General features: G+C 69.7%; 60 protein-coding genes (1 of these 60 only partly in view). 29 read left to right on the top strand and 31 right to left on the bottom strand.

Annotation, left to right across the window (positions count from 1 at the left end):
• The 6 genes from E1B00_RS11965 to hemC form a co-directional block, all read left to right on the top strand.
• On the top strand, positions 1-916 hold the 3' portion of the coding sequence (locus tag E1B00_RS11965) for an energy transducer TonB (protein WP_220396280.1). The gene continues 17 nt to the left of window position 1, outside the view; only the last 916 of its 933 coding nucleotides appear in the window; its start codon lies beyond the left edge, outside the window; the stop codon is at positions 914-916.
• A gap of 73 nt (positions 917-989) precedes the next feature.
• The gene (locus E1B00_RS15945) at positions 990-1,184 is read left to right on the top strand and encodes a hemin uptake protein HemP (protein WP_139449099.1); all 195 of its coding nucleotides are present in this window, start codon (positions 990-992) and stop codon (positions 1,182-1,184) included.
• A gap of 74 nt (positions 1,185-1,258) precedes the next feature.
• Positions 1,259-1,807: a Hemin transport protein gene (locus tag E1B00_RS11955; RefSeq protein ID WP_139449097.1), complete on the top strand. Its 549-nt coding sequence runs from the start codon at positions 1,259-1,261 to the stop codon at positions 1,805-1,807.
• A 49-nt stretch (positions 1,808-1,856) separates the two neighbouring features.
• Complete coding sequence (locus tag E1B00_RS11950; RefSeq protein ID WP_139449095.1) at positions 1,857-2,528, top strand: alpha/beta hydrolase; 672 nt, start codon at positions 1,857-1,859, stop codon at positions 2,526-2,528.
• A 30-nt stretch (positions 2,529-2,558) separates the two neighbouring features.
• A complete protein-coding gene (locus tag E1B00_RS11945; RefSeq protein WP_139449093.1) occupies positions 2,559-3,293 on the top strand; it encodes a LytR/AlgR family response regulator transcription factor in 735 nt (244 codons plus the stop codon).
• A 14-nt stretch (positions 3,294-3,307) separates the two neighbouring features.
• A complete protein-coding gene (gene hemC / locus E1B00_RS11940) occupies positions 3,308-4,216 on the top strand; it encodes a hydroxymethylbilane synthase (protein ID WP_139449091.1) in 909 nt (302 codons plus the stop codon).
• A 4-nt stretch (positions 4,217-4,220) separates the two neighbouring features.
• On the opposite strand, the gene E1B00_RS11935 is transcribed toward hemC, so the two are convergent.
• Positions 4,221-6,956, bottom strand: a complete 2,736-nt coding sequence (locus E1B00_RS11935; protein WP_176693234.1) for a protein kinase domain-containing protein — start codon at positions 6,954-6,956, stop codon at positions 4,221-4,223.
• A gap of 157 nt (positions 6,957-7,113) precedes the next feature.
• On the opposite strand from E1B00_RS11935, the gene E1B00_RS11930 reads away from it, so the two are divergent.
• Together E1B00_RS11930 and E1B00_RS11925 are read left to right on the top strand one after the other, a co-directional pair.
• Positions 7,114-8,079 carry a hypothetical protein gene (locus tag E1B00_RS11930; RefSeq protein ID WP_139449088.1) on the top strand — a complete coding sequence of 322 codons (966 nt, stop codon included), beginning with the start codon at positions 7,114-7,116 and terminating at the stop codon, positions 8,077-8,079.
• Positions 8,066-8,884, top strand: coding sequence for a hypothetical protein (locus tag E1B00_RS11925; protein ID WP_139449086.1), 819 nt, complete (start codon positions 8,066-8,068; stop codon positions 8,882-8,884). Before E1B00_RS11930 ends, E1B00_RS11925 begins: the two co-directional genes overlap by 14 nt.
• Here the strand turns inward: E1B00_RS11925 and E1B00_RS11920 are convergent.
• Genes E1B00_RS11920 through E1B00_RS11905 form a run of 4 tightly spaced genes read right to left on the bottom strand, consistent with a single transcriptional unit; the run spans position 8,878 to position 14,101 of the window.
• Positions 8,878-9,810 carry a dimethyl sulfoxide reductase anchor subunit family protein gene (locus E1B00_RS11920; protein ID WP_139449084.1) on the bottom strand — a complete coding sequence of 311 codons (933 nt, stop codon included), beginning with the start codon at positions 9,808-9,810 and terminating at the stop codon, positions 8,878-8,880. The two genes, E1B00_RS11925 and E1B00_RS11920, sit on opposite strands and share 7 nt — an antisense overlap.
• A 1-nt stretch (position 9,811) precedes the next feature.
• Positions 9,812-10,564 carry a 4Fe-4S dicluster domain-containing protein gene (locus tag E1B00_RS11915; protein ID WP_139449082.1) on the bottom strand — a complete coding sequence of 251 codons (753 nt, stop codon included), beginning with the start codon at positions 10,562-10,564 and terminating at the stop codon, positions 9,812-9,814.
• On the bottom strand, positions 10,561-13,419 hold the full coding sequence (locus E1B00_RS11910) for a molybdopterin oxidoreductase family protein (protein ID WP_220396279.1): 2,859 nt from the start codon (positions 13,417-13,419) through the stop codon (positions 10,561-10,563). The genes E1B00_RS11915 and E1B00_RS11910 overlap by 4 nt, the downstream gene beginning before the upstream one ends.
• A gap of 43 nt (positions 13,420-13,462) precedes the next feature.
• Entirely contained in the window at positions 13,463-14,101 is a 639-nt protein-coding gene (locus tag E1B00_RS11905; RefSeq protein WP_139449079.1) for a hypothetical protein, read from the bottom strand.
• Positions 14,102-14,178: 77 nt separating this feature from the next.
• On the opposite strand from E1B00_RS11905, the gene E1B00_RS11900 reads away from it, so the two are divergent.
• Positions 14,179-15,147, top strand: coding sequence for a helix-turn-helix transcriptional regulator (locus tag E1B00_RS11900; RefSeq protein WP_139449077.1), 969 nt, complete (start codon positions 14,179-14,181; stop codon positions 15,145-15,147).
• A gap of 3 nt (positions 15,148-15,150) precedes the next feature.
• Here the strand turns inward: E1B00_RS11900 and E1B00_RS11895 are convergent, their stop codons facing one another.
• On the bottom strand, positions 15,151-15,711 hold the full coding sequence (locus E1B00_RS11895; protein ID WP_220396278.1) for a lipocalin family protein: 561 nt from the start codon (positions 15,709-15,711) through the stop codon (positions 15,151-15,153).
• Between the two features lie 136 nt (positions 15,712-15,847).
• Here E1B00_RS11895 and E1B00_RS15675 point away from each other — a divergent pair, with 136 nt between their 5' ends.
• Positions 15,848-16,198 (top strand): hypothetical protein, encoded by a 351-nt coding sequence (locus tag E1B00_RS15675; RefSeq protein ID WP_176693233.1) that lies wholly within the window; start codon positions 15,848-15,850, stop codon positions 16,196-16,198.
• A 36-nt stretch (positions 16,199-16,234) separates the two neighbouring features.
• On the opposite strand, the gene E1B00_RS11885 is transcribed toward E1B00_RS15675, so the two are convergent.
• Positions 16,235-17,734: a RimK family protein gene (locus tag E1B00_RS11885; protein WP_139449073.1), complete on the bottom strand. Its 1,500-nt coding sequence runs from the start codon at positions 17,732-17,734 to the stop codon at positions 16,235-16,237.
• A 65-nt stretch (positions 17,735-17,799) separates the two neighbouring features.
• Here E1B00_RS11885 and E1B00_RS11880 point away from each other — a divergent pair, with 65 nt between their 5' ends.
• From E1B00_RS11880 to E1B00_RS11870, 3 genes are all read left to right on the top strand, one after another.
• Entirely contained in the window at positions 17,800-18,282 is a 483-nt protein-coding gene (locus E1B00_RS11880) for a GNAT family N-acetyltransferase (protein WP_139449072.1), read from the top strand.
• A gap of 75 nt (positions 18,283-18,357) precedes the next feature.
• On the top strand, positions 18,358-20,460 hold the full coding sequence (locus E1B00_RS11875; protein WP_139449070.1) for a prolyl oligopeptidase family serine peptidase: 2,103 nt from the start codon (positions 18,358-18,360) through the stop codon (positions 20,458-20,460).
• A gap of 1 nt (position 20,461) precedes the next feature.
• On the top strand, positions 20,462-22,660 hold the full coding sequence (locus tag E1B00_RS11870; protein ID WP_139449068.1) for a S9 family peptidase: 2,199 nt from the start codon (positions 20,462-20,464) through the stop codon (positions 22,658-22,660).
• An 87-nt stretch (positions 22,661-22,747) separates the two neighbouring features.
• Here E1B00_RS11870 and E1B00_RS11865 read toward each other — a convergent pair whose 3' ends face one another.
• Positions 22,748-23,404, bottom strand: a complete 657-nt coding sequence (locus tag E1B00_RS11865) for a hypothetical protein (protein ID WP_176693232.1) — start codon at positions 23,402-23,404, stop codon at positions 22,748-22,750.
• A 45-nt stretch (positions 23,405-23,449) separates the two neighbouring features.
• On the opposite strand from E1B00_RS11865, the gene lptM reads away from it, so the two are divergent.
• The 4 genes from lptM to xerC are packed head-to-tail and all read left to right on the top strand — an operon-like array spanning position 23,450 to position 26,076.
• Complete coding sequence (lptM, locus tag E1B00_RS15670; protein WP_176693231.1) at positions 23,450-23,590, top strand: LPS translocon maturation chaperone LptM; 141 nt, start codon at positions 23,450-23,452, stop codon at positions 23,588-23,590.
• On the top strand, positions 23,587-24,432 hold the full coding sequence (gene dapF, locus E1B00_RS11860; RefSeq protein ID WP_139449064.1) for a diaminopimelate epimerase: 846 nt from the start codon (positions 23,587-23,589) through the stop codon (positions 24,430-24,432). Before lptM ends, dapF begins: the two co-directional genes overlap by 4 nt.
• 40 nt (positions 24,433-24,472) lie before the next feature.
• A complete protein-coding gene (locus E1B00_RS11855) occupies positions 24,473-25,150 on the top strand; it encodes a DUF484 family protein (protein ID WP_139449062.1) in 678 nt (225 codons plus the stop codon).
• Positions 25,147-26,076 carry a tyrosine recombinase XerC gene (gene xerC / locus E1B00_RS11850; protein WP_139449060.1) on the top strand — a complete coding sequence of 310 codons (930 nt, stop codon included), beginning with the start codon at positions 25,147-25,149 and terminating at the stop codon, positions 26,074-26,076. Before E1B00_RS11855 ends, xerC begins: the two co-directional genes overlap by 4 nt.
• Before the next feature lies 1 nt (position 26,077).
• Here the strand turns inward: xerC and E1B00_RS11845 are convergent, their stop codons facing one another.
• From E1B00_RS11845 to E1B00_RS11820, 6 genes are all read right to left on the bottom strand, one after another.
• Positions 26,078-26,434, bottom strand: a complete 357-nt coding sequence (locus E1B00_RS11845) for a gamma-butyrobetaine hydroxylase family protein (RefSeq protein ID WP_139449059.1) — start codon at positions 26,432-26,434, stop codon at positions 26,078-26,080.
• Positions 26,435-26,443: 9 nt separating this feature from the next.
• Positions 26,444-27,022, bottom strand: coding sequence for a hypothetical protein (locus E1B00_RS11840; protein WP_139449057.1), 579 nt, complete (start codon positions 27,020-27,022; stop codon positions 26,444-26,446).
• The gene (locus E1B00_RS11835; RefSeq protein WP_246048695.1) at positions 27,022-27,588 is read right to left on the bottom strand and encodes an RNA polymerase sigma factor; all 567 of its coding nucleotides are present in this window, start codon (positions 27,586-27,588) and stop codon (positions 27,022-27,024) included. Before E1B00_RS11835 ends, E1B00_RS11840 begins: the two co-directional genes overlap by 1 nt.
• Before the next feature lie 146 nt (positions 27,589-27,734).
• Positions 27,735-29,072 (bottom strand): ATP-dependent protease ATPase subunit HslU, encoded by a 1,338-nt coding sequence (gene hslU, locus E1B00_RS11830; RefSeq protein WP_139449055.1) that lies wholly within the window; start codon positions 29,070-29,072, stop codon positions 27,735-27,737.
• Positions 29,072-29,611 (bottom strand): ATP-dependent protease subunit HslV, encoded by a 540-nt coding sequence (gene hslV, locus E1B00_RS11825; RefSeq protein ID WP_139449053.1) that lies wholly within the window; start codon positions 29,609-29,611, stop codon positions 29,072-29,074. Before hslV ends, hslU begins: the two co-directional genes overlap by 1 nt.
• Before the next feature lie 102 nt (positions 29,612-29,713).
• Positions 29,714-30,070 (bottom strand): ArsC/Spx/MgsR family protein, encoded by a 357-nt coding sequence (locus E1B00_RS11820; RefSeq protein ID WP_139449051.1) that lies wholly within the window; start codon positions 30,068-30,070, stop codon positions 29,714-29,716.
• A gap of 80 nt (positions 30,071-30,150) precedes the next feature.
• Between E1B00_RS11820 and ubiE the strand changes: the two genes are divergently transcribed.
• The 8 genes from ubiE (at position 30,151) to E1B00_RS11780 (ending at position 38,933) form a co-directional block, all read left to right on the top strand.
• Entirely contained in the window at positions 30,151-30,909 is a 759-nt protein-coding gene (ubiE, locus tag E1B00_RS11815) for a bifunctional demethylmenaquinone methyltransferase/2-methoxy-6-polyprenyl-1,4-benzoquinol methylase UbiE (protein WP_139449049.1), read from the top strand.
• 686 nt (positions 30,910-31,595) lie between these two features.
• Positions 31,596-33,479, top strand: coding sequence for a M1 family metallopeptidase (locus E1B00_RS11810; protein WP_139449047.1), 1,884 nt, complete (start codon positions 31,596-31,598; stop codon positions 33,477-33,479).
• A gap of 4 nt (positions 33,480-33,483) precedes the next feature.
• Complete coding sequence (locus E1B00_RS11805) at positions 33,484-34,437, top strand: alpha/beta fold hydrolase (protein WP_176693230.1); 954 nt, start codon at positions 33,484-33,486, stop codon at positions 34,435-34,437.
• Positions 34,438-34,449: 12 nt separating this feature from the next.
• Positions 34,450-35,088 carry an aspartyl/asparaginyl beta-hydroxylase domain-containing protein gene (locus E1B00_RS11800; protein WP_139449043.1) on the top strand — a complete coding sequence of 213 codons (639 nt, stop codon included), beginning with the start codon at positions 34,450-34,452 and terminating at the stop codon, positions 35,086-35,088.
• 2 nt (positions 35,089-35,090) lie between these two features.
• On the top strand, positions 35,091-36,224 hold the full coding sequence (locus E1B00_RS11795) for a sulfotransferase family protein (protein ID WP_139449041.1): 1,134 nt from the start codon (positions 35,091-35,093) through the stop codon (positions 36,222-36,224).
• A gap of 124 nt (positions 36,225-36,348) precedes the next feature.
• Entirely contained in the window at positions 36,349-37,566 is a 1,218-nt protein-coding gene (locus E1B00_RS11790) for an MFS transporter (protein ID WP_139449039.1), read from the top strand.
• 40 nt (positions 37,567-37,606) lie between these two features.
• Entirely contained in the window at positions 37,607-38,116 is a 510-nt protein-coding gene (locus tag E1B00_RS11785; RefSeq protein ID WP_139449037.1) for a DUF1993 domain-containing protein, read from the top strand.
• A 46-nt stretch (positions 38,117-38,162) separates the two neighbouring features.
• Positions 38,163-38,933 carry a dimethylarginine dimethylaminohydrolase family protein gene (locus E1B00_RS11780; protein WP_139449035.1) on the top strand — a complete coding sequence of 257 codons (771 nt, stop codon included), beginning with the start codon at positions 38,163-38,165 and terminating at the stop codon, positions 38,931-38,933.
• A gap of 69 nt (positions 38,934-39,002) precedes the next feature.
• Here E1B00_RS11780 and E1B00_RS11775 read toward each other — a convergent pair whose 3' ends face one another.
• The gene (locus tag E1B00_RS11775; RefSeq protein ID WP_139449034.1) at positions 39,003-40,733 is read right to left on the bottom strand and encodes a M28 family metallopeptidase; all 1,731 of its coding nucleotides are present in this window, start codon (positions 40,731-40,733) and stop codon (positions 39,003-39,005) included.
• Positions 40,734-40,879: 146 nt separating this feature from the next.
• Positions 40,880-41,608 carry a DUF4097 family beta strand repeat-containing protein gene (locus tag E1B00_RS11770; RefSeq protein ID WP_139449032.1) on the bottom strand — a complete coding sequence of 243 codons (729 nt, stop codon included), beginning with the start codon at positions 41,606-41,608 and terminating at the stop codon, positions 40,880-40,882.
• 123 nt (positions 41,609-41,731) lie between these two features.
• Here E1B00_RS11770 and gpmI point away from each other — a divergent pair, with 123 nt between their 5' ends.
• From gpmI to E1B00_RS11755, 3 genes are all read left to right on the top strand, one after another.
• Entirely contained in the window at positions 41,732-43,273 is a 1,542-nt protein-coding gene (gene gpmI, locus E1B00_RS11765; RefSeq protein ID WP_246048694.1) for a 2,3-bisphosphoglycerate-independent phosphoglycerate mutase, read from the top strand.
• Positions 43,270-44,427, top strand: a complete 1,158-nt coding sequence (locus E1B00_RS11760) for a murein hydrolase activator EnvC family protein (RefSeq protein ID WP_246048692.1) — start codon at positions 43,270-43,272, stop codon at positions 44,425-44,427. The genes gpmI and E1B00_RS11760 overlap by 4 nt, the downstream gene beginning before the upstream one ends.
• 96 nt (positions 44,428-44,523) lie before the next feature.
• A complete protein-coding gene (locus E1B00_RS11755) occupies positions 44,524-45,816 on the top strand; it encodes a S41 family peptidase (protein WP_246048690.1) in 1,293 nt (430 codons plus the stop codon).
• On the opposite strand, the gene E1B00_RS11750 is transcribed toward E1B00_RS11755, so the two are convergent.
• The 9 genes from E1B00_RS11750 to E1B00_RS11710 all read right to left on the bottom strand — a co-directional run bounded on the left by E1B00_RS11750 (position 45,817) and on the right by E1B00_RS11710 (position 49,961).
• Positions 45,817-46,317 (bottom strand): hypothetical protein, encoded by a 501-nt coding sequence (locus E1B00_RS11750; RefSeq protein WP_139449027.1) that lies wholly within the window; start codon positions 46,315-46,317, stop codon positions 45,817-45,819. It lies immediately after the preceding gene.
• A gap of 80 nt (positions 46,318-46,397) precedes the next feature.
• Complete coding sequence (locus E1B00_RS11745; RefSeq protein ID WP_139449025.1) at positions 46,398-46,793, bottom strand: hypothetical protein; 396 nt, start codon at positions 46,791-46,793, stop codon at positions 46,398-46,400.
• Between the two features lie 202 nt (positions 46,794-46,995).
• Positions 46,996-47,193, bottom strand: a complete 198-nt coding sequence (locus E1B00_RS11740; protein ID WP_139449024.1) for a hypothetical protein — start codon at positions 47,191-47,193, stop codon at positions 46,996-46,998.
• Between the two features lie 121 nt (positions 47,194-47,314).
• The gene (locus E1B00_RS11735) at positions 47,315-47,833 is read right to left on the bottom strand and encodes a hypothetical protein (protein ID WP_139449022.1); all 519 of its coding nucleotides are present in this window, start codon (positions 47,831-47,833) and stop codon (positions 47,315-47,317) included.
• Entirely contained in the window at positions 47,826-48,209 is a 384-nt protein-coding gene (locus tag E1B00_RS11730) for a hypothetical protein (protein WP_139449021.1), read from the bottom strand. Before E1B00_RS11730 ends, E1B00_RS11735 begins: the two co-directional genes overlap by 8 nt.
• Positions 48,209-48,454: a DUF6868 family protein gene (locus E1B00_RS11725; RefSeq protein ID WP_139449019.1), complete on the bottom strand. Its 246-nt coding sequence runs from the start codon at positions 48,452-48,454 to the stop codon at positions 48,209-48,211. The genes E1B00_RS11730 and E1B00_RS11725 overlap by 1 nt, the downstream gene beginning before the upstream one ends.
• Positions 48,455-48,487: 33 nt before the next feature.
• The gene (locus E1B00_RS11720) at positions 48,488-48,742 is read right to left on the bottom strand and encodes a hypothetical protein (RefSeq protein WP_139449018.1); all 255 of its coding nucleotides are present in this window, start codon (positions 48,740-48,742) and stop codon (positions 48,488-48,490) included.
• A gap of 81 nt (positions 48,743-48,823) precedes the next feature.
• The gene (locus tag E1B00_RS11715; RefSeq protein WP_139449016.1) at positions 48,824-49,453 is read right to left on the bottom strand and encodes a DUF1294 domain-containing protein; all 630 of its coding nucleotides are present in this window, start codon (positions 49,451-49,453) and stop codon (positions 48,824-48,826) included.
• A gap of 100 nt (positions 49,454-49,553) precedes the next feature.
• Entirely contained in the window at positions 49,554-49,961 is a 408-nt protein-coding gene (locus E1B00_RS11710; RefSeq protein WP_139449014.1) for a hypothetical protein, read from the bottom strand.
• Positions 49,962-50,081: 120 nt separating this feature from the next.
• Between E1B00_RS11710 and E1B00_RS11705 the strand changes: the two genes are divergently transcribed.
• The gene (locus E1B00_RS11705; protein ID WP_139449013.1) at positions 50,082-50,420 is read left to right on the top strand and encodes a hypothetical protein; all 339 of its coding nucleotides are present in this window, start codon (positions 50,082-50,084) and stop codon (positions 50,418-50,420) included.
• Positions 50,421-50,457: 37 nt separating this feature from the next.
• On the opposite strand, the gene E1B00_RS15665 is transcribed toward E1B00_RS11705, so the two are convergent.
• The 6 genes from E1B00_RS15665 to E1B00_RS11680 all read right to left on the bottom strand — a co-directional run bounded on the left by E1B00_RS15665 (position 50,458) and on the right by E1B00_RS11680 (position 53,327).
• Positions 50,458-50,631, bottom strand: coding sequence for a hypothetical protein (locus tag E1B00_RS15665; RefSeq protein ID WP_176693229.1), 174 nt, complete (start codon positions 50,629-50,631; stop codon positions 50,458-50,460).
• Positions 50,632-50,679: 48 nt separating this feature from the next.
• On the bottom strand, positions 50,680-51,177 hold the full coding sequence (locus tag E1B00_RS11700) for a hypothetical protein (RefSeq protein ID WP_139449011.1): 498 nt from the start codon (positions 51,175-51,177) through the stop codon (positions 50,680-50,682).
• A 542-nt stretch (positions 51,178-51,719) separates the two neighbouring features.
• A complete protein-coding gene (locus tag E1B00_RS11695; RefSeq protein ID WP_139449010.1) occupies positions 51,720-52,106 on the bottom strand; it encodes a hypothetical protein in 387 nt (128 codons plus the stop codon).
• Between the two features lie 89 nt (positions 52,107-52,195).
• Complete coding sequence (locus E1B00_RS11690) at positions 52,196-52,558, bottom strand: hypothetical protein (RefSeq protein ID WP_139449008.1); 363 nt, start codon at positions 52,556-52,558, stop codon at positions 52,196-52,198.
• 50 nt (positions 52,559-52,608) lie between these two features.
• Complete coding sequence (locus tag E1B00_RS11685; protein ID WP_139449006.1) at positions 52,609-53,025, bottom strand: putative signal transducing protein; 417 nt, start codon at positions 53,023-53,025, stop codon at positions 52,609-52,611.
• Positions 53,026-53,084: 59 nt separating this feature from the next.
• Positions 53,085-53,327, bottom strand: a complete 243-nt coding sequence (locus E1B00_RS11680) for a hypothetical protein (protein ID WP_139449004.1) — start codon at positions 53,325-53,327, stop codon at positions 53,085-53,087.
• Positions 53,328-53,454 lie beyond the last annotated feature (127 nt).

Below are 53,454 nucleotides of genomic sequence, written 5' to 3'. Positions count from 1 at the left end.
GTTTTTCGCCATAGCCTGCATGAGCGCGGTGCTGGTGGCGTGCTCAAGCCCCCCCGAGCCGGCGGCCGCTCCGGCACCGGTCGCTGCCGACGCGGGGGCTCCGGTCAGGCAGGACGAGAGTGGTTTGCGCCAGGCCGCCGCCGCGGCGCTGGACGAACAGCGCATCTACACGCCGGCCGGTGACAGCGCGATCGAGCACTATCTCGCGCTGCGCCGCCTGCAGCCCGGGGACGCCGGCGTCGATACCGCCCTGCTCGAGCTGCTGCCCTATGCCCTGATCGCCACCGAACAGGCGGTGGGTCGCGGCGACCTCGCGGAAGCGCGCAGGCTTGTGGCCCTGATCGGGCAGGTCGACCCGCAGGCGCCCGCGCTGTCCCGGCTTCATGACGGGATCGCTGCGGCGGAGGCGGAGGCGGACCGCCGTATCGTCGCCGCCGCCGAGGCGGCCAAGCGCGACGAACTGCTTGCCGCGCAAGCCGCCGTTCGGGCCGAGGAGCAGGTGAGGTCCCGCCCGGACGTTGCGCCCGCACCGCCCACCGCGGCCCCGTCGTCTGCGGTGGTCGCGCCGGCAGTGACCCGCGCCGCGCCGGAAATGCCGGCAGCCGTCGGCCAGGCGCCGGCGCCGGCGCCGGGTGCGGCGCAGCCGGTGGTCAGGGTTCCGCGCCTGCTGGACGCGCCATCGCCGCGTTACCCGCTGTCGGCGCTGCGCCGGAAGATCGAGGGCAGCGTCACCGTCGAGTTCACCGCCCAGCCCGATGGCAGCGTGAGTTCGCCGCGCGTGCTGACAGCCGATCCGGCGGGCCTGTTCGACGAGGCGGCGCTGGCCGCCGCGTCCCGGTGGCGCTTCGAGCGCCTTCCGGCGGCCGTCACCACGGCCCGGATCGTCCAGTTCCGGCTGGGAGACGGGGCGAGGTAGTCCAGGAGGGGGGGGGTTGACTCGCAAATGAGAATTATTATCATCAAGGTCGACCCTCCACGGACAAACCGCCATGGCCCTGTCGCCGCCACCCACTACCCGCCCCGTTCTACCGAACGAGAATCCGAGCGTGCTTGTCGCCAGCCGGCAGGCCGAATTCGACAGCCGCGAGCTGATGCGCGGCGGCCGCGAGGTCCTGATCCGGCACGCCGGCCAGACCTATCGCCTGCGCCATACCCGCAACGACAAGCTCATCCTCGTCAAATAACCGGCTCTCTCCCCGGTCGCCCGCCCCGCCGGATCAACCGGCCGCCAGCTCCGCCGGCTTTTCAAGGAATCGCCATGGCGCCGCTGCTGGCCGCGAACCCTTCCGTGCCTGCCACGGTGGTGGGCATCCACCGCTGTCCCGTCGAACTCCTCGGTGCGCTCGGCCCCGTGCTGTGCCTGCACGCGCCATCCGACCCGCACCCACTCACCGGCTGGCGTCGCGCGCGGAAAGTCCGCGCGCAGGTGCGTCTCGACAGCGACGGCCCGCACGAAGCCCTGCACTTCCTCGACGCCGATGGTCGCGACTGCTGGCGGCTCTACCTGCTGCCCGACAGCGACTTCCACGCCTGGGAGAGGCTGCTCGCATCGCTGCCGGTGCACGTGGACGGCCCGCACGCCGGACAGGGTCGCTGGCGCGGGAAGCGCAGCGTGCTCCCGCACTGGCAGGCCTGCGCCCTGCGCCTGCATCCGGTGCCCGAACCTGCCGGCGGCATCCAGCTGGCCGCAGCGGAGGTATTGCTGTCGCCGTTGGGGCGCAGCCGCGTGCAACGCCTCGCGGATCAACGCAGCCGCGGCCACCCCGATGATCCTTCGGCCTGGGGTGGAACGGCCTGGGCGCGGTGACGCGGGGCCGGCGGGCATAATGCCGATTCCGTCCAATCGCCGCCCGCCCATGAGCCTGCTTGAAACCGTCGAACGCGAAACCGGTCCCGCCCCGCGCTGGAGCATCGTCTGGCTGCACGGCCTGGGCGCCGACGGCCACGACTTCGCGCCGATCGTGCCCGAGCTGCTGCGCCCGGGCTGGCCGGCGCTGCGGTTCGTGTTCCCGCATGCGCCGGTGCGCCCGGTGACCATCAACAACGGCGTGCGCATGCGCGCCTGGTACGACATCCGCGACCTGTCGATCGAACAGCGGGCCGACGAGCAGGGCGTGCGCGAATCGGTCGCCCAGGTCGACGCGCTCATCGCCCGCGAGAACGAACGCGGCATCCCGAACGAACGCCTCCTGCTCGCCGGCTTCTCCCAAGGCGGGGCCATCGCGCTGGCGGCGGGGCTGCGGCGCGAGGCGGCCGTGGCCGGCATCGCGGCGCTGTCCACCTACCTGCCGATAGCCGGCCTCACCGCCGCCGAGGCGACGGCGGCCGGCAAGGCCACGCCGGTGTTCATGGCCCACGGCGCCCACGACCCGGTGGTTCCCGAAGGCCTCGGCGCCCGCAGCCGCGACCTGATGCGCGGGCTCGGCATGGCCGTGGACTGGCACAGCTATCCGATGCCCCACAGCGTCTGCGCCGAGGAGATCCGCGACCTCGGCGATTGGCTGCAGACGCGTTTCCAGGCCGGCTGAACCTGTCGCGACCTGGGGCATACTTCCATCATGAGATTGCTCCTGGTCGACGACGAGCCGCTTGCCCGCCAGCGCCTGGCCGCCCTGGTGGGCGAGCTGGGCGGACACGAGATCGCCGGCGAAGCCGGCAACGGCCGCGAGGCCGTCGAGCTGGCGGAATCGCTGGGCGTGGACGTGGTGCTGCTGGACGTCGCGATGCCGGTGATGGACGGCCTGGAGGCGGCGCAGCACCTGGCCGGCCTGGCCTCGCCGCCGGCCCTGGTGTTCTGCACCGCCTTCGACCAGCACGCGCTCGCCGCCTTCGAGGCCGCCGCCGTCGACTACCTGGTCAAGCCCGTGCGCCCCGAGCGCCTCGCGCAGGCGCTGGAACGCGCAAGGCGCCAGCGCGCCGCCCAGCAGCTTCCGGCGATGCCGCCGACCGGGCCCGAGCGCCGCCGCAGCCACCTCAGCGCGCGGCTGCGGGGCAGCCTGCGCCTGATCCCGGTGGACGACATCCACTACCTGCAGGCCGAGGAAAAATACGTCGTCGTGCACCACGCGCGCGGCGAGGACCTGATCGAAGAATCGCTGAAGTCGCTCGAGCTGGAGTTCGGCGAGCGCTTCATCCGCATCCACCGCAACTGCCTGGTCGCCAGCGACGAGTTCGCCGAGCTGCGCCGCGGCACCGACGGCCAGGTGCACGCCGTACTGCGCCATGGCGGCGAACCATTGGAAGTCAGCCGCCGCTGTCTGCCGATGCTGCGCGACCGCCTGAAACATCTCTGAGGGGAGAGCCCACAATGCAGAAGATCCGCCTGGCCACGCGCGAAAGCGCCCTTGCCCTGTGGCAGACCGAACACGTCGCCGCGCGGCTGCGCGAAGCGCATCCGGATCTCGAGGTCGAGCTGGTGCCGATGACCACGCGCGGCGACCAGGCCATCGACCAGCCGCTGGTGGAGATCGGCGGCAAGGGCCTGTTCCTGAAGGAGCTCGAGGTGGCGATGCTGGAAGGCCGCGCCGATGCCGCCGTGCACTCGCTCAAGGACGTGCCGATGGAGCTGGACGGTCCCTTCGAGCTGGCCGCCATCCTCGAGCGCGCCGATCCCTTCGACGCCTTCGTTTCGGTGAAGTACGAGGCGCTCGAGGAGCTTCCCTTCGGCGCGAAGGTAGGCACCTCGTCGTTGCGCCGGCAGGCGCTGCTGCGCGCGCACCGTCCGGACCTGGTGCTGGTGGACCTGCGCGGCAACGTCAATACGCGCCTGGCCAAGCTCGACGCCGGCGACTACGACGCCATCGTGCTGGCCTGCGCCGGTCTGCAGCGCCTGGGCCTGGGCGAGCGCATCCGCGAGCGCCTCACCGCGCCGCGTTTCATCCCGGCCGCGGCGCAGGGCGCCGTCACCGTCGAATGCAAGCAGGGCGATGCCGAAGTGCATGCGCTGCTGGCCGTGCTCGACCACGGTCCGACTCGCGCCTGCGTGCGCGCCGAACGCGCGATGACCCGCACGTTGGGCGGCAGCTGCCACGTGCCGATCGCGGCCTACGCGACGCTCAACAAGGAAAAGATCTCGCTCGAAGGCCTGGTCGGCGATGCCAAGACGGGCCAGACCGTGCGCGGTTACGCCAGCGGCCCGGTGTCCGAGCCCGACAAGCTGGGCGAACAGGTTGCCGACATGCTGGTGGCGCGCGGCGCCGACGCCCTGCTGCCCTGAGCGTTCAATCCGGGGCGGCGAGCAGCTGCTGCAACGCGGCGATGTCGGACGGCTCTTCGGTGCCCAGCGCTTCGAGCGCTGGTACCGCTTCCGCCAGCAGCGGCCGGCCGGTGTCGGCATCCCCTGCCAGCACCAGGATGCGGCCGCGCAGCGCGCGCAGCCGCAGTTCCCAGCCGGGGGTCGCGTCGCCGGCCGTCAGCGCCGCGACGTTCAGTCCGTCCACCATCGCCAGCGCCTCGGCGTAGCGGCGCTGTTCGGTCAGCGCCCGTGCCAGCGCGTAGCGGAAGCTGTGCGCGGCGACATTGTCCTCGCCGAAGTGTCGGCGCAGGCCGCTCTCGGCCTTGCCCAGCCAGGCCAGTCCCGTCTCGCGATCGCCGCAGTCGTATTCCTTGAAGCCCAGGTTGCCGGTTTCGATCAGCGTGGCCTGGCGGTTCTCGCCGTAGCGCTTCGCCATGCGCTCGCGCACCGTGCGGGCGATCGGCAGGGCCTTGGCGCAGTCTCCGGCATAGTCGTGGATGCTGGCGATCACCGACATCTGCACCAGGGTCGTGTAGTTGTCCGGTCCCAGGATGCGTTCGCTGGTGGACGCGGCGGCTTCCGCCAACGGCAAGGCCTCATCGTAGCGGCCCAGGCTGCGCAGTGCGCGCGCCAGCATGATGCGGTAACCGGCGACGGTGGATTCGCCGATGCGTTCCGGCGCCAGCAACGGGTCGGACAGCAGTGTTCGCAGCAGCTGTTCGGCCTCCTCGGTCCGGCCCAGGCGCAGCATCGCGTCAGCGATGCTCGAACGGATCAGCGCCGCCATCGGCGCTTCGTCCGGATGCAGGCGCCGCTGCAGCGGGTCGGCGCGACGGTGCGCCTCGAGCGACGGTTCGATCTCCAGTCGCTGGAAGTGGTACTGGCCGCGCGCGATCGCAGCATGCAGGGCTATTTCGCCATCCTCTGCCAGCCGCGCACCGGCCAGGCGGTCGGCCTCATCGAGCAAGGAGCGGGCTTCGGCAAAACCGTCCGCGCTGCCGGCGTAGGCCAGCGTACGCACCAGGCCGTAGCGGGCCTTGAGCGTGAGTTCATCGTCGGCGCCAAAGGCCCGTGTGTAGTCCTCGATGGCGGCGCGCAGGTGGGTCGCGGCGCGTTCGCGGTCGCCGAGCGTGCGCCAGGCATCGCCCAATGCGGCGTGGATGCTGCCGCGGGTGGCGGGATCGTCGCCGAAACGCCCGGTCAGCGGCTTCCCGGCCTGCTCCAGCATCTCGCGCACCGTTGGGTCGCGTTCGAAACCGCTGCCGCCGGGGCTGAGCGTGCCTATCAGGTCGTCGCTGAGGAAACGCGCCACTGCCTCGGCACGGGCTGCCTGCAGCGCGGCGTCGCGGCGCTGCAACTCGCTGCGGTACCACAACGCCGAACTGGCGAGCAGGCCGATGCTCAGCACCCCTATGGTGGCGGCGATCCACGGCCGACGCGCGCGGGTGCGCTCCAGCGACTGCCGCGACAGCTCGGCATCGCGGGCGGCTTGTGCGGATCGTTCGGCTTCATCGCGGCGCTGCTCCAGCTGCGACAGCCGCTGGATCAGTTCGGCGACGCTGCCCAGCCGCCGCGACGGATCGCCATCGGTGGCGCGGGTGATGTCGTCCACCAGCAGCGGGTCGGCGATGTCGCGTTCCCAGCCCGGAGCCATCGGCCGGCGCAGGTCGCCGATCAGCACCTGGTAAAGCAGGATGCCCAGCGCGTACAGGTCGCTGCGCACGGTCGGCGGTTGGCCGGCGACGACCTCCGGCGCCAGGTAGAGCGGCGTGCCGGAACTGTCGCTGCCGGCATGCGTCACCGTCAGGCCCATGCCGGTGATGCCGAGTTCGGCCAGGCGTTCGGGCTGCAGCAGGCGGCTGTTGCCGAAGTCGGTGAGGCAGGCCTGCCAGCCGCCGGGCTGGCGTTGCCGCACCAGCACGTTGGCCGGCTTGATGTCCTTGTGCAGCACGCCGACGCCGTGCGCGGCGTCCACCGCGGTCGCCACCTGCAGGAAGAAGCCCAGCCGCTGCGCCGTGTCCCACCCGGCGAGCACGTCGTGGTTTGCCACCCAGTCGGGCAGGGACACGCCGCCGAACTCGCATTCCAGGAAATAGGGTTCGGTCTCGAAGTTCCAGTCCAGCACCCGCACGAAGTCGTCGCGCTCGCCCAGGGTATCGCGCAGCACCCGCATCAGCGTCGCTTCGCGCTTGATCGCCGACAGCCGCTCGCCGCCCAGGCTGAACTTGAATACGCGGGCGTCGCGGCTGCGCGGTTGGCGGGCCAGCCACACCTCGCTGCCCAAGGTGCGGCCCAGGGGGCGCTCGAGCAGGAAATGGTCCCGGCCCGGGACCGGTTGCCCGGCCTCGAAGGACATCGCACGGTCCAGCCGCTGTCCCTGGGCGACGCGTTCGACCGGGCCGTCCAGCCGGTAGCCGACCCGTGGCACGGTGGCGATGCGGTTCTCGCCCGCAGCGTCGAGCGCCTTGCGCAGCTTTCCGACCGCGGTGGCGAGCACATGGTCCACCGTGACCCGGCCGGCCCAGACCGCCTCGAACAGCTCCTCCTTCGTCACCACCTCGCCCACGTGGCGCAGCAGTACGGCCAGCACCTGCAGGGGCTTGTGCTCCATGTCCACAGGCAGGCCGGCGATCCGCAGTTCGTGGCGGGATTCATCGAACTCGACGGCGCCGAAGCGCCAGCGGAACAGACTGGCGTCTGTCGGACCGGAGGGATTGGCCATGGGTCGATGATAGCCCGGCTTTCCGGACCGTCCACTCCGGCACCGCCGGCCGCGATCGCGCGGCCTTGAAGGTTTCTTGAAAGCGGCGTGAGGACAGTGGCGCCGGGTCGCGGCGACGCTGCGGCATCGAACCGACGCCCAAGGGGAGCCTTCACGCATGGACATCCGTCATTCCACCCGACCGGCCGCCCTGGCCGCCCTGCTGCTGGCCCTCGCGGCCTGTGGCGGCAACGACGGCGGCGCACCCGCCGGTGACGGCGAGCTGGCCGCCGGCGAAGAGGAAATGGGCGTGCCGCTGGACGAGCTGGTGGGCGACGAAGGCCAGGGCCTGGACTGCCCGCCCGACGTGCGCAAGGGCCTCACCGGTCCGGACATGACCGGCGTGCGCCTGGGCATGACCCTGGACGAAGCCCTGGCCACCGTGCGCTGCAACCTGGGCCAGGACGCCGTGGTCACGACCGAGACGCGTTGGCTGGACAACCTCGATACCTACGGCACCGAGCTGGACGTGCAGCTGTTCACCGTGCAGAAGGGCGAGCACCGCCCCTGCGACCTCGCGCGCGAATGGCAGGAGTGCCGCGGCGGCGAGAAGTGGGAGCACGTCGACGAGATCGTCAGCGTCGGCACGCCGGGGGCGCCGGGCGAAGAAACCGCCTGGGTCGTCTGGCGCACGCAGAACTTCCGCCCCGGCCAGATGCCGGCGGCGCAGGCCGTGCTCGACGCGCTGGTCGCCAAGTACGGACCGCCCCAGCGCTCGGAAGCGGCGGACGAAAACTACGGCTACATCGGCGGTCGCCGCGACCTGCAATGGGTGCTTGACCCGGCCGGCCAGCCGATGAGCGAGGCCAACCCGCTGTTCTACCGCTGCGTCGGTGGCGTGCATGCCGCGGCCAACAGTACGCGCGTCAGCTGGACGAAGGGTTGCGGGCTGAACATCAGTGCCCGGGTGGTCCTGTCCGGCGAAAATCGCGGCCTGGCGATGGAGCTGCATACCGCGATGGTCGACCAGACTGCGCTGTTCGACCACGTCGAGGCGATGAAGCAGTCGCTGGCGCAGGCCGGCCAGGCGCGCCGCGATGCCGAAGTCCAGGCCGGCGGGGAGGCTGCCGATGTCCGTCTCTGACCGGAGTGTTTGGCTGCGCATCGCGCTGACGGCGGCGCTGGCGTCGCTGCTGGTCGCCTGTGGAAACGACGCGCCGGTGGCAGCCGACAACGCGGGCGATGCCGCGGCCCCGGTGGCGGGCCAGGACGCGCCGGCGGCTACGCCCGCGCCGGCTCCGCGGGCCAACGAGGGCAAGGCCGCGGCACCGGCCGGCACGGTTGCCACCGCGGCGCCGGTCCTGGGCTCCCGCGTGCTCGGCCATCCGGACGACCTGCAGATGGTGATGCTCGGCTACCGCCTGCAGGGCCGTGTGCCGCCGCTGACCGAGTGGGCGGCGGAGCAGCCGCGGGTGAAGTACGGCAACGAGTTCGAACGGGCCGACCTGCTGGCCCAGGAATCCGCCCGTCTGCAGGACATCTACGATGCCACCGCCGACATCGGCCGGCTGCGGCTCAACGTCAATGCCCGTCTGAGCGAGTACGACGCGGGCCGCGGCGGCTTCTACCTCAACGCCTACCTGCCGGGCAGCCGCTTCGACTTCGCGGTCCAGCCCGCCCCGTATCCGGTGCGCGAGGAGCGGGTGACCCTGGCGGTCGACGATCGCGGTGAACTGAACTTCTGGTCCGTGGAGGTCGCCACCGCCCAGCAGGCGCTGGCGCGCAACGACAACCTGCGCGAGGTCCTGCTCGACAGCGAACTGCAGATCACCGGCGTCAGCCATCGCAGCGAGGGCGTCGTGATCGAAGTGGAGCTGCTCGGCTACGCCATCCTCACCACCCACTACGACCAGCGCCTGCGGCTGGGCGAGGTGCGTTTTGATCAGTAGTACAGCGTGACCAGGTGGCGGGCTTCGGCGAAGAACAGCCAGCGTTCGACGATGGCCCCCAACAGGGCACAGGCCGCCGCAACGGCGAACGCGGCCGTGCCCAGCCCCGGCAGCATCAGCGCCAGCACACAGGCCAGCACCGGCACGCCGGCGAACAGCGCCAGCGCGATCCTGCGCAGCTTCAGCGAGTGCCGGCGCGCGAGCACGAAGCCCATTTCGGTGGTCAGGTAGTTGGCTTCGGTATGGGGCCGTTCGAACACCGTGGCGACGCGGCCGGGAGCCAGGCCCAGCGCGGAATCGCGCGCCACCGGAAGATCGCCGCGGTCGATGTCGCGCCAGTAGCGGCGCTTCGCCACGGCCAGCGCCACCGCGAGCAGCAACAGCAAAAGCACGCGCAGCTCGGCCGGCGAGTCGGTGCGGTATGTGGCCGCCATGCAGGCCAGACCACCGGTCAGCAGCGCAAACCCGAAGTAAGCCGGCGCCACCACCCGGTGCTGCCAGGCCGGGATCGGTTTGAGCGACGCATAGATCATCGCGGTGCAGTAAACCGTGGCCAGCGAGCCCAGCGCCAGAAGCGCCAGCAGCCAGGGTTCGAGGAATCCCAGGGAGTCCGCGCCGAACACCGCCGTCGATGCGATCGCCAGCCACGGCAGGAAACAGGCCACGGCCAGCAGGCCTTCGCGCGACAGCCAGCTGGTGCGCCATTGGCTGAAGGCGCGCCAGGACCGCAGCGGCTGGCCCAGGTGCAGGGTCGAGCTCAGCAGGCCGGCAACGACCGGCACCGCGGCGGCGAACATCAGGGCCAGATGCATCGCCGCGCTGTCCGCGCTGCGGATCGACAGCAGCATCACCGACGTCCAGATCCAGATGCCGTAGCCGAGGCCCGACAGCGTGGTGAAAAAGATGACGGAGAAGGCCGGATGCATGTCAGCGGCTCAGGGCGCGGTCGAGCCAGCGCAGCAGCGGGTTGAGCTGGGTGGTGTCGAGCTTCTCGACGGGCGCGGCCGGGGCCTGCGCCGCCGTATCGCCGGCGCGCCGCGGACGCTGCGGCAGGTAGCGGTTCACCGGCGCGTAGCCCAGCTCGGGCATCAGCGGCACGCCGCCGCGTTCAGCCACCAGCTGCGAGACCTTCGAGTCCGGATCGCCCAGGTCGCCGAAATGGCGCGCCTTGGTCGGACAGGCCTGCACGCAGGCGGGTTGCCGCGATTCTTCGGGAATCGATTCGTTGTAGACCCGGTCCACGCACAGCGTGCACTTCTTCATCACGCCCTCGACCGCGCTGTACTCGCGCGCGCCGTAAGGGCAGGCCCAGCTGCAGAGCTTGCAGCCGATGCACTTGTCCTCGTCCACCAGCACGATGCCGTCCTCGGCGCGCTTGTAGCTGGCGCCGGTGGGGCAGACGGTGACGCAGGCCGGCGTCTCGCAGTGCAGGCAGCTGCGCGGAAAGTGCAGGGTGGTCGCCGGTTGCGTCGGCGTCGCCGCCACTTCGTACGAATGCACGCGGTTGAACCAGACGCCGAAGGGATCCTTGCCGTAGGCGTTCTCGTCGGTCAGCGGGCCGGCGACGCCGCCGGCGTTCCATTCCTTGCACGACACCGCGCAGGCGTGGCAGCCGACGCAGGTGTCGAGGTCGATCACCAGGCCGAGCTTCTTCTTCGACGGTGGCGGCAGGGTGGTCATGGCTTTCCTTCGCCGCGACGGGCAGTGCGCGCGCTGCGGAAGTCGGCGCCGTAGCGGAGCGGTTCGTTCGAAGCCGCGCGCGTTTCCAGCGGCGCGAACTGCGGCAGCGAAACCTCGCCGGCCTCGGCCCTGCGGATGGCCACGCGCAGATCGAACCAGGCCGCCTGGCCCGTGACCGGGTCGGCGTTGGCGTAGTCGTTCCTGGGCAGCACGTCGGAGATCAGGTGGTTGAGCAGGAAGCCCTTGGCGCTTTCCGGCGCGTCGGCGGACAATTTCCAGGCCCCGCGGCGCTTGCCGATCGCGTTCCAGGTCCACACCGTGTCGGGCTGCACGTTGCCGGCCAGCCGGCACTGCACGGTGATGCGGCCGTGGTGCGAATCCACGTGCACCCAGTCGTCGTCCGCCAGGCCGTGGCGTGCCGCGGTGTCGGGATGCAGGTACAGGAAGTTGCGCGCGGTGATCTGCCGCAGCCAGGCATTCTGCGAACCCCAGGCGTGGTACATGAAGGGCGGCCGCTGGGTGACCGCGCTGAGCGGGAAACGCGTCTGTTCGAGCTGCGCGCCCTCGAAGGGTTCGTACCAGATCGGCAGCGGGTCGAAATAGGCCGCAACGCGCCCGCGTTCGGCGTCCGGCGGCTGCACCGGGCCGTGGCCCTGGGCGGCGAGGCGGAACTTCTGCAGCGTTTCGGAGTACAGCTGCAGCACCACCGGCTCGGCCTTGGCGATGAAGCCCATGCCCTGCGACCACTGCAGGTAGTCGCGGTTGGCCATCTTGAAGTAGCGCGCCGAGGCAGGAACCTCGGCGGTCCAGAAGCCGCCGTTCTCGCGGTAGCGGTCGAGCTGGGCCGGGTTCGGCGGGCCCTTGCCGTGCAGCGTGCCGTCGCCGCGCCAGCCGGCCAGCAGGCCGACGCCCGGCGCGCGCTCGTGGTTGACCAGATAGTCGGCGTAGTCGGTGTAGCGCGGCGAACCGTCTTCGTCCACCAGTGCGGGCAGGCCGATGCGGGCACCCAGATCGATCAGCACCGACTGGAAGCCGCGCACGTCGCGGCCTTCACGCTGCGTCCCCGGGTCCAGCACGGGGTGGCGGATCGCGTCGGCGGCGCGGTCGGCATCGGAAATCGGGCGGTCGAGCAACGAGATCGCGTCGAAGCGCTCCAGGTAGGTCGTGTCCGGCAGCACCAGGTCGGCGTAGGCCACCATCTCGCTCGAATACGCGTCCGAGTAGATGATCTTCGGGATGCGGTATTCGCCGTCCGCGTTCTTGTCGGTGAGCCAGCGCATGGTCTCGCCGGTGTTCATCGCCGAGTTCCAGCTCATGTTGGCCATGAACAGGAACAGCAGGTCCACCGGCTTCGGGTCCGCCGCCCAGGCGTTGCGGATCACCGTGTGCAACATGCCGTGCACGGCCAGCGGATAGCGCCAGGAATAGGCGTGGTCCAGGCGCCGCGGCTGCCCGTCCGCATCCACCAGCAGGTCTTCCGGGCCGTGGATGAAACCCAGCGGCGGCGCATCCAGCGCGCCATTGGCCAGGCGCGTCCTGCCTGGGCGGTTGGCCGGCGGAATCGGCCGCGGGAAGGGCGGCTGGTAGCGGAAGCTGCCCGGCGTATCCACCGCGCCCAGCAGCAGCTGCAATAGGTGCAACGCACGGCAGGTGTGGAAACCGTTGCTGTGCGCGCTGATGCCACGCATGGCGTGGAAGGCGACCGGGCGGCCGACCATGCGCTCGTGGCGCACGCCGTGCGTGTCGGTCCAGGGCTGCTCGATCACCACCGGGGCGTCGAAGGCCGCGGCGGCCAGTTCGCGGGCGATGCGGCGGATGGTGTCGGTCGGAACGCCGCAGCGTTCGGCCACTGCGTCGGGCGCGTACTGCGGGTCGAGGTAACGCTGCGCCATCAGCTGGAACGCCGGCACGGCGCGGCGCCCGTCCGGGAGCACGCGTTCACCCACCACGGCGGGCGAGATTCCAGTCGCCGTCGCCGGGGCGACGGCGTTCGCATCGCGATCCCAGCACCATGCGTGACCGTCGGCATCGCGCGCGAACAGTCCGTCGTCCGCGCCGCCCGGGTTCTGCACCACCAGCCAGTGCGCGTTCGTGTAGCGCACCAGGTAGTCGAGATCGATCCGGTCGGCCTTCAGCAGCTCGTGCGCCAGCGCGAACGCGAACAGGCCGTCGGTGCCGGGCCGGATGCCGATCCACTCGTCGGCGATCGCGCCGTAGCCGCTGCGCACCGGGTTCACCGCCACGACCTTGGCGCCGCGGCCCTTGAGGTGGCCCAGGCCCAGCTTGATCGGGTTGGAATCGTGGTCTTCGGCCACGCCCCACAGCATCAGGTACTTCGCGTGTTCCCAGTCCGGTTCGCCGAACTCCCAGAAGCTGCCGCCGAGCGTGTACAGCCCGCCGGCCGCCATGTTCACCGAACAGAAGCCGCCATGCGCCGCGTAGTTGATCGTGCCGTACTGCTGCGCCCACCAGCCGGTCAGCGCCTGGCTCTGGTCGCGGCCGGTGAAGAAGGCGAGCCGGTCGGGGTCGCGCTCGCGGGTCTCGCGCAGCCAAGTCGCGGCCAGCGCCAGCGCCTCGTCCCATTCGATCTCGCGGAACTTGCCCTCGCCGCGTTCGCCCACGCGCAGCAGCGGCTTGTCCAGCCGCGCCGGCGAGTAGTGCTGCATGATGCCGGCCGAGCCCTTGGCGCAGAGCACGCCCCGGTTCACCGGGTGCGCCGGGTTGCCTTCGATGTAGCGGATGCGGCCCTCGCGCAGGTGCACGTTGATGCCGCACCGGCAGGCGCACATATAGCAGGTGGTCTGTTTGACCTCGTCGCCTACCGGGGCCTGCAGATCGAGATCGGGCTCGCGCATGCCGCGCATTGTGCCGCGCGCGGCCCGATCCCGCGAGGGTCGCCTACTGGGTGGGCGCCAGCCCGATCACGATGCCCGGGTCGTCGAAGTCCGAATAGCGGATCTCGTTGCGGCCGGACTGGCCCTGGTAGGTGCTGCTGACCTCGAGCTTGAGGATCAACCCCGAGTCGGCCGAAATCCACGCCACGGTGGTGGCCTTGTCGCCGGGGGCCGGCGGAGGCGGCGTCACGCCGGGCATGGCCGGCGGCACCACGTCCTGCACGTAGCGCAGCTTGCGCACCTTCTGGCCGTCGAGCGTGTCGCTGCCCAGGTCCTCGACCTGCAGGCCCTGCTTGAGCTTCTCCAAGAAGGCCTCGTCGCGGTACTGCGCGGTCATGGACTTGACCGGCAGCGGCAGGGTCATGGTGCGGTCGCCGATGGTCATCTGGGCAGTGTCGCCGACCAGGATCGTGGTCGGGCCGTTGGCGACGCTGATGCGGTAGCGGTCCGGGGCCTGGAACTCCAGGCGGGTCGCGGGCCGGACGGGCTCGACGCCGGTGATGGTGGCGCGGAAGGACTTGAGCGCCAGGAACTTCTTCCAGGCCTCGAACAGTTCGTCCTGGGGGGCGGCCACCGAGCAGGCGGGCATCAGGAGCAGCAGGGCAGGCAGCGCGAATGCGGCCAGGGTGAGGCGGCGAGACATGGCGGCTCTCCGGCGCTTGGAGGGAAGGAGCGCGGGTGCCATTCTAATCGTATCTTCGCGACCCTTCCGGACACTCCATGGACCGCTACGAGCGCATCCTTGCCCTGCACCGCAGCCTCAAGACCGCCCGCTACCCGGTGCCGATCAAGCGCCTCATGGAAGAGCTGGCCTGCTCGCGCGCCACGCTCTACCGCGACATCGCCTTCCTGCGTGACGCCCTGGGCGCCCCGATCGAAAGCGAGGGCGAGGGCAGCATCCGCTACGACGAAAAGGAAGCGGAACGCTTCGAACTCCCGGGCCTGTGGCTCAACTCCGACGAACTGCACGCCCTGCTGGCCGCGCACCAGCTGCTCGACCGCACCGGCCAGGGCGTGCTTTCGAGCGCCCTGGCGCCGCTCAAGGGCCGCATCGAATCACTGCTGGCCCAGCAGGCGGGCGGCAAGCGCTGGCCGGTCGAGCGGGTGCGGGTGATCGCCAGCGGCGTGCGCCGGCGCGATGAGCTCGCGTTCCGCCTGGTCGCCAGCGCCGTGCTGGAGCGCCGGCAGCTGGAATTCGATTACCTGGCGCGCTCGACCAACGAGCGCACCCACCGCAAGGTCTCGCCGCAGCGGCTCACGCACTACAAGGACAACTGGTACCTCGACGCCTGGGACCACGAGCGCGAGGGCCTGCGCAGCTTCTCGGTCGACCGCATCCAGCACGCCAAGCTGTCGGACGCCGCAGCCCGCGACCTGGCCGACGCCGAGCTCAACCAGCACCTGGCCTCGAGCTACGGCATCTTCTCCGGCACGCCCAAGGGCACCGCCACCCTGGTGTTTTCGGCCAAGGCCGCGCGTTGGGTCGCCGACGAGCACTGGCATTCCAAGCAGGAGGGCCGATTTCTGCCTGACGGCCGCTACGAGCTGAAGGTGCCCTACAGCCAGTCCAAGGAACTGTTGATGGACGTGCTGCGCTACGGCGCCGACGCCGAAGTGGTGGCGCCCGAGCCGCTGCGCCAGCAGGCGCGCACCCTGCTGCAGCTGGCGCTGTCGAACTACGAGCGCTGAGGCCTACTGGAACCCCGGCTGCCCGACCTGGTCGGGGAACTGCGGCACGCGCTGCAGGCGGGCCGGGTCGTAGCCGTAGGCGGCGAACTTCGCGCGCAGCTGTTCGTACTTCGCCGCCTCCATGCGCGGCTCGCGCGAGAAGATCCAGGCGAGGTTGCGCTTGGGGTGGCCGATCAGCGCCCAGGAGTAGTCCGACGCGACCTCCAGCACCAGGTAGTCGGCCTTGACCAGCCCGCCGAAGAAGCCGATGCGCCACTGCGCGTCGTTCGTGCCCGGCACCACGCGCGCGACGCCGGACATCTGCTTCTCCGGCTTGTCGAAGGCCTTGCGGTAGACATAGACGTTGTCGATGTGGCCGTCGGGCCGCAGCGTATAGACGTCCGCGGTCGCCACTTTTCCCTTTTCGGCGAAGTAGGGGATGTTGGCGATGACCCACCAGCGGCCCATGTAGCGCGGCAGGTCGACGTTGGCGCGGGATTGCAGCGGGGTCATCGGCGGTTCTCCAGTGCTGGCGCAGCCGGTCAGCACGAGCAGGCAACCCAGTAGAACGGCGAAACGGCGCATGGTGGGCATCCGTCCGGAAGGAGGCCCAGCCTGCACCGGGCGGCCTGAAGGGGGCGTCAAGCCCGGAACCGGCCCCGTCTCGGTCCATGAGACGGGGCCGGCGCAGGCTTCCTCCACGCCCACGGAGGACACCGCCATGCCGATCCTGAAGCCCGCTCCGCATCCCACCGCCGTCGACCCGCGCATCGCCCGCACGCTCTGGCAATGGCTGGCCCTGGGCGCGATCGCGATGCTGCTGGTGCCCGCCGCCCGCGGCCCGGTCTACCTGCTCGGCAACATGCCGTTCTGGCTGGTGCTGGCGCCCGGCTTCGCCCTGCTCACCCTTTACCGGCACGCCCTGGCGGCGGCGTGGCGTGCGCACCTCGTCCGCGCCACGCCACGCCGTCGCCGGCGCTTCGGCGCCCGCCGCCTGAAGTCCGGGGTCAGAGTGCATTTATCTTTCCCGCGGCGAGCGCGCGGTGAAGCGCCGGCGCGGGCCGAAAGATAAATGCACTCTGACCCCGGATTGCCTTGACCCCGGCCTTCAGTCGCGCACGCCCAGGCGCTTGCGCTCCAGCCGCCGCAGGAACTCCTCCATGATGCGGCGGTACAGGTCCTCGCCCAGGTAGGCGTCCTCGACGCCGGCGTCGATGCTGGGGTTGTCGTTGACCTCGATGATCACCGCGCGCTCGCCCGCCACCTTCAGGTCCACGCCGTACAGGCCGTTGCCGATGGCGTTGCTGGCGCGCGTGGCCAGGCGCACCACTTCCGAAGGCGCCTCGCGGATCGGCAGGGTCTTGAAGCCGCCGGAGCGCACCGTGCCCTTGCCGGCGCCGGGTTTCGGCGAGTGGTCGTAGATCTGCCAGTGGCCGCGCGACATGAAGTACTGGCAGGCGTACAGCGGCTCGCCGTCGAGCACGCCGATGCGCCAGTCGAACTCGGTGTACAGGTATTCCTGGGCCAGCAGCAGCGCGGTCTGCTGGAACAGCTGGTCGGCGGCGGCGCGCAGCTGCTCCACCGTCTCGACCTTGTGGATGCCGCGCGAAAACGAACCGTCGGGAATTTTCAGCACGATCGGCAGCCCGAGCAGGTCGGGCAGGGCGGCGAGTTTCTTGGCGTCGTCGCGGAAGACGATCTCGGTGCGCGGCGTCGGCAGTTTCCGGTTCCGCAGGCGGTCGTGCAGGTAGATCTTGTTGGTGCAGCGCAGGATCGAAACCGGGTCGTCCATCACCACCATGTCCTCGCGGTCGGCGCGATGCGCGAAGCGGTAGGTGTGGTTGTCGATCGCGGTGGTCTCGCGGATGAACAGCGCGTCGTATTCGGCCAGGCGGGTGAAGTCGCGCCTGCCGATCGGGTCCACCTCGATGCCGATCTCCTTGCCGGCCTCGATGAACTGCTTGAGCGCCTTCTTGTTCGAAGGCGGCATCGCCTCCGCCGGGTCCTGCAGCATCGCCAGGTCGTAGCGGTACTTCGGTCGCGCCCGTGGCTTGCGCCAGAGCTTGCGGCTGAAGGCGTCCAGGGCGTTGGCGAAGGCGTCCTCCTGGTCGTCCGACAGCGTGTGCAGGCCCGCGGGCTTGATCGCCGCGATCTGCCACACCCGCTGGCGCTCGAACTCGATGCGCAGCACCGGGCAGGGGAAGGTTTCGAACACCTGCTGGGCCAGGTCCTCCAGCGGGGCGTAGTTGGTGCGGCCGAAGTACACCAGCAGGCCGAAGTCGCTGGCGTCGCGCGAGCCTTCGGGCAGGAACTTGCCCAGCTGCGTGTTCAGGTCCTCGATGTCGATGCCGTACAGCGAACGCCGGCGCAGGTCGTTGATGGTGCGCACGCTCGGGATCACCTTGTGCCCGCGCGCCTCGGCCAACAGCGAGACGTAGTAGCCGGTGCCCATGTATTTGTAGCTGCGGCACAGGTTGATCACCTGGGTGCGTTCGCTCTCGCCGCCGACGTCGCCGCGCAGGTAGTCCGCGGCGGCCACGACGTTGTCGGACGGGTAGTACGAGCCCCAGTCGGAGGGCTTTTCGACGACGATGACTAGGCGGCTCATGGTGGCGGGGCGGGGGCGATGGCGCGAGTCTGAGCCCTGGCGCCGGGCTTGGATAGACTGCCGCCATGACCCGAACGCCGACCCCGCGCACCGCCCGCGCCGCCGACCTGCCCGACCTGCTCGCGCTCGAGGCGCGCTTCCCGGGCGACCGGCTGTCGGCCCGCCAGTTCCGGCACCACCTGGGCAATCCGCGGGCGCGGCTGCGGGTGCTGCCCGGGGCGTCCGCGCTGCTGGGCTACCACCTCCTGCTGCTGCGCGCGGGGAGCGGCTGGGCCCGGCTATATTCGCTGGTCGTGGACCCGATCGCGCGCGGCCGCGGCCTGGGCCGGATCCTGCTGGCCGACGCCGAAGCCCAGGCCCGGCGCGCCGGCTGCCGCGGCCTGCGCCTGGAGGTCCGCCAGGACAACGTGGCCGCCAATGCGCTGTACGCCGCCGCGGGCTACCGGCACCTGGCGGCCCTGCCGGCCTACTACCAGGACGGTGGCGACGGCTGGCGCCTGGTCCGTGAATTCGGCCGGGTCGCGGGCGGTTCTCCGGCGCGACCATGACTTTGTGCCTACGGCGGCTCCCCGCAACCCCGTGCTAGGTTCGGGCGCTTGTACCAACCCCGGGGATTCCCTCTTATGCGCCTTTCCGCCCTCGCCTGGCTCGTCGCCGGCGCCCTGTCCGTTTCCGCCCATGCCGCCGAACCCGCCGCGATGACTCAAGACCCCCACCTCTGGCTCGAGGATGTCGAAGGCGACAAGGCCCTGGACTGGGTCCGCGCCCGCAACGCCGTCTCGCAGCAGCAGCTTGGCGGCGACCCCGGCTTCGAGGCGCTGCGCGGCGAACTGCTGGCCATCCTCGACTCCAACGCCCGCATTCCCTACGTGGGCAAGATGGGCGAGTACTACTACAACTTCTGGCGCGACAAGCAGAACCCGCAGGGCGTCTGGCGCCGCACCACGCTGGCCGAGTACCGCAAGGACGAGCCCAAGTGGGAAGTCCTGCTCGACATCGACGCGCTCGGCAAGGCCGAGGGCGTGAACTGGGTCTGGGGCGGCGCCAACTGCCTGCGCCCGGACTACGACCGCTGCCTGATCGACCTCTCCCGCGGCGGCGCCGACGCCACCGTGACCCGCGAGTTCGACGTTTCCGACAAGGCCTTCGTGAAGGGCGGCTTCGAGCGCCCCGAGGCCAAGGGCGACCTGGGCTGGATCGACATCGACACCGTCTACGTCGGCACCGACTTCGGCCCAGGCTCGATGACCAGCTCGGGTTACCCGCGAGTCGCCAAGGAGTGGAAGCGCGGCACGCCGATGTCGGAAGCCAAGGTGGTGTTCGAGGGCCAGGACAGCGACATCTCGGTCGGCGCCTTCCACGACGACACGCCGGGCTTCGAGCGCGACTTCGTCTACCGCGGCCTGACCTTCTACACCAACGAGCTCTACCTGCGCGGCGCCGACGGCAAGCTCACCAAGTTCGACCTGCCCGACGGTGCCCAGAAGGGCGTGTACCGCGAATGGCTGAGCGTCGAGCTGCGCCAGGCCTGGGAAGTGGGCGGCGAAAAACACGCGGCCGGCTCGCTGCTGGCGATCCGCCTCGACGACTTCCTGGCCGGCAAGCGCGACTTCGACGTGCTGTTCGCGCCGACCGAGAACACCTCGCTGGCCAGCAGCGGCGCCACCAAGGACCACTACTTCATCAACGTGCTCGAAGACGTCAAGAACCGCATCTACGTGCTGACCCCGGGCAAGGACGGCTGGAAGCGCGAGCCGCTGGTCGGTGCGCCGGAGTTCGGCACGGTCAGCATCAGCGCGGTGGACGCCGAGGAGTCCAACGACTACTTCATGACCGTCACCGACTACCTGACCCCGACCTCGCTGCTGATGGGCACCATCGGCAAGGCGCCGGAGAAGCTCAAGCAGCTGCCGGCCTTCTTCGACGCATCGGCCTACGAGATCAACCAGCACTTCGCCACCAGCAAGGACGGCACCCGCGTCCCGTACTTCATGGTCTCGCGCAAGGACCTCAAGCTCGACGGCGACAACCCGACCCTGCTCTACGGCTACGGCGGCTTCGAGGTCTCGCTGACCCCGAGCTATTCGGCCGGCGTCGGCAAGGCGTGGCTGGGCGATGGCGGCGTCTACGTGGTCGCCAACATCCGCGGCGGCGGCGAATACGGCCCGCGCTGGCACCAGGCGGCGCTGCGCGAGAACCGCAACAAGGCCTACGAGGACTTCGCGGCGGTGGCCGAGGACCTGATCGCGCGCAAGGTCACCAAACCGGCGCGCCTGGGCATCCAGGGCGGCAGCAACGGCGGCCTGCTGATGGGCAACATGACGGTGATGTACCCGCAGCTGTTCGGCGCCGTGGTCTGCCAGGTGCCGCTGCTGGACATGTACCGCTACGACAAGCTGCTGGCCGGCGCGTCCTGGGTCGCCGAATACGGCGACGCCGACGTGCCGGGTGACTGGGACTTCCTGAAGAAGTACTCGCCGTACCACAACGTCGCCAAGGACGTGGACTACCCGCCGGTGCTGTTCACTACGTCCACCCGCGACGACCGCGTGCACCCGGGCCATGCCCGCAAGATGATGGCGCGCATGATGGAGCAGGGCCACGACGTCACCTATTACGAGAACATCGAGGGCGGCCACGGCGGCGCCGCGAACAATGCCCAGTCGGCCTACATGTCCGCGCTGGCCTACACCTTCCTGAAGCAGAAGCTGTTCGAGGGGAAATGAGATGAAGCACCTGCTGCCCTTCAGCGCCGCCTTCCTCGCCACCGCGCTCGCCGGCTGCGCCGGTGCGCCGGCCCGCGAGGCCGCCGCGCCGGCCGCCGCCGAAGCGGCCGCGCAGCCGGCGCCGGTCGCGCTGGCCGCCCTGCCGGCTGCGCCGGTCGCGGCCCGCAAGCCCTACGAGGTCAAGGCCCCGCACGGCGCCACGCGCAACGACGAGTACTACTGGCTGCGCGACGACACCCGCAAGAACGAGGAGATGCTGGCCTACCTCACCGCCGAGAACGCCTACACCGACGCGGTGCTCAAGCCGCTCGAGGCGCTGGAGGCCTCGCTGTACGACGAGCTGGTCGGCCGCATCAAGCAGGACGACGCCAGCGTGCCCTACCTCGAGGACGGCTACTGGTACTACACGCGCTTCGAGACCGGCAAGGAATACCCGGTCTACGCGCGCCGCAAGGGCACGATGGACGCGCCCGAGCAGGTGCTGTTCGACGTCAACGTGATGGCCGAGGGCAAGAACTTCTTCCAGATCGGCACCTACGAGATCAGCCCCGACGGAAACCTGGCCGCCTTCGCCGAAGACGCCGTCGGCCGCCGCCAGTACGTGCTGCGCATCAAAGACCTGCGGACCGGCGAGATCCTGCCCGACCAGATCACCGGTGTGTCGGCCAACATGATGTGGGGCGAGGACAACCGCACGCTCTACTACGTCGAGAACGACCCCAAGACCCTGCTGACCAAGCGCGTGAAGACCCACGTGGTCGGCACCGCGACCGCGTTGGACAAGCTGGTCTACGAAGAGAAGGACGACACCTTCTACATGGGCGTCGGCCGCACCCGTTCCGACGACTACCTGTGCATCGGCGTCAGCAGCACCGTCTCGTCCGAGATGCGCTGCACCGACGCCGACCAGCCGGGCGAGTTCAGGGTGCTGGCGCCGCGCCAGCGCGACTTCGAATACGAAGCCGACCACCTCGACGGCCGCTGGGTGATCAGCACCAACTGGAACGCGAAGAACTTCCGCATCATGACCTTCGCCGACGGCCAGCCCTGGGGCGACCGCAACCGCTGGCAGGAACTGGTGCCGCATTCGGCCGACGTGCTGATCTCGGGCGTCACGCTCTTCAACGGCTTCATGGCCATCAGCGAACGTTCCGGCGGCCTGCAGCGCGTGCGCGTGCGCCATGACGACGGCCGCCAGGAGTTCGTGAAGGCCGACGAGAGCGCGTATTCGATGGGCCTGGCGATGAACGCCGAGCCGGGCACCGACTGGCTGCGCTACACCTACACCTCGCTGACCACGCCGGCCAGCACGTATGAAGTGAACGTACGCACCGGCGAACGCAAGCTGCTCAAGGAGCAGCCGGTGCTGGGCGGTTTCGACAAGGCCAACTACGTCACCGAACGCCTGTGGGCCACGGCCCGCGACGGCACCAAGGTGCCGGTGTCGGTGCTTTACCGCCGCGGTTTCGAGAAGAACGGCAAGGCCGCGCTGTACCAGTACTCCTACGGCTCCTACGGCAGCAGCAGCGACCCGGGCTTCAACTCCAACGTGCTGAGCCTGGTGGACCGCGGCGCGGTGTACGCGGTCGCGCACATCCGCGGCGGCCAGGAAATGGGTCGCCAGTGGTACGAGGACGGCAAGCTGCTCAAGAAGGTCAACACCTTCACCGACTTCATCGACGTCACCGACTTCCTGGTCCAGGAAGGCTGGGCGGCGCCGGACCGCGTGGCCGCGATGGGCGGCAGCGCCGGCGGACTGCTGATGGGCGCGATCGCCAACATGGCGCCGGAGAAGTACGCCGCCATCGTCGCCCACGTGCCCTTCGTGGACGTGGTGACGACGATGCTCGACGAGACCATCCCGCTGACCACCAACGAGTTCGACGAGTGGGGCAACCCGAAGGATCCGAAGTACTACGACTACATGCTGTCGTACTCGCCCTACGACCAGGTCGAGGCCAAGGCCTATCCGTCGATGCTGGTGACCACCGGCCTATGGGATTCGCAGGTGCAGTACTTCGAGCCGGCCAAGTGGGTGGCCCGGCTGCGCGCGAAGAAGACCGATACCAACCCGCTGCTGTTCCGCACCAACATGGAAGCGGGCCACGGCGGCAAGTCCGGTCGCTTCCAGCGCTACCGCGAGCGCGCCGAGGAATACGCCTTCGTGATCGAGCGCCTGGGCCTGCCCGCGGCGCCCTGACCGGCACCGCAAACAAGAAGGGCCGGAGCATGCTCCGGCCTTTTTCTTTTCCGGAACGGGGCCAGGCCGATGCCAGGCACTGTTTCGCTACCAGTCGGCCTCGTCGAGCAGCCGCTCGGTGGCGGCATCCGCCGGTTTGGCCACCAGGCCGCCGCGTGGGCTGATGAAGACCTGATAGCGCGCGCCGTCGAGCATCGGCAGGTAGGCGGCGCTGCCCCAGCGGGCGTCGGCGATCGGCAGGTCGGCCAGCCAGCGCTGGCGGAACTCCCAGAAATCCCAGTCATGGCGCAGGTCGTGCACGCTGCGCTGGGCGGCCAGGTCCTGCTTGGGGTCGCCATAACGTCCCGACAGGCGTTCGAAGCGGTAGACCGGCGGCAGGCCGGCCAGCTGGCCCGGCAGGGTCCAGCGGATCACGCGGGCATCGAGCTGCCATTCGTCGCCCAGCAGCACGAAATCGGCCGGGGCTCCGCCCTCGGGCACGAAGGTCGCGCGGTAGCGCTGCGGCGCCTCCTGGACCAGGGACAGCGTCGCCACCGGCACGTCCTCGAGCAGCCAGGCGTACTGGCGCAGCAGCCAGCCCAGGCCGACCAGGCCCAGGGCCAGCACCAGCAGCAGCAGGGCAAATCCCCGCCGGATCGCGCCCGGCCCCGAGGCGCGCCGGCCGGCCGGGCGCCGGCCCCAGGCCAGCATCGCCACCAGCGCCAGCACCGCGGCGCCCACCCACAGCCATGCAGAAAGCGTCATCTCCACTCCGCGCTCCGGGAACCTGCCCCGGACTATACTCGCGCCATGAAAACCTCCCGCCTCGCCCTGCTGCTGTTGAGCCTGGTCCTGGTCGCCGCCTGCGGCACCAAGGGTCCGCTGGTGTTGCCCGACAAGGCACAAAAGCCCGAGCCGGCCGAACAGACCGAGCCGCCCGCCGCGCCATGACCGCCGCCGGCACCCTGCGCTTCAGCAAGATGCACGGCGCAGGCAATCACTTCGTGGTGCTGGATCTGCGCGGTGGCCGCGCCGCGCCCACGCCGGCGCTGGCCCGCGCGCTCGGCGACCGCCACACCGGCGTCGGTTTCGACCAGCTGCTGACCGTCGAAGACCCGGCGACGCCCGGCAGCGTCGCCGCCTACCGGATCTGGAATGCCGACGGCAGCGCCGCCCAGCAGTGCGGCAACGGCGCCCGCTGCGTCGCTGCCTGGCTGCAGCGCGACGGCGCCGCGCCCGGCGCGCGCTTCCGGCTCGACAGCCCCGCCGGCCCCATCGACGTCGAGGCGCTCGGCGCCGGGCGTTATGCGCTGGGCATGGGCCGCCCCGAATTCCGCCCCGAGCGCATCCCCTTCCGCGCCCACGCCGAGGCCAGCAGCTACGAGCTGCACGTCAACGGCGGCAGCCTGCATTTCGGCGCCGTGTCCATGGGCAATCCGCACGCGCTGATCGAAGTGCCGTCGGTGGCCGAGGCGCCGGTGGCGATCCTGGGGCCGGCCCTGCAGGCGCGCCCCGAGTTCCCCGAAAGCGTCAACGTCGGTTTCGCCCAGGTGCTGGCGCCGGACCGCATCCGACTGCGCGTGTACGAACGGGGCGCCGGCGAGACCCAGGCCTGCGGCAGCGGCGCCTGCGCCGCGGTCGCCGTGCTGGTGCGCCAGGGTCGTGTCGGCCGGCACGTGCAGGTCGAGCTGCCGGGCGGCACGCTGGAGATCACCTGGCCCACGGACGACGCGCCGATCACGATGGCTGGCCCGACCGCCTTCGTGTTCGAAGGTGTGTTCCCGGCGCCATAATGCCGGCCGTGCCGGAACGAAACCGCAGCAGGAGCGAGCGATGATCGAAGAGAAGAACGAACGCCTGGGCGCCCACGAAGTGGCGACCTTCCTGCGCCGCCATCCGACCTTCCTGGGCCAGTTCCCGGACCTGGCGATGTCGCTGGTGGTGCCGAAGGAGGAAGGAAAGGCGGCCTCGCTCGCCAGCTACCAGCTGGACGTGCTGCGCGACAAGAACCGCGAACTCACTCGCCGGCTCACCGAACTGTTCAACAACGCCCAGGACAACGAGCGCCTGGCCGTGCGCACGCACCAGCTCAGCCTGGCGCTGATGCGCGCCAGCAGCGCCGCCGACACCGTGCGCACCATGGTTGCGGTGCTGGGCGAGGACTTCCAGGGCGAGGTCGTGCGCGTGGTGCTGTTCCATCCCGTGGAGGGCCTGTCGGCCGACTGGCTGAAGGTGATCCCGGAGAAGGATGCGTCGCTGGCGCCGTTCCGCGATTTCCTGGCCGGCAACGAGCCGCTGTGCGGCCGCCTCAACCAGGACAAGCTGGCCCTGCTGTACGGCGACCACCAGGAGCGCGCGGCGTCGTCGGTGCTGCTGCCGCTGCCCGGCATCGGCATGCTCAGCGTCGGCAGCTCGGACCCGAACCGATTCTTCCCGGGCATGGGCACCCTGTTCCTGCGCCTGATGGCCGAGTCCCTGGTCACCGCCCTGGGCCGCTACCCGCGCGGATGAAGGCGGGCGCGCCACGGGCGGACGCAGCGCCGGCGGCGGCGTCGCTGCAGCGCGAACTCGAAGCTTTCCTGGGCTATCTCGCGGTCGAACGGCGGCTGTCGCCGCATACGCTCGACGCCTACCGGCGCGACTTGTCCGACCTGGCGACGTGGATGTCGGGCCAGGGGCTCGACGACTGGCGGCGCCTGCGCCAGGAAACACTGCGCGGTTACGTCGCCGGCGCGCACCGGCGCGGCCTGTCGGGAAAGAGCCTGCAGCGCCGGCTGTCGGCGGTGCGCAGCTTCTACCGCTGGCTCAACCGGTCGCAGACCAGCGAACTGGATCCGGCCAGCGGCCTGCGCGCGCCCAAGTCGCCGCGCAAACTGCCGCAGGTGCTCGACGCCGACGAGATGACGCGCCTGGTCGAAGTGCCGACCGACACGCCGATGGGCGTGCGCGACCGCGCGATGCTGGAGCTGTTCTACTCCTCCGGTCTGCGCCTGTCGGAACTGTGCGCGCTGCGCTGGCGCGAGCTCGCGCTCGCTGACGGCCTGGTCACGGTCACCGGCAAGGGCCGCAAGACCCGCGTGGTGCCGGTCGGAAGCCATGCCCGCGACGCGCTGCAGGCCTGGCGCGAGGAGTCGAAGCCCGCGGCGGACGCGCCGGTGTTCCCGGGCCGCGCCGGCGGGCCGATCAGCCCACGCACCGTGCAGCTGCGGCTGCGCGTGCTGGCGATGCAGCAGGGCCTGTTCAAGCGGGTGCATCCGCACTTGCTGCGGCACAGTTTCGCCAGCCACGTGCTCGAATCGAGCGGCGACCTGCGCGGCGTGCAGGAACTGCTCGGCCACGCCGACATCGCCACCACCCAGATCTACACCCACCTCGACTTCCAGCACCTGGCCAAGGTCTACGACGCCGCGCACCCGCGCGCGAAACGGAAGCCCTGACTCAGCGGGATCGGCCGGCGGCTTCCAGCGCCGCGGTGTAGGCGGCCCAGCGGCCTTCGTATTCGCGGCCCAGCTGGTGCAACAGCGACCAGCTGAAGATGCCGGTGTCGTGGCCGTCGTCGAAGCGCAGCAGCACCCCGTAGTTGCCCATCGGCTCGATCGCGCGCACGTTGACGTCGCGTTTGCCGTGCACCAGCACCTTCTGGCCGGGGCCGTGGCCCTGCACCTCGGCGCTGGGCGATTCCACCCGCAGGTATTCGCAGGGCAGGCGGAAACGCTGGCCGTCGTCGAAGGCGACCTCCAGCGCGTGCGAGGCCTGGTGAAGGATCAGGTCGGTGGGGCGGGGCGTCGTCGTCATTGCGCCATTCTAGGGCCCGCGCAGCTGGTCGCGCAGAGCCTCGAACCGGGTGATGCGCGCCAGCGACCGCCGGCCGCGCCACCAGATGAACACCGCCGCCGCCAGCATCATCGGCCCGTTGATCGCGATCATCAGCCAGAAGCCCCTGCGCAGCGTGTCGCTGGCATCGAACCAGACCACCAGCGCCAGTCCCAGCCACAGCGCCATGGCGGTCCACAGGCTGATGCGCCAATAGGTGATGCCGGAACGCGTGCGCCGGATTTCCAGCTCCACCAGGTCGGCGACGCTGCGGCCGTCATCGCGCAGCTGGCGCCGGCGCAGCCACAGCACGCCCGCCTGGTAGACCGCCAGCACGGCACCCAGGCCGATGAATACCCAGCGGTCCACCGACGAGATCTCGGGCCGCTGCACGATCCAGGCGCACAGCCCGATCGCCAGCGCCGAAAACAGCGCCTCGGCGCCGACCAGCCAGCGCAGCCGCCGGCCGCGCCGACGGATCTCGCGGCCGATCGCCTCGGGGTCGATTGCCGGCACCGGCTGATCGCGCCAGGTGTCGCCCAGAGCCTTCCAGTCCAGGTTCGGGTCCATCAGGCCGCTCCTTGCAGCCACTGCTGCAGCTGCCGGCGCGCGCGGCTCAGGCGCTGTGCCACGGTGTTGTCCTCCAGGCCCAGGGCCTGGCCGATTTCGTTCTGCGAAAAACCTTCCAGGGCCAGCACCACCACTTGCCGCTGGCCCAGCGGCAGGCGGCGCACCGCGGCGACCAGGTCCTCGCGGCGCTGCTGGGTTTCGGCGTGCTGCACCGGGCTGGCATCCGGGTCCGGATGGTGGTCGTCGAGCTCGTCGCCCTGGGCGCGCTTTTCCCGGGCCAGGTGGTCGATGGCGCGGTTGTGCGCGACCCGTGCCGCGAAGGTGCGCAGCGAGGCATCCCCGCGCCAGGACGGCAGCGCGCGCCATACCGCCACGGTGATCTCCTGCAGCAGGTCGTCGCGACGGGCGCGTTCGGACTCGTAGCTGCCCGCGATGCGCGCCAGCATCGCGCCGTGCTCGCGCAGCACGGTTTCGATGTCGGTGGCGGCCGTGGTCACGGCCGGCTCAGGCATCGGCCGCGCGGGCGGGCGCGGCGTGGGCAGGCGGGCGAGGGCGGCGGCGGGCATGTCCGGGTCCATGGGCGTCTGGTCCGATAGACCGGCCCCAGGGCTGAAACCTGACAGCCAAATCCGGGGTCAGAGTGCATTTATCTTTGCCGCCTCCAGGCGGCTGCCGGCGCGGTGACGAAGATAAATGCACTCTGACCCCGGAGTTACAGGATGTAGCGGGAGAGGTCGGGGTCCTTCACGGCGTCGCCCAGCTGGGCGTCCACCATGGCCCGGTCCACCATCAGCGACAGCCCGCCCTTGTCCGGGGCCTCGAAGCTGAGCTTCTCCAGCAGCTTCTCCAGCACCGTGTGCAGTCGGCGGGCGCCGATGTTCTCCTGGCGCTCGTTGATCTGGAAGGCGATCTCGGCCAGCCGGTCGATTGCATCGGGGTCGAAGCCGATGTTCACGCCCTCGGTGGCCAGCAGGGCCATGTACTGCCGGGTCAGGGCGTTTTTAGGTTCGGTCAGGATGCGCTTGAAGTCGTCGCGGCTGAGCGCGGTCAGTTCGACCCGGATCGGGAAACGGCCCTGCAGCTCGGGGATCAGGTCCGAAGGCTTGGACAGGTGGAAGGCGCCCGAGGCGATGAACAGGATGTGGTCGGTGCGCACCACACCGTACTTGGTGCTGACGGTCGAGCCTTCCACCAGCGGCAGCAGGTCGCGCTGCACGCCCTCGCGGCTGACGCCGCCGCCGCCGATCTCGTCCTGGCGCTTGGCCACCTTGTCGATCTCGTCGATGAAGACGATGCCGTTCTGCTCGCAGGCGGTGATGGCCTGGGCGCGGATCTCCTCTTCGTTCACCAGCTTGGCGGCCTCTTCCTCGACCAGCAGCGGCCGCGCCGCGGTGATCGTGACGCTGCGTTTCTGCGCCTTGCCGCCGCCCAGGTTCTGGAACATCTGGCGCAGCTGCTGGCCCATCTCCTCCATGCCCGGCGGGGTCATGATGTCCATGCCGCCGGCCGGCGGGCTGAGCTCGAGCTCGATCTCGCGGTCGTCCAGCTCGCCGCTGCGCAGCTGCTTGCGGAGCTTGTTGCGGGTCTCGTTCTCGCCGTCGGGCGCGACCTCGACCATGAAGCCCGGGCCGCGCCGCTTGGGCAGCAGCGCGTCGAGGATGCGGTCCTCGGCGCGCTCTTCGGCCTGGGTGCGCACGCGCGTCTTGGCCTGTTCGCGGAACATCTTCACCGCGCCGTCGGCCAGGTCGCGGATGATCTGCTCGACGTCCTTGCCGACGTAGCCGACCTCGGTGAAACGCGTGGCCTCGACCTTGACGAAGGGCGCGTTGGCGAGCGCGGCCAGCCGACGGGCGATCTCGGTCTTGCCGACGCCGGTCGGGCCGATCATCAGGATGTTCTTGGGCATCACCTCGTCGCGCAGCGCGGGGTCGAGCTGCATGCGCCGCCAGCGGTTGCGCAGGGCGATGGCGACGGCGCGTTTGGCCGCGGCCTGGCCGACGATGTAGCGGTCGAGCTCGCCGACGATCTCGCGGGGGGTCAGCTGGCTCATCACAGTTCCTCGACCACGAGATTGCGGTTGGTGTAGATGCAGATGTCGCCGGCGACGTTGAGCGAGGCCTCGGCGATCGCGCGGGCGTCGAGCTCGGTGTGCTGCAGCAGGGCGCGGGCCGCGGCCAGGGCGTAGGGGCCGCCGGAGCCGATCGCGACCAGGCCGTCCTCGGGTTCGATCACGTCGCCGTTGCCGGAGATGATCAGCGAGCTGTCCTTGTCGGCCACGGCCAGCAGCGCTTCGAGCTTGCCCAGGCGGCGGTCGGTGCGCCATTCCTTGGCCATCTCCACCGCGGCGTGCAGCAGCTTGCCACCGTGTTTGTCGAGCTTGGCCTCGAATACTTCGAACAGGGTGAAGGCGTCGGCGGCCGCGCCGGCGAAACCGGCCAGCACCCTGCCATTGGCCAGGCGGCGCACTTTGCGGGCATTGGCCTTCATCACCGTGTGGCCCAGGGTGACCTGGCCATCGCCGGCGACCACGACGCGGTCGCCGCGGCGCACGGAAAGGATGGTGGTGGCGTGGAAAACGGTCGGGTCCATGCGGTTTCCTTGGCGGGAACTCCCGGGATGGGGCCGGGCCGGCAAGCTTACAAGCGGGCCGGAGGTCACGGGCGGGCAGTCCGGCGGAGCCGCCGCGCGGGCTCAGGCCGGGTCCAGCAGCTCCAGCAGCCGCTCTGTCGGCCGGCCGATCACGGCGCGGTCGCCGCGTTCGAGCACGGGCCGTTCGATCAGGCGCGGATGCGCGGCCAGCAGCCGGGCCCATTCCGCGGCCGGGCGCCGGTCGTCGGGCGTCAGGCCCAGGGCGCGGGCCTCGTCCTCCTTGAAGCGCACCAGCTGGCGCGGGTCGCCGCCCAGCTTCTTGAACAGGCCGCGCAGGCGGGCCGGACTCGGCGGCTCGGACAGGTAGTCGACGATTCCGGGCGCCAGGCCATGCGCGGCCAGCAGGGCCAGGCCCTCGCGGGACTTGCTGCAGCGCGGGTTATGCCAGTACCAGAACATCACATCACCAAAGTGCGGGGTCGGATGATCTTAACGTTTCAAACGTTAAGATCATCCGACCCCGCATCTATAATGCCGGCATGGACGAGAAGACCCCCGACGGCACCACCCACTTCGGTTTCCGCGACGTGCCGGTGGCCGAGAAGAAGAAGCTGGTCGGCCAGGTGTTCAGCTCGGTCGCGCAGCAGTACGACCTGATGAACGACCTGATGTCGCTGGGCATCCACCGGCTGTGGAAGCGCTACTTCGTCGGAACCTCGGGCGTGAAGCGCGGCGACCGCGTGCTCGACCTGGCGGGCGGCACCGGCGACATCGCCGCGCTGCTGCACGAGCGGGTCGGCGACACCGGCAGCGTGGTGCTGGGCGACATCAACGCCGCCATGCTCGGCGTCGGCCGCGACCGGCTGACCGACCGCGGCCTGGTGCGTGGCCTGGAGTACGTGCAGCTCAATGCCGAGGCGCTGCCGTTTCCCGATGCCAGTTTCGACCTGGTCACGATCGCTTTCGGCCTGCGCAACGTGACCGAGAAGGCCAATGCGCTGAAAGAGATGCACCGGGTGCTGAAGGTCGGCGGCCGGGCACTGGTGCTGGAGTTCTCGCAGGTCAAGCCGGAGTGGTTCCGGCCGGCCTACGATTTCCATTCCTTCAAGGTGCTGCCGCGCCTGGGCAAGCTGTTCGCCAACGATGCCGACAGTTACCAGTATCTGGCCGAGTCGATCCGCAAGCATCCGCCGCAGGACGAGCTGAAGGCCATGATGGCCACCGCCGGCTTCGAGCGCACCGACTACCGCAACCTCAGCGCCGGCATCGTCGCCATCCACTCCGGCTACAAGCTGTAACCACGGTTGTTCCTGCCGGGCTCGTTCCTGGCAGCGATCGTTCTTGGTGCCGGGATCGTTCGAGGCGATAGTCCGCCGTATGTGAGGCGTTGGTGCCGGGAACGTTCCTGGCGATAGTCCGCCGCACGTGAGGTCTCTTTCCGCGGACGCCGTGAATCCATCCATGGAGGCTCTTCGAAAACGTCCATGTTTTCGAAGCCGCGGAAAGAGACCTCACGCACGACGGCCTGCGGAACTTCCGGGCCGGGGTATCGCATCCAAGTAGCTCGCTTCGGCAACGCCTTCGGCATTTTTGCCTTGACCTGCGGCTCGCCCGGCTCTGCCCCTGAAGCCATTTCCGTCCAGACAGCGAGCTTCCGTGCCTTCTGGGGCACGCGCTTATCCCTTCGGCTCGCGAAGGTGAGTCGTGGCGACGGCCTGCACACATAGGGTCCCCTGAAGTGAAGGCAGGATGCCGTAACGGCCGCGAATCGGTGGGCAGGACGCCGCGCCGATTGAGCGGGCAGGGGACCCTATGTGTGCGGGACGGCGCATGCCGGATCACCCGCCAGCGAGAACTGGACCTACTTGCGCCAGCAAGCCCCGTCCAGGTCACCGGGCCGCCCGGGCGGCATGGACTTTGGTGGCACGGACGCCCCCGGCCCGGCCGCGCTAGAATCCGGCGGTCCACCCGCCCGGAACCGCCCATGCGCCGCCTTGTCCTGCCCGTTCTCAGCACGCTGGTCCTGCTTGCCGCCACCCTGCCGGCCCTGGCCCAGGACCGGCGCGCCGACGAACATTCCTATGCCGAGCCCGACAAGGTCCGCATCACCGACCTGGCCCTGGACCTGGGCATCGACTTCGGCCTGCGCGAACTGTCCGGCACCGCCATCCTCAGCCTGGCCTGGGCGGACGAAGACCACCGCGAGCTGGTGCTCGACACCCGCGACCTGAAGATCGCCACCGTCGAAGCCCGCAACGGCAGCCGCCGCTGGAAGGCCATGGAGTTCGTGCTGGCGCCGCGCGACGAACGTTTCGGCAGCAAGCTCACCATCACCCTGCCGCGCCAGTACGAACAGGTGCGCATCGGCTACCGCACCTCGCCCGAGGCCTCGGGTCTGCAGTGGCTGGCGCCGTCCATGACCGCCGGTGGCAAGACGCCCTTCATGTTCAGCCAGTCGCAGGCCATCCACGCCCGCAGCTGGGTGCCGCTGCAGGACACGCCTTCGGTGCGCTTCACCTACACCGCGCACGTGCGCACGCCGGCCGACGTGATGGCGCTGATGAGCGCCGACAACGACCCGGCCGCGCCGCGCGACGGCGACTACAGCTTCAAGATGCCGCAGCCGATCCCGTCCTACCTGATGGCGATCGCCGCCGGCGACCTGGTGTTCAAGCCGATCTCGCCGCGCGCCGGCGTCTGGGCCGAGCCGCAGACGGTGGACCGCGCGGTGAAGGAATTCGAGGACACCGAGAAGATGATCGAGGTGACCGAGTCGCTCTACGGCCCCTACCGCTGGGAGCGCTACGACCTGCTGATCCTGCCGCCGTCCTTCCCCTTCGGCGGCATGGAGAACCCGCGCCTGAGCTTCATCACCCCGACCGTGATCGCCGGCGACAAGTCGCTGGTGTCGCTGATCGCGCACGAGCTCGCGCACTCCTGGTCCGGCAACCTGGTCACCAATGCCAGCTGGAAGGACATGTGGCTCAACGAGGGCTTCACCAGCTACGTCGAGAACCGCATCGTCGAGGCGCTGTACGGCAAGGAGCGGGCCGACATGGAGTTCGTCAACAGCCGCAACGGGCTCAAGGCGGACCTGGCCGAGATCCCGGTCGAGCAGCAGGTGCTGATGCTGCCGCCGCGCACCGGTTCCGACCCCGAGGACGCGCTGGGTTCGATCGCCTACGACAAGGGCGCCTGGTTCCTGCAGTTCCTCGAGCAGCGCTACGGCCGCGAGACCTTCGATCCCTTCCTGCGCAGCTGGTTCGACAGCCACGCCTTCCAGAGCGTGAGCACCGAGCAGTTCGTCGCCTTCCTGCGCAGCGAGCTGATGGCGAAGAAGCCCGGCGCGATCACCGAGGCCGAGCTGACGACCTGGCTGTCCTCGCCCGGCATTCCGGCCTTCGCGCCGCAGACCGCGTCGCCGCGCTTCGACGCCGTCGACGCCACCCGCGAATCCTGGATCAAGCGCCGCACCGCCGCGCGCGAACTCGACACCAGCGCCTGGACCACCCAGGAATGGGTGTACTTCCTCGAGGGGCTGCCCAGGGAAGTCCCGGCCGAGCGCCTGGTGGAACTGGACCAGGCCTTCCGCTTCACCGGCACCGCCAACGGCGAGATCGCCCAGCGCTGGTACCCGCTGACCGTGCGCAGCGAGTACTTCGAGGCGCGGCCGGCGATGTCGCTGTTCCTGCGCAAGATCGGCCGCCGCAAGCTGATCATGCCGACCTACGAGGCCCTGGTGCAGACTGCCGACGGCCTGGCCTTCGCCGAGCAGATCTATGCGATGGCCAAGCCCGGCTACCACCCGATCACCAGCGCCTCGGTCGAGGCCCTGTTGGCCAAGGCCAAGGCCGCCCCGGCGCCGTGACCGCATGAAGCCCCGGCGCGCGGCCCGCCCGCGCAAGATCGTGCTCGCCGCCTCGCTCGGGATCGCCCTGGGCGTGGTCGGCTTCGCCGCCAGCGCGCCGGAGAAGGTGCTGCAGGCCGAGTTCGCGCGCCAGCGCTGGCTGGCCGGCGCCGAACTCACCCAGGTGCAGGTCGCCGGCCATCGCTGGTCGGTGCTCGAGGCCGGCGACGCCGACAAGCCGCTGCTGGTGCTGGTGCACGGCTTCGTCGGCAGCAAGGAGAACTGGCTGCCGCTGATGCGCGAGCTGGGCAAGTCCTACCGCCTGGTCGCACCCGACCTGCCGGGCTGGGGCGAGAGCGAGCGCCAGGCCGGCGCCGACTACGGCCCGGTCGCGCAGATGCAGCGGCTGGCCGAGTTCCTGCGCACGCTGCCGGCCAAGCCGGCCCTGCTGGTCGGGCATTCGATGGGCGGGCAGATCGTCGGCCTGCTGGCGGCGCGGCAGCCGGAGCTGGTCGAGCGCATCTCGCTGATGTCCTCGGCCGGCGTCACCTTCGAGGAGAACGCCTTCGCCAATGCGGTGCTGGCCGGCGAAAATCCCTATCAGGTCACCAGCCGCGGCGAGCTCAAGCGCTTCCTGGGCATCGTGTTCGCCGATCCGCCCTTCGTGCCCTGGCCGGCGAACGAAGCCCTGGTGCGGCGCCGCCGCGCCGACGCCGGCTTCGAGCAGCAGGTGCTCGAGCAGATCGGTCGCGGCCCGGACGCGCTGGTGCTGGAGACCGAACTGGGCAACATCCGCGCGCCGGCCCTGCTGCTGTGGTGCCGCGACGACAAGGTGATCGACGTCAGCGCCGCCGAGACCTTCCGCCGCGGCCTGCGCGAGAGCACCACCGTGCTGCTGTCGGGCTGCGGGCACATGCCACTGATGGCGCAGCCGCGGCAGGTGGCGGAGGCGGTGACGGCTTTCCTCGCGCCGCCCTGATCCCGATCGCCGATGAATCCTCCGTCCGCCCCGCACGAACGCCCGCAGGCTGCCGATGCCGGCGGCGTGGTGCTGTTCGCCCGCCTGGACGCCACCGTCGTGCTGCCGGCGCTGCAGGTCGAGCTGGCGGTGCTGCTGCCGCGGCCCTGGCTCGACCACGTCAACCGCAACGACTACATCGGCGGCTGGGACGTGCTGCCGCTGCGCTGCCAGCGCCAGCATGTGGACGCGCATCCGATCCTGCAGGGTTTTGCGATCACCGACGGCGAGGACTGGCAGGACCTGCCGGTGCTGGATCACTGCCCGGCCATCCGCGACCTGCTGGCGCAGCTGCAGTGTCCACTGCGGGCGGTGCGCTTGATGCGGCTCAAGGCCGGCGCGCAGATCCGGCCGCACTTCGACCCCGGGCTGAGCCTGGAATCCGGCCAGGCGCGCCTGCACCTGTCGATCCAGACCAGCGACACGATCGATTTCCTGGTCGAAGGCCGGCGCGTGCCGATGCGCGCCGGCGAGCTGTGGTACTTCAACGCCGAACGCACGCATGAAGTACACAACCGCGGTGACTCCGACCGCATCAACCTGGTGATCGACTGCGTGGCGAACGACTGGCTGCGCGCCCAGGTCGCCGCAGGCGCCGCGGCCCGAAGCTGACGATGGACCTGCTGCCGTCCTACCGGGCGCTGGTCGAATCGCCGGAGCAGTCCGCTTTCTGCGCCGGGGCGAGCACGCTCGCGGACCTGCTGCAGCGGCTCCGGCAACTCTGGCCGCAGGCGCCGGCCGGCGACGGCGCCCTGGTCGCCGCATTGAACGACGCCAACCGCCAGGCGCTGGACCTCGACCCGCGCCGGCTCGAGGGCCACTGGTTTCCCGGCCACTACGACGCCGCGACACGCCGCATCGCCTGGCTGTGGCCGAAGGGGCATGCGACCGAGCCCTTCCAGGACCAGTACCTCGCGCGCTGCCGGCAGGGCAGCGTGTTCAACCAGCTGGTGCAGCCGCGCACCGCGCTGGCGCCGCTGCTGTCGCCGTCGGCGGACGAAGCGGCGGCGCCAGCGGGATTCATCTTCCATCTCTCGCGCTGCGGTTCCACCCTGCTGTCGGGCGGCCTGGCCGAGCTCGACGACACCAGCGTGCTGTCCGAATCGCCGCTGCTCACGGCCCTGCTGCTCGACGCCACGCTGACGGAGACGCAGAAACGCGCGGCCCTGCCGCGGCTGGTCCGCCTGCAGGCGGCGCCGTTCGCCGGACGCGGACGGATCGTTGTGAAGTGGAACGCCTGGGACCTGTTCCGGTTTCCGCTCATCGACGCGGCGTTTCCCGGCGTGCCGCGGGTGCTGCTGTTCCGCGAGCCGGAGGAGATCCTCGCCTCGCACGCCCGGTCGGCGGGCCGGCACATGGCCGGGGATCCGGCGCTGGCGGCGCTGCACCCGGCCTTCGCCCCGCTGTCGGGCGAAGCGGACCTGCTGGATTTCCGGATCGGCGTCCTGAAGGCGCTGACGGACGCGATGCGGGCCTGCGCCGGGGATCCCGAGGCGATGCCGCTCGACTATGCGCGGCTCGATGCCGCGGGCATCGATGGCGCCTGCCGGCATTTCGGCCTCGTGCCCTCGGCGGCGGCGCGGGCGCGGATCGCGCAGCGCCTGGGCGTGCATTCCAAGGCCCTGCACCAGCCCTTCGAAGCCGACAGTGCGCGCAAGCGGCAATGGTTCCAGGACGGCGACCGGCAGCGCATTCAGGGCGCGCTGGCGCCGGGCCATCGGGCCCTGCAGGCCGCGGCCGGCGCCTGAGCGCTGGCGGCGCCAATCCCGCCAAAGGCCACACAGTGATGCGGAATTGGCTCTACTGCGGCCCCGGTCACGCGCCTATGCTGCGTCCTCTCCGCCGCCCTGCCGGCGCCGCCGGCCGCTTCCCATGTTCAAAGCCCTGGGCACCCGCGAGATCCTGATCACCACCCTGGCCGCCGCCGGCGTGCTGATGATCACCATGGGCGCCCGGCAGTCGCTGGGCCTGTTCATCGCGCCGATGGACCAGAGCACCGGCCTGGGCATCGCCACCATCAGCCTGGCGCTGGCGATCGGCCAGTTCAGCTGGGGCGCGGTGCAGCCGATCGCCGGTGCCGCGGCCGACCGCTACGGGCCGCGCGTGGTGCTGGTGGCCGGCGTGCTGGTGCTGGCCCTGGGCAGCGCGCTCACGCCCTTCATGGGCACGGGCTTCGGCCTGATCGTGTCGCTGGGCCTGCTGTCGGCGATCGGTTCCGGTGCCGGCAGCTTCTCCGTGCTGATCGGTGCGGCGGCGCAGCGCCTGCCGCCGGAGGCGCGCGGGGCCGCGTCGGGCGTCATCAACGCCGGCGGTTCCTTCGGCCAGTTCGTGTTCGCGCCGATCCTGCAGAAGCTCATCCAGGCCTTCGGCTGGATGGGCGCGATGTGGTCGCTGGCGCTGATGACCCTCGCGGCGCTGCCGATGATCGGCCGCCTGACCCGCGGCGCGCCGGTCGTGGTGCCGAAGCAGGCCGGCGACACCGGCGTGATGGACGCGATGTCCGGCGCGCTGCGCGACCGCAGCTACCTGCTGCTGCACCTGGGATTTTTCACCTGCGGTTTCCACATCGCCTTCCTCGTGACGCACCTGCCGGGCGAAGTGGACCTGTGCGGCCTGCCGCCTTCTGTGGCCAGCTGGTCGCTGGCGATCATCGGCCTGGCCAACATCGTCGGCAGCCTGTTCGCCGGCGCCTGGGTCTCGAAGTACCGCAGCAAGTACGTGCTGGCCTGGATGTACGCCTCGCGCGCGCTGCTGATCGCGCTGTACCTGGCGGCGCCGCGCACGGAATGGACCTTCTACCTGTTCGCCGCGGGCCTGGGTTTCACCTGGCTGGCGACGGTGCCGCCGACCGCGGCCATCGTCGGCAAACTCTTCGGCGTGCGCTATCTCGCCACGCTGTTCGGGCTGACGCTGTTCTCGCACCAGATCGGCGGTTTCCTGGGCGCGTACCTGGGTGGCCTGGCCTTCACGCGTTTCGGCGACTACACCTGGATGTGGTACGCCGACATCGCGCTGGCGCTGATGGCGGCCCTGGTCAACCTGCCCATCCGCGAGGCGCGCATCGCGCCGCCCGCGCCGCAGCCGGCCTGAGGCGCGTACCATCGCCGCTTCTCCCGACCTCGAGCCGCCCATGACCCTGTCCCTGCACGCCGCCTCCGTTCCCGTCTTCGCCCAGCTGCTCGGCGGCCTGTCCGACGTGCTGGCCAAGGCCGCGGCCCATGCCACCGAGCGCAAGATCGAACCCGACGCGCTGCTGCAGTCGCGCCTTTTCCCCGACATGTTCCCGCTGCTGCGCCAGGTGCAGATCGCCTGCGATTTCGCCAAGAGCGTCAGCGCGCGCCTCGCCGGCGCCGAGGTGCCGGCCTGGGAGGACAGCGAGAAGACCTTCGACGAGCTGCAGGCGCGCATCCGCCGCACCCTGGACTTCATCGCCGGCCTCGACGCCGGCGCCTTCGAAGGCGCCGCCGGCCGCGAGATCGTGCTGCGCCCGGGCACGCCCAAGGAGCGCCGCCTCGACGGCCAGGCCTACCTGCTGGCTTACGGCCTGCCGCAGTTCTTCTTCCACGTCACCACCAGTTACGCGCTGCTGCGCCACGGCGGCGTCGAGATCGGCAAGCGCGATTTCATGGGCAAGTACTGACGGCCGCGCGCCGGGTAAGCTGGGCCATCCGTCCCGGAGTCCGACGATGTTCCGACACGCGATCCTGCGCCTGCCCGGCGCCAACTACGCCGACGGCCTGACCCGCGTCGACCTCGGCGTCCCGTCCTTCGAGCTGACGCTGGCGCAGCACGCGGCCTACGCCGACGCCCTGCGCGACGCCGGCCTGGCGCTGACCGTGCTGCCCGCGGATCCGCGCCATCCGGACGGCACCTTCGTCGAGGACACCGCCATCGTGCTGGCCGAAGGCGCGATCCTGACCCGGCCCGGCGCCTCGAGCCGGCTGGGCGAGGCCGAGGCGATCGAACCGGCGCTGCGCGCATTCTTCCCGACGCTCGCCACCATCGAAGCGCCGGGCACCGTCGACGGTGGCGACATCTGCGAAGCGGGCCGGCACGTGTTCATCGGCATTTCGGCGCGCACCAACGAACACGGCGCGCGCCAGCTCGCGCGCTGGCTGCAGACCCGGGGTTACGGCGCCAGTACGGTCGACATCCGCGGCCTGGATTCGATCCTGCACCTCAAGAGCGGCATCGCCTGCCTGGCCGGCGAACGCCTGCTGCTGATCCCGGAACTCGCCGCGCACCCGGCCTTCGCCGGCCACGAGCGCGTGGTGGTGGACGCCGCCGAGGCCTACGGCGCCAACGCCGTGCAGGTGAACGACACCGTGCTGCTGGCCCGCGGCCACCCGAAACTGGCGGCGAATCTGCGCGCGCTCGGCTACCGGCTGCGGGAGCTGGACATGAGCGAGTTCGCCAAGCTCGACGGCGGCCTGAGCTGCCTGTCGCTGCGCTTCTGACCGCGGCGCCGCGGGCGCGCAAAGAAAAAGGCCGCGCGGTGCGCGGCCTTTTCCCGGAACAGCGGTCGATCAGTTCGACGCGGCGTCGGCCCGCGACTTGTCGCGCGCGGCCTTGAAGGCATTGCCTTCGACGTAGTTCGGCCAGGCGTCGTTGCCGGCCAGCTCCTTGCCCACGCCGTACAGCGCGCCCAGGTCCTGGACGATGCCGCGCAGGTCCCAGGCCGGGTCGAACTCGTCGGCCGGCTTGTGGTACAGCACGCCGCCGTAGTTGGCCTGCACCTCGCGGCCGAACTCCGCGCCCTTCTCGACGTGGTCGATGCCGCCCTTGGCATACAGCGCCGGCACGCCGAACTTGGCGAAGCTGAAGTGGTCGGAGCGGAAGAAGAAGCCCTTCTCGACGCCGTCCTCTTCCACCAGCACGCGGCCCTGAGCGGCCGCGATCGGCTCGAGCACCTGGTCGAGCTCGGAATTGCCCAGGCCGATCACCACGAAGTCCTTGGTCGGGCCGACCACCGGCATCGCGTCCAGGTTCACCACGGCCACCGTGTCCTTGAGCGGGATCACCGGGTTGGCGGCGTAGTACTTCGAACCCAGCAGGCCCGATTCCTCCAGCGTCACCAGCAGGAACACGACCGAACGCTTCGGCTTCGGGTCCTGCACGGTGAAGGCTTCGGCGATCTCGAGCACGCCGGCGACGCCGGTCGCGTTGTCGATGGCGCCGTTGTAGATGTGGTCCTCGCCTTCGCCCGCGGCTTCGGCGCCGTGCGCCGCGCCGTGGTCGCCCAGGTGGTCCCAGTGCGCGGTGTAGACGATGGCCTCGTCCGGGCGTTCGCTGCCGGGCAGCTTGGCCAGGATGTTGCGCGAGCTCGATTCCTTGATCGTGCTCTTGAGCGTCGCGCTGAAGCTCGCCTCGCCCAGGTCCACCGCGCTGAAGCCGGGCTTGCCGGCCGCGGCGCGCTGCGCTTCGAAGTCGAGCCCGGCATCGGCGAACAGCTTGGTCGCCGCCTCGGCGGTGAGCCAGCCCTGCAGCGGCAGGCGCGGCTCCGGATCGGCGCTGGCCGGCAGGTCGTACTGCGCGCCGGACCAGCTGTTCTTCACCACGTCCCAGCCGTAACCGGCGCCGGCGTCGTCGTGCACGATCAGCGCGGCGGCGGCGCCCTGGCGCGCGGCCTCTTCAAACTTGTAGGTCCAGCGGCCGTAGTAGGTCATCTTCTTGCCGCTGAAGAGCTCGGCGTCGCCGGCATGGAAGCCCGGGTCGTTGACCAGGATCACCACGGTCTTGCCCTTCACGTCGAGCCCGGCGTAATCGTTCCAGTTGGCTTCGGGCGCGTTCACGCCGTAGCCGACGAACACCATCTCGCTGGCGTCGACCTTCACCTCGGCCTGGGCGGTGCGCGTGCCCAGGGCCATGTCGGTGCCGAAGCCGAGCGCGGTCTGCGCTTCGCCGATGCGGATGAAGGCGTTGGACGCCGGCTCGTCGGCCGTGGTCTCGACCATCGGCACTTCCTGGAACCAGCTGTCGCCATTGCCCGGCTGCAGGCCGAGGCGCTGGAACTGGGCCACCAGATAGTCGGCGGTCTTCTGTTCGCCGTCGGTGCCCGGGGCGCGGCCGCCGAACTCGTCGGAGGCCAGCACCTTCACGTGCTGGGCGAAATCTTCGGCGGAAATCTCGGGGCCGAACCCGTGCTCGGCGGGAGCGGGGGCCTGGGCGACCGGCTCGGCGGGTGCGGCCGGTTCCGGAGCCTGGCTGCAGGCCGCCAGGGCGAGCGTGGCGGCGGCGAATAGCAGGGTGCGCTTCATTCCTTGGGGTTCCTCGGAGGCGGGGAACCCCGATTCTAGCCTCTCCGGCGGCTTCGCCAGCCCCCACGGAAAAGCCCGCCGGAGGGCGGGCTTTCCGAGAACCTGAACCGTGACGCGGATCGCGTTTCCGGGGCCCTGCGGCCCGGTCAGTCGTCGCGCGCCGGCAGGCTGTCGGTGAAGGACTGCGCGGTGGCGCCGGTCACCGCGCCGATCTTCGCCGTCGGATGCACGAACAGCTCGACCTCGCGCTCGAACACCAGCGTGCCCGCGACCGTGGAGTTGGCGCCGATGACGATGCGCGGCTTGCGCTGCTCGCCGGTGCGCCACCAGTTGCCCTGCGGCTTCTCGACCAGGATGCCGCCGCGCACCACGGCGCCGCGCGCCAGCGTGATGTCGCCATTGGTGGTGGTCAGGCCGCCGCCGACTTCGGCGCCGAGCAGGCTGATCGCGCCGTTCACGGTCTCGGCGTCGCCGCCGATGCGCACCGCCTGCTGGGCCTTGATGCCGCCGTTGACGGTCTCGACGTCGTTCTCGACCCGGGCGTTGCGGTCGAGGTTGATGCCGCCGTTGACGGTCTCGATCGAGCCGACGCTGGCGTCCACGCCCAGGCTGATGCCGCCGTTCACCGCTTCGGCGCTGCCGACCCTGGCCTTGTCGTCGATGCTGATGCCGCCGTTGACGGTCTCGGCGCTGCGCACGGTGGCGCCTTCGCGGATGGTGATGCCGCCGTTGACCGATTCGAGCGAACCATATTCCTGGCCGGCTTCGGCGGTGATGCCGCCGAACACCTTGTCGATGTTCTGCTGGGCCAGCGCCGGGCCGGCGGCCAGGGCCAGGGACAGGGAGATGAGGGTGGCGAGCTTGCTGACGCGCATGGGGTGGCTCCTGTGGAATTCCCCGCTGGGATGCGGGGGCCGCGCCGAGGGTTTAAAGGCGGGCGGGACCAGTTTCCGCGCCGGGGCTACAATTCCCCCGTGCCATTCGTCCCGGAGTCCGCCTTGTCCGCCGCCAGCCCCCGTCCCAAGCCCCTGCTGCTGTTGATCCTCGATGGCTGGGGCCACCGCGAGGATCCGGCCGACAACGCCCTGGCCCAGGCCCGGCTGCCGAACTGGCGCCGCCTGCTGGCCGAATATCCGCACACCCTGGTGCACACCGAAGGCAAACACGTCGGCCTGCCGGACGGCCAGATGGGCAATTCCGAGGTCGGCCACATGAACATCGGCGCCGGCCGCATCGTCTACCAGGACCTGACCCGCGTGGACGCGGCGATCGAGGACGGCAGTTTCTACACCAATGCCGAGCTGGTCGCCGCCTGCGCCGCGGCGAAGGCGAACGGCGGCACCCTGCACCTGTTCGGCCTGCTGTCGCCGGGCGGCGTGCACAGCCACGAAGAGCACCTGTTCGCGATGATCGAACTGGCGCGCCGCCAGGGCGTGGCCGACATCGCCGTGCACGCCTTCCTCGACGGCCGCGACACGCCGCCGCGTTCGGCCGAACCGAGCCTGGCCAAACTCGCCGCGATCTGCGCCCAGGGCGCCGACGCCCGCATCGCCACCGTCAGCGGCCGCTACTGGGCGATGGACCGCGACCAGCGCTGGGACCGCGTCGAGCGCGCCTACCGGGCGATGGCCGAAGCCGAAGCCGACGACACCGCCTCGGACGCGATCACCGCCCTGCACGCCGCCTACGGCCGCGACGAAAACGACGAGTTCGTGCAACCCACCGTCATCACCGGCCACCGGCCGATGCGCGACGGCGACGCGGTGGTGTTCATGAACTTCCGCGCCGACCGCGCGCGCCAGCTCACGTCGGTGTTCGTCTCTCCCGATTTCAGCGGCTTCGCCAAGCCGCGCCCGCTGGCGCTGTCGCGCTTTGTCTGCCTGACCGAATACGACGCCAGGCTGCCGGCGCCGGTCGCCTACGGCCCCGAGGACCTGCGTAACACCCTGGGCGACGTGCTGGCCGCCCACGGCCTGAGCCAGCTGCGCATCGCCGAGACCGAGAAGTATGCGCACGTCACCTTCTTCATGTCCGGCGGCCGCGAAACGCAGCTGCCCGGCGAGGAGCGCGCCCTGATCCCGTCGCCCAAGGTGGCGACGTACGACCTGCAGCCCGAGATGAACCTGCCGCTGCTCACCGCCCGCCTCACCGACGACATCCGCGCGCGCCGGCACGACGTGATCCTGTGCAATGTCGCCAACCCCGACATGGTCGGCCACAGTGGCATCCTCGCCGCCGCGGTGAAGGCCGCCGAAGCGGTGGACGACGCGCTGGGCGCGATCCGCAGCGCGCTGGAAAGCGTCGGCGGCGAGATGATCGTCACCGCCGACCACGGCAACCTCGAGATGATGCGCGACCCGGAAACCGGCCAGGCCCACACCTCGCACACGGTCGGCCCGGTGCCCTTCGTCTATTTCGGCCGCCGGGCACAGCTGCGCAGCGGCGGCGCCCTGCGCGACATCGCGCCGACGATGCTGGCCCTGCTGGGCCTGCCGCAGCCGCCGGAAATGACCGGCCGCCCGCTGGTGCAGCTGGCTTGATCCGCACCGCCGCGCTGCTGCTGATGCTGGCGCTGGCTGCGCCGGTGGCCCTGGCACAGGGCGCGCCCGAGCGCGCGCAGAAGGAAGCTGCCGCGCAGAAGCGCCTGGACGCCCTGCGCGCCCAGATCAAGGCGATCGCCAACGAGCAGCGCGGGCTGGAGTCCGAACGCGGCGACGCCGCCAAGGCCCTGCGCGCCGCCGACGGCAAGGTCAACGAAGCCGTGCGCGCGCTGCGCCGCACCGAAGCCGGCATCGCCACCCAGGAGCTCGAGCTGCAGCAGCTCGAGGCGAAGAAGCTCGCGCTCGAAGCCGGCCTGTCCGAGCAGCGCGAGGCCCTGGCCGCCCTGGTGCGTTCGGCCTACGCGCTCGGCCGCCACGAACAGCTCAAGCTGCTGCTGGCCCAGGACCGCATGAGCGACCTGGCCCGCGTGCTGGCCTACCACCGCTATTTCCAGGCCGACCGCCAGCAGCGCATCACCGGCCTGCTGGCCGAGCTGCGCGAACTGGCCGCCGTCGCCCAGCAGATCGTCGACCAGCGCCAGATCCTGGAGGCCGCGCGCCTGCAGCAGCAGACCGAACTGGACGCGCTCGAAGCCCAGCGCGGCGAACGCGCCGGCGTGCTGGCCACGGTCGAGGCGCAGTTCAAGGACCGGGCCGCGCGCCTGGCCGCGCTCGGCCGCGACGAAAAGGCCGTGCTGCGGCTGCTCGAACAGCTGCGCGACGCCGTCGCCGACATCCCGCGCCAGGTCGACGACAACCGGCCCTTCGCCACCCGCCGTGGCCAGCTCGGCCGTCCGCTGGCCGGCACCGCGCTGGCGGCTTTCGGCGGCCGCCTGCCGGACGGCCGCACCAGCGACGGCCTGCTGATCGCCGGCACCGCCGGCGCCGAGGTGCGCGCGGTCGCGCCCGGCCGCATCGCGTATTCGGACTGGTTGAAGGGTTATGGCCTGCTGACCATCGTCGACCACGGCGACGGCTGGATGAGCCTTTACGCCTTCAACGACGCCCTGCTCAAGGACGTCGGCGACTGGGTGCGCAGCGGCGAACCGCTGGCCACCGTCGGCAGCTCGGGCGGGCAGGGCCGGCCGGCCCTGTATTTCGAACTGCGCCGCAACGGCCAGCCCCAGGACCCCAAGCCCTGGCTGCGGCCCTGAGGCCGCGGCGCGGACGGCGCCGGTGCGCCGACCGGCGGGCGTGAAGGCGCCGGCGGCCCTCCTAAAGCGCCGCGCGCCCGGCGCATAATGCCGGCCATGCGCCCCCTCCTGATCCTGCTGACCGCCCTGGCCACGCCAGCCTTCGCCCAGTCTCCGGCCGCGGACGCCGAGCCGGCCGCGCCGACCCTGGCCGAACCGACGCCGCGCACCGTGCCGCTGGAGGAGATCCAGCGCTACGTCGCCGTCTACCGCGCCATCAAGGACGCCTACGTCGAGCCGATCAACGACCAGGAGCTGATGAAGGCGGCGCTGCGCGGCCTGCTCTCGGACCTGGATCCGCACAGCGCCTACCTCGAGAAGGAAGAGGCCGAAGACCTGCAGGAACAGACCGAGGGCGCCTACTCCGGCGTCGGCGTCGAGATCGAACAGCGCGCCGACGGCAGCATCCTTGTGATCTCGCCGATCGACGGCACGCCGGCGCAGCGCGCCGGGCTGCGCGCCGGCGACGTCATCATCGCCATCGACGGCGCGCCGCTGGGCAAAGACGGCGCCGATTCCGTCAGCCGCGACCTGCGCGGCGAGGCCGGCACCAAGGTGTCGGTGACCCTGGTGCGCACCGGCGAGTCGGTGCCGCGCGAGCTCGAGATCACCCGCGAGATCATCCGCGTCACCAGCGTCAGCAGCCGCCTGCTCGAACCCGGCTACGGCTACCTGCGCATCAGCACCTTCCAGACCGACACCGGCCCGCAGGTGGTGCGTCAGCTGCGTGCGCTGAACCAGCAGTCGGGCGGCCAGCTCGCCGGCCTGGTCCTGGACCTGCGCTCGAACCCGGGCGGCCTGCTCAACGCCGCCGTCGAAGCCGCCGACGCCCTGCTCGAAACCGGTCTGATCGTCAGCACCAAGGGCCGCCTGCCGTATTCCAACGCCAGCTACCACGCCAAGACCGGCGACCTGCTCTCCGGCGCGCCGGTGGTGGTGCTGGTCGACGCCGGCACCGCCAGCGCGGCCGAAGTGCTGGCGGGTGCGCTCAGCGACCACGACCGCGCCACCGTGATGGGCAGCCGCACCTTCGGCAAGGGCTCGGTGCAGACCGTGGTGCCGCTGGAGAACGGCGATTCGGTGAAGCTCACCACCGCGCGTTATTTCACGCCCAGCGGCAAGTCCATCCAGGCCCGCGGCATCCGCCCGGACGTGGTGCTGCGCGGCGAAGCCACCCGCGGCCTGCGCGAACAGGACCTGCCGGGCCACCTGCGCGGCGACGAAGAAGTGGGCGACGGTTACGCCCGCGGCGAAGTGATCGAAGGCGAGAAGGCGATCGCCGAGGCGCTGGCGCGGCTCAAGGCCACGCAGCGCACGGCCGCGGCCCCGCGGGCTGCCGCCGGCGGCTGATCAGTCTTCCGGCGGCGCGTCGGCCGCCGGGATGTCATCCGGCGGGGAATCGGCCGCCGGGATTTCTTCGGACGAGGCGTCGGCGGGATAGTCGCCGGGCGCCGGCACGTAGATCGCCACGCCCGCCGCATGTTTCTGCGTGGTCGGAATGCCGATGCCGATGCCCCCCGCGCTGTGCCGGCCGTAGCTGGCCGCACCCACCGACATGCCCACCGGCGACCGGCTGGCGCCGGTGCCCAGCAGGATGATGCCGTTGGCGCCCAACGCCCCGGCCTCGCGCTTGAGTCGGGCGATCGCCGCATCGGTCTGGCCCTGGGTGCCGAAGCCGATGCCGCTGGTGGACTCGAGCTGGGCGATTTCGACCGAATCCGGCGGCGGCGTGCGGTAGATGCGCACCTGGGCCGGGTCCACCGGCGCCCGCGCGGGCCCCATCATCACCGTGGACGTGCCGGCGCAGCCGGCGAGCAGCAGCACCAGCGGGACGCTCAGCAGTCGGTTCATCGTGGTTCTCCAGGGCCCGGGGGGATCATCCGCCCGGGCCGCTGAATGCTCGCATATCGCGGGTGGGCGCGCCGCGCGCCTCAGTCGTTTTCCTGCACGAAGAGCTCGTTGTCCTGCTCGTAGAAGTCGTAGGTCTTGCCCTCGTCCTCGCAGTCGTTGTACTCGGCCGCGTAGGAGTCGAGCCGGGTGACGACCTGGTTCTCGCCGTCGCTCAGGTCGTCGTCGTAGCGGATCATGAACTGCGGAGATTCATCCTCGCCCGGATAGTCGTAGTCCCAGGTGTGGTTCTTCCACTTGCCGGGGTCGACGCTGGCGTCGTGCCACTCGCCGTCTTCGCCCCAGCGGTACTGGTAGTAGATGGTGTAGTCGGTGTTGGTGCCGACGCAGGTCAGCGCGTACTGGGTTTCGGCGTGCGCCGGGCCGCTGGCGCCGGCCAGCAGCAGGGCCGCGAGCGCGGCCGGGTATCGCAGGTCCATACAACCTCCCCCTCAGGAAGTAGTCCGGCGGCCGCCGGACGTCGGTTATGTATCACGGTGCCGCGCCCCCGGAACAGGCAGGCGCGCGGAACCGTGAACGTCCGCACGTCCCGGATGGGGTCAGGCGCCGGCGTTTGCGCCGGCCTGGCGGAGCGTCGAGGGAGCGGATGGACCGCCGGCGGCGGCCCACCCGCGCAGCCGATCAGCAGCGGCCGTAGCGGTCGCCGTGGTTCATGTGGCCGCCGGCCGCCGAGCGCGGCAGCTCCATCGTCTTCTTGCCCTTGTGGCAGATCAGCACGGTGTCGCCACCGGCCTTCGCGCCGTGGCCGTCGTCGACGATGCGGATATGGCCGCAGGCGGCCAGGAAAAGGACCAGGACGGCGAGCAGGACGGTCTTCATGGCGAACTCCTGGTTCAGTGGGGGGAAGGGGCGGACTACCGGGCGGTGACCCGGAGCCCGCGGCCACCGTACGACGGACCCGCCAGCCGCGCAATGAACGCGGCCATGCGCGTCAGCGCCCTCATTCCCGCAGCCAGCGCCGCATCACCGGATACGGGGCGAGGCCCTGCGCGCGCGCCACGTCGCCCGGCACCGCCAGGCCCATCGCGACCAGGCCCTGCACACCCGGGTAGACGCCGAAGGAGTAGGTGGTGATCAGGGCCGCGGAGCGCCCGTGGTAGCCGCCCTCATGGAACAGCACCGCCGGATCCAGCCCGATCGCCACTGTCGCCGCATAGGCCCAGGCGGTGGCCTCGAACTCGCCCATGGCGTCGTCGTCCAGTGCCTCCGACTGCAGCGCGCGCCGGGCCGCCGGCGTCACGGCCAGGTGCCCGGCTTCGTGCAGCAGATCGCCCGGCCAGGTCAGCCGTTCGCGGTCGAAGACCAGGGCGCCGGCCTCGATCCGCAGGCCGGGCAGGAAGGGCGCCGCGCCGACGTCGCCTTCGCGCACGTCCAGGCCGATGCCGCGCAGGAAGGCGACGATGCGGTCGGTGGGGTCGCCGCCGGGGTCGCGGGCCGGAAGGCCGGAAGCCTCAGTCATGGGCCGGGCAATCCTTCGGCGGCGCCGCCTTCATGCGATGCAGCGACGTGAAGCGGACCATGCCCGGGCCATCGTCCTCCACATAGCGGGGGTCGACGCCGCGCTCCACCACGCCGGAGACTTCGACATAGACCGACCGCGCGGGCGGCGCGCCGGTCGCGAACAGCGCAACGGCGCGATCGCGCAGCCGCTGGATCAGACGCTCGCTGCCGACCACCCAGAACGACTGCGGCGAGCCGCAGGGACGGAAGACTTCGAAACCCTTGCCCCCGTAGTAGTGGCCGCGCATCCGGGTCTCGGCGCCGGCGCCGGTGGACAGCGCGGCCAGGCAGGCGACGAGGGCGAAGGCGAGGGTCTTGGGCATGCGCAGGTCCATCAGGTCTTCATCAGTGTGACCGCGAGCAGCGGCACCAGCACGAACAGCATGATGCCGATCTTGTACACGGCCACGCCGCCATAGTTGAGCGCGTCGAAGCTTTCGCGCGACAGGCGGAACCAGCGCGTGTGCAGCCGGTACACCGCGTCGTGCGCGAGCGTGAACACTGCGAACCACAGCAGCAGGATGCCGTAGTTGATCGCGGCGCAGTACAGCAGGAAGGTCTGGACAAGGCTCAGGTCCATGCCGGTCTCCTCGGTGGTCGACGCGCCGTCATTCTAGGCTTCGAAGTGATCCTTCGGCGGCGCCGGCCCGCGCCGCGGCCGGCGCGGCCACACCACCACGGCGAAGGACGTTCCGGCCACCAGCCCGATGATCAGCGCCGCCGGCGCCCAGACCACCGCCGACATGCCGTACACCGAACTGGCGCTGCCGGTGAAATGGTCCCAGTAGGTCCAGGGGTACCAGGTGATGCCCGCGGCGATCAGCAGCCCGCCCAGGATCGCCAGCAGTTTGCGCAGGGCAGGGGACATGGTGCGTCCGTGAGGTGTGTGTGGTGCCGATGATCGGTCAGCATGCGCCGGCCGGGAAGGGCTAGGCGCTTCGGCGGACCCCTACATCCCCAGCCAGGCCGTCGACAGCAAACGCGCCGTGCCGCTGTGCACCAGCCAGAAGACGGCCGCCAGGTTGGCGACGACGGTAAACCAGAACACGGACTGGAAGGACGTCTTAACCGTCTTGTGCCGGGACGTCTGCTGCGCGATCAGCGCGCCCGGCCAGCCGCCGGCGAGGTCCATCAAGTGCAGCGTGCTCTCCGGCGTGCGCTGCGCGCCGTGGCCTGCCGCCGCCTTGTCGAGCACGTACATCAGGAAGGACGCGAGGCTCAGCAGTGTGTAGGCGACCGGAACGAGCACCGGCAGCACCGACAGCGCCGTGCCTGCCCCCAGCAGTCCGAAGAACCCCAGGGCCATCGCGATCCGGGGCAGGGGCCGGCGCGACCGCTCCGCCGTCCGCGGCCGAGGCGCTTCGATGCGTTGGCCCGCGAAGCGTATATCCACGGCATTGTTCCGGCCGCGCCCATCCTTCGAGATCGCATACGAAATCAGGTCGCCATCCACCGGCCGGCGCGCGCCGGGCTGGAAGGCCTTGATATGCACGAAGGCCCGGTCGCCGCCGTCGTGCGGGACGACGAAGCCATAACCTTTCGCTTCATTCCAGTCGGAGATGCGCCCTGCGAACCTCATGGGGACTTCCGGTTGCGCGAGTTCAGCCCGCTGGCGTACGCAAAGATCGCGATCATCGCCAGACCAGGAATTCTGCAGTTGGGATTGCGGACATGGGATCTCACGCTACCGGCGCCAATGGCGGCTTGGGGGCCAGACGCCTGAACAGCAGCATGCACAGCGGTAGCGCCAGCAGGAAGACGAGAAGGTCGAGGAGCAGGGCCAGCTTGGTGAAGGGCAAAGCGCCGGCCAGGCGAAGGTGATACGCGTCGAAAGCTCCGGCGAGCAGGGCGATGGCCGCGGCCACGGCGATTGCCCTCGGCCGGTAGAGAAAGTGGACGGGCCCGGAGACGATGAGCCCCGCCAGCGCGCCGCACAGAGAGGTGCCCAGCAGAAGGCCGGCCAGCTGGTACGTCCGCTCGGAAAACAAGTCGGGAAGCCATTGGACCCAAATGGCGAGCTTGCCGTGCACGTACCAGTAGCCGAGCACCAAGGGCAGGAACAGAAGGCCTTGTGCAATCAACCGCATGATCGTCCCCTGATGTCCTTCCGGTTGCCTCAATCTCGGGGGAACACTGCCACGACTGCGGGCCCCAATGGAATGGTCGGTGCAGTGGGCGCCGGCTCGAATGGGCTTTCAGGGGCCTGGGTGCTGATCAGCCCGGTCGCCCCCGGCCTCCAGCGCCGCGATTTTTCTGCGGTGATCCCTCATCCTCGTGTAGGGCGCGGCGGCATGCATGAGCATCCCGAGCGAAGGCAGAAGCAGGGCCACCTTGGCCAGAACATGCCAGTCGAACCGGAAAGCGCAGACCACCAGGGCAAGCAGCAGGGCCAGGACAAGTCCGCCAAACAGCGCATCACGCTTCAGCTGCCGGATGCGGGCCTGGTGCTGCGCAATCTGTCGAGCGGCGTTCGTCATTTTCGTCCGAAGCTTGGGTCAGACCGCGCCGACGGCGCCGGGTGGAAGCACGGGTTCGGCGACAGCTGAAACCCGACGCCCCGACCAACGACGGGCGCCAGGAAAGCTAGTCATCTATATCGATGTCCCATCGGTCCTTGGCGCTGCGCTCACGATAACCCAGGAGCCAGGCAGCGTCACCAATCTCGGCCCGAACCGTGCGCAGCGGCCGCGCGATGACGAAGATGGCGGCTGCCCAGAACAGCAGTCGAACGAAATAGACCTTGGAATCTCGGGGCATGGGCAAAACGCCGTGGTTTAGCCGCGCCGTGGGCGTCGGCCTGGATGACTAGTCAGGATCCACAGCTGCGACGCTGTTGACCATAGTCTGCAGGCCCGCGCCAAGGAAGTCGTCCAGCTCCGGAGACATAGGCATCGGCGCTGTGACCGTCAGGACAAAAACACCCTCCTGTACGCCGATCTGCCAGTGAACGATTCTGAATGTCTTCCCCTCGCGCTCCAAGTCGCCCGCAGGGTCCATGAACAGGACCCTGTCGGTAGCGGTCTTGAGTTGAGCAGCTTTTGCGACCGCCGCCGCCCTGACGAATTCTCTTCCGTCAGCACTTGTGCCTGGGGGTGAGCGACTAAACGAAAGTTCAAGAGTGTGGTCCTTGCTAGAGCCGAACACGGCGCGAAGCCCGCTCGAAACGGATGTCACTTCCATGTCGCTCGGCAGAACTGCCTGGGCCGAGCCCTCCTGAAAAACGGTGGGCCCATTGCTGTCTGTCTCCGATGCTGATGCGGGAGTGCTGAGGGAGACTATTAGTGCAACAAGGAGGTGCTTCATCTGAGTCCCAACGCCTGAGTTAAGCCGCGTCGAAGGCGTCGGCTTGAATGGATGGTTGGGCAACATCCTACTCGCAGATGCGACCAGAGGCCTTGCCGCCATCGACGGGCGTAAAACAGCTTCCCGGGAAGTATGAGGCCGCGCAAGAACCAGCGACTTTTCGCCCTCTCGGAGTCCCTTCTGGCGCGAGGCAATGGCCTTGGCACTGGGACGAGTCGGTACATGCCTTTCCCGCATCCGTGGTTGGCAGGGCGCAGAAGGGTGCGGTGGATTCCGTGGTGTCATGAAACCCCCAAGTTCCCGATCGGGCCAGACACTCCTCTTGGGTTGCCGGAAGTGTCGGCGGGGTAGGCTTGACTGCAGATAGACCGGTGTCGCGCGCGCACGCTGCGCTGGCTATACAGACAAGAACTGCGATGAGTGCTCGCATACGTGGCCCGACGCCTTAGTTGAGCCGCGCCGTAGGCGTCGGTTTGACTGATTAGTTGGGCGCCTGGACGAGCGTGCCTTAACTGGATGGGGGAAACCTCTTTCCCGGTCCGCTACCAGCCGCCTTCTGGCAGTGCGATTGATTGTCCTACTTCCTCTATTTCAATGGCTTTACCCGACTCAGCGCTGCCACTGAAACAGCGAATTTTCTCAAACCCTAAGAATATGAAGGTGCGACGAGCATGATGGAACCAAGCCAGCGGGACATCTCCGTCAAAAACAAGGCGCAGCTCTAAAGTATCGCGCGGCCAGCGCTTTGTGTTCGCACGAAAATATGGGCTTAGCTCACTCTCGTTGAATGACTTTCCATCGACCCTATAGACCAGGTCAACGGCCCCAGCCTTCTTGGCATACACATATCGGACTACGTCAACTGCCGCGGCGCGGCTGGAGGCACAGGACAACAGCAGAAAAATGGCGCCGAGAATGATGGCCCTCATTTCGTTCTCCCGTCAGCGGCCCTCTGTCACCGGACCGACGCCTAACGCCTGAGTTAAGCCGCGCCGAAGGCGTCGGCTTGAATGATTAGTTAGGCCAGCATGCCTGATGAGGCAGCGGCGGCCAACATGAATGCCCCTGTGCACGCAACAAAGATTGTTAGGCCCTTGCCGGTCCAGCGCAACCAGTTGGCAGTCTGCCGATAAGAGGCGAGGTAGAACGGAACGGCAAAGTAGCCAAACAGGATTAGACAAACTCCTTGGGCGGTTCCGAGCGACTTTCCCTCTGCTCTTGCGTCCAGGCTTGCCCAAGCAAATATAACGCCAGCCATTAGAACAATCTGGATGACCTGGAGCACCATGGCGGCGACTGGATTGTCCATGAACACGCCAAAGGCTGCTCCGAACAGGGCGTGCAGTACCACAAGTAGAGTTGCCGCTTTCCATGCGCTCATTGAAGCCTAACGCCTAAGTTAAGCCGCGCCGAAGGCGTCGGCTTGAATGATTAGTTAGCCCCGGACCAACTGTGCTCGCAGCTCGCACACTTTCGCACGGAGTCGGTTGTAGGGAATGTCGCTGAGCCTAGAAGAAACACCGCGATTGCCAGCATTTTAGTGCTGACTGGCACACGTCCGGTCACCTCGACCGAACCGCACGCCGGGCATGCCTCCGGTTCCTCACCAACGTCCCGCTCAAGCTCGCGCTGCAGTTCGCCGCTCGCGTAAGCGGCGACAAGGGCTTTCGCCGCCTCGAAGTTCTCATCAGGGACTTGGACCCTCACGCCTCCGAGCGCCGTAGAGATCGGATAGTTCGCGGTCACGTGGTGCTCGTCCGCCACCGTCGCCTTCAGCCCGGCCGACTCCAGAAGTGCGCGAACCACGTGGGCTTCGGATGGCTCGAAGTATCGGGCAACGGTGATCATGCTCTTGAGGGCTAACGCCTTAGTTAAGCCGCGCTGAAGGCGTCGGCTTGAATGATTAGTTAGGCCGCTGGCTCGGTGTTTGCAGAAATGATCTCTGCGACGAGCGCGGCCCCTCCTTCCACGTCCTCATGGCCTTTGAAGCGCGACACCTCCATGTGTCCGTCCTCGAAAACATCAATCTCGACGCGTTCTCCAACAATGGTGATTGCGACGAGGATTGAATCCGGGCGATACCGCGCAAGCGTGAACGGAATCCTGGCGGTCTCAAGTCGCTGAAGGAGTGAGTACAACGAGTGGCTCATATCGGCCTAACGCCTTAGTTAAGCCGCGCCGTAGGCGTCGGCTTGAATGATTGGTTAGGCGGCACTATGCCGGACGGAGACCACCAATGGAACGGACTCTGATGCATGGAACAAATCATCCGGCGCG

This window comes from Arenimonas terrae, from assembly GCF_006265115.1.
Taxonomy (GTDB): Bacteria; Pseudomonadota; Gammaproteobacteria; order Xanthomonadales; family Xanthomonadaceae; genus Arenimonas; species Arenimonas terrae.
This window is presented reverse-complemented; position numbering and strand designations above follow the sequence as displayed.

Coding starts and splice junctions, on each gene's coding strand:
- E1B00_RS15945 (WP_139449099.1), top strand. CDS start 990: ATGGCCCTGTCGCCGCCACCCACTACCCGCCCCGTTCTACCGAACGAG.
- E1B00_RS11955 (WP_139449097.1), top strand. CDS start 1,259: ATGGCGCCGCTGCTGGCCGCGAACCCTTCCGTGCCTGCCACGGTGGTG.
- E1B00_RS11950 (WP_139449095.1), top strand. CDS start 1,857: ATGAGCCTGCTTGAAACCGTCGAACGCGAAACCGGTCCCGCCCCGCGC.
- E1B00_RS11945 (WP_139449093.1), top strand. CDS start 2,559: ATGAGATTGCTCCTGGTCGACGACGAGCCGCTTGCCCGCCAGCGCCTG.
- hemC (WP_139449091.1), top strand. CDS start 3,308: ATGCAGAAGATCCGCCTGGCCACGCGCGAAAGCGCCCTTGCCCTGTGG.
- E1B00_RS11935 (WP_176693234.1), bottom strand. CDS start 6,956: ATGGCCAATCCCTCCGGTCCGACAGACGCCAGTCTGTTCCGCTGGCGC.
- E1B00_RS11930 (WP_139449088.1), top strand. CDS start 7,114: ATGGACATCCGTCATTCCACCCGACCGGCCGCCCTGGCCGCCCTGCTG.
- E1B00_RS11925 (WP_139449086.1), top strand. CDS start 8,066: ATGTCCGTCTCTGACCGGAGTGTTTGGCTGCGCATCGCGCTGACGGCG.
- E1B00_RS11920 (WP_139449084.1), bottom strand. CDS start 9,810: ATGCATCCGGCCTTCTCCGTCATCTTTTTCACCACGCTGTCGGGCCTC.
- E1B00_RS11915 (WP_139449082.1), bottom strand. CDS start 10,564: ATGACCACCCTGCCGCCACCGTCGAAGAAGAAGCTCGGCCTGGTGATC.
- E1B00_RS11910 (WP_220396279.1), bottom strand. CDS start 13,419: ATGCGCGAGCCCGATCTCGATCTGCAGGCCCCGGTAGGCGACGAGGTC.
- E1B00_RS11905 (WP_139449079.1), bottom strand. CDS start 14,101: ATGTCTCGCCGCCTCACCCTGGCCGCATTCGCGCTGCCTGCCCTGCTG.
- E1B00_RS11900 (WP_139449077.1), top strand. CDS start 14,179: ATGGACCGCTACGAGCGCATCCTTGCCCTGCACCGCAGCCTCAAGACC.
- E1B00_RS11895 (WP_220396278.1), bottom strand. CDS start 15,711: ATGCGCCGTTTCGCCGTTCTACTGGGTTGCCTGCTCGTGCTGACCGGC.
- E1B00_RS15675 (WP_176693233.1), top strand. CDS start 15,848: ATGCCGATCCTGAAGCCCGCTCCGCATCCCACCGCCGTCGACCCGCGC.
- E1B00_RS11885 (WP_139449073.1), bottom strand. CDS start 17,734: ATGAGCCGCCTAGTCATCGTCGTCGAAAAGCCCTCCGACTGGGGCTCG.
- E1B00_RS11880 (WP_139449072.1), top strand. CDS start 17,800: ATGACCCGAACGCCGACCCCGCGCACCGCCCGCGCCGCCGACCTGCCC.
- E1B00_RS11875 (WP_139449070.1), top strand. CDS start 18,358: ATGCGCCTTTCCGCCCTCGCCTGGCTCGTCGCCGGCGCCCTGTCCGTT.
- E1B00_RS11870 (WP_139449068.1), top strand. CDS start 20,462: ATGAAGCACCTGCTGCCCTTCAGCGCCGCCTTCCTCGCCACCGCGCTC.
- E1B00_RS11865 (WP_176693232.1), bottom strand. CDS start 23,404: ATGACGCTTTCTGCATGGCTGTGGGTGGGCGCCGCGGTGCTGGCGCTG.
- lptM (WP_176693231.1), top strand. CDS start 23,450: ATGAAAACCTCCCGCCTCGCCCTGCTGCTGTTGAGCCTGGTCCTGGTC.
- dapF (WP_139449064.1), top strand. CDS start 23,587: ATGACCGCCGCCGGCACCCTGCGCTTCAGCAAGATGCACGGCGCAGGC.
- E1B00_RS11855 (WP_139449062.1), top strand. CDS start 24,473: ATGATCGAAGAGAAGAACGAACGCCTGGGCGCCCACGAAGTGGCGACC.
- xerC (WP_139449060.1), top strand. CDS start 25,147: ATGAAGGCGGGCGCGCCACGGGCGGACGCAGCGCCGGCGGCGGCGTCG.
- E1B00_RS11845 (WP_139449059.1), bottom strand. CDS start 26,434: ATGACGACGACGCCCCGCCCCACCGACCTGATCCTTCACCAGGCCTCG.
- E1B00_RS11840 (WP_139449057.1), bottom strand. CDS start 27,022: ATGGACCCGAACCTGGACTGGAAGGCTCTGGGCGACACCTGGCGCGAT.
- E1B00_RS11835 (WP_246048695.1), bottom strand. CDS start 27,588: ATGCCCGCCGCCGCCCTCGCCCGCCTGCCCACGCCGCGCCCGCCCGCG.
- hslU (WP_139449055.1), bottom strand. CDS start 29,072: ATGAGCCAGCTGACCCCCCGCGAGATCGTCGGCGAGCTCGACCGCTAC.
- hslV (WP_139449053.1), bottom strand. CDS start 29,611: ATGGACCCGACCGTTTTCCACGCCACCACCATCCTTTCCGTGCGCCGC.
- E1B00_RS11820 (WP_139449051.1), bottom strand. CDS start 30,070: ATGTTCTGGTACTGGCATAACCCGCGCTGCAGCAAGTCCCGCGAGGGC.
- ubiE (WP_139449049.1), top strand. CDS start 30,151: ATGGACGAGAAGACCCCCGACGGCACCACCCACTTCGGTTTCCGCGAC.
- E1B00_RS11810 (WP_139449047.1), top strand. CDS start 31,596: ATGCGCCGCCTTGTCCTGCCCGTTCTCAGCACGCTGGTCCTGCTTGCC.
- E1B00_RS11805 (WP_176693230.1), top strand. CDS start 33,484: ATGAAGCCCCGGCGCGCGGCCCGCCCGCGCAAGATCGTGCTCGCCGCC.
- E1B00_RS11800 (WP_139449043.1), top strand. CDS start 34,450: ATGAATCCTCCGTCCGCCCCGCACGAACGCCCGCAGGCTGCCGATGCC.
- E1B00_RS11795 (WP_139449041.1), top strand. CDS start 35,091: ATGGACCTGCTGCCGTCCTACCGGGCGCTGGTCGAATCGCCGGAGCAG.
- E1B00_RS11790 (WP_139449039.1), top strand. CDS start 36,349: ATGTTCAAAGCCCTGGGCACCCGCGAGATCCTGATCACCACCCTGGCC.
- E1B00_RS11785 (WP_139449037.1), top strand. CDS start 37,607: ATGACCCTGTCCCTGCACGCCGCCTCCGTTCCCGTCTTCGCCCAGCTG.
- E1B00_RS11780 (WP_139449035.1), top strand. CDS start 38,163: ATGTTCCGACACGCGATCCTGCGCCTGCCCGGCGCCAACTACGCCGAC.
- E1B00_RS11775 (WP_139449034.1), bottom strand. CDS start 40,733: ATGAAGCGCACCCTGCTATTCGCCGCCGCCACGCTCGCCCTGGCGGCC.
- E1B00_RS11770 (WP_139449032.1), bottom strand. CDS start 41,608: ATGCGCGTCAGCAAGCTCGCCACCCTCATCTCCCTGTCCCTGGCCCTG.
- E1B00_RS11755 (WP_246048690.1), top strand. CDS start 44,524: ATGCGCCCCCTCCTGATCCTGCTGACCGCCCTGGCCACGCCAGCCTTC.
- E1B00_RS11750 (WP_139449027.1), bottom strand. CDS start 46,317: ATGAACCGACTGCTGAGCGTCCCGCTGGTGCTGCTGCTCGCCGGCTGC.
- E1B00_RS11745 (WP_139449025.1), bottom strand. CDS start 46,793: ATGGACCTGCGATACCCGGCCGCGCTCGCGGCCCTGCTGCTGGCCGGC.
- E1B00_RS11740 (WP_139449024.1), bottom strand. CDS start 47,193: ATGAAGACCGTCCTGCTCGCCGTCCTGGTCCTTTTCCTGGCCGCCTGC.
- E1B00_RS11735 (WP_139449022.1), bottom strand. CDS start 47,833: ATGACTGAGGCTTCCGGCCTTCCGGCCCGCGACCCCGGCGGCGACCCC.
- E1B00_RS11730 (WP_139449021.1), bottom strand. CDS start 48,209: ATGGACCTGCGCATGCCCAAGACCCTCGCCTTCGCCCTCGTCGCCTGC.
- E1B00_RS11725 (WP_139449019.1), bottom strand. CDS start 48,454: ATGGACCTGAGCCTTGTCCAGACCTTCCTGCTGTACTGCGCCGCGATC.
- E1B00_RS11720 (WP_139449018.1), bottom strand. CDS start 48,742: ATGTCCCCTGCCCTGCGCAAACTGCTGGCGATCCTGGGCGGGCTGCTG.
- E1B00_RS11715 (WP_139449016.1), bottom strand. CDS start 49,453: ATGAGGTTCGCAGGGCGCATCTCCGACTGGAATGAAGCGAAAGGTTAT.
- E1B00_RS11710 (WP_139449014.1), bottom strand. CDS start 49,961: ATGCGGTTGATTGCACAAGGCCTTCTGTTCCTGCCCTTGGTGCTCGGC.
- E1B00_RS15665 (WP_176693229.1), bottom strand. CDS start 50,631: ATGCCCCGAGATTCCAAGGTCTATTTCGTTCGACTGCTGTTCTGGGCA.
- E1B00_RS11700 (WP_139449011.1), bottom strand. CDS start 51,177: ATGAAGCACCTCCTTGTTGCACTAATAGTCTCCCTCAGCACTCCCGCA.
- E1B00_RS11695 (WP_139449010.1), bottom strand. CDS start 52,106: ATGAGGGCCATCATTCTCGGCGCCATTTTTCTGCTGTTGTCCTGTGCC.
- E1B00_RS11690 (WP_139449008.1), bottom strand. CDS start 52,558: ATGAGCGCATGGAAAGCGGCAACTCTACTTGTGGTACTGCACGCCCTG.
- E1B00_RS11685 (WP_139449006.1), bottom strand. CDS start 53,025: ATGATCACCGTTGCCCGATACTTCGAGCCATCCGAAGCCCACGTGGTT.
- E1B00_RS11680 (WP_139449004.1), bottom strand. CDS start 53,327: ATGAGCCACTCGTTGTACTCACTCCTTCAGCGACTTGAGACCGCCAGG.